This window comes from Acidovorax sp. GW823-FHT02H02 (genome assembly GCF_058797075.1).
On the sequence record NZ_JBXAJH010000004.1, the window covers coordinates 197,013 to 252,357 of the forward strand.

The following is a 55,345-nucleotide window of genomic DNA, read 5'->3' on the forward strand; positions in this document are numbered from 1 at the left end:
CCCCGGTACTCACCGTGAAAGGGTGATGTCCTAGGCCTCTAGACGATGGGGTCAAAACCTTGGAACTAACCGATAACTAAAACCGACAAATTTTGGTGGAGGTAAACGGGATCGAACCGATGACCTCTTGCATGCCATGCAAGCGCTCTCCCAGCTGAGCTATACCCCCACTTCGATGGCACCGATCACATTGCAACCGTTGTCATCATCTGAGCCTTGAATTATAGACAGATTTTTAGCGGTTTCGCAAACGCGCTACAACTTTTTCGCGTCCGACCAGCTCCAGCACGGCATCGACCGCAGGAGTGTGGGCCGTGCCCACGACCAGAACCCGCACCGGCATGGCCAGCTGGGGCATCTTGAGTCCGTGTGCCGCCAGCACCTGCTTGAACGCCGCGCTGATGGATGCCTTGTCCCATGCGCAAGCGGACAACGCATCGGCCAGCGCATCCAGGGCAGGGGCAATGGCATCGGTCACATGCTGGGTGCGCTCTGCCTCCACGGGCAGCACGGCACCATAGAACACAAAGGCCCAGTCTGCAAGGGCCACCGTGGTATCGCAGCGGTCCTTGAACAGCGCGCAGATGCGGGGCAGTCGCCCATCGGCCAGATCGGCGGCGGCAATACCGCGCTTTTCCAGCTGGGGGGCCACCAGGGCCGCCAGTGCGTCATCGGCCATGGCTTTCAGGTGCTGTGCATTCACCCAGCGCAGCTTGGCTTCATCAAACTGCGCGGCGCTGCGCCCCAGATGGTCGAGGTTGAACCACTGCAGGAACTGCTCGCGGCTGAAGATTTCGTCATCACCGTGGCTCCAGCCCAGGCGTGCCAGGTAATTGACCATGGCATCGGGCAGGTAACCCTCGTCGCGGTATTGCGTGACGGGCTTGGCGCCATTGCGCTTGCTCATCTTCTCGCCCTGCTCATTGAGCACGGTGGGCAGGTGGGCATAGACCGGCGGCTCCTTGCCCAGGGCGCGGAAGATGTTGATCTGGCGCGGCGTGTTGTTCACATGGTCGTCACCCCGGATCACATGGGTGATGGCCATGTCGATGTCGTCCACCACCACACAGAAGTTGTAGGTGGGCGTACCGTCCGGGCGGGCAATCACCAGATCGTCCAGCTCGTCGTTGCGGATCTCGATGCGGCCCTTGACCTTGTCTTCCCATGCCACCACGCCGCCTTGCGGGTTCTTGAAGCGCAAAACGGGCTGCACGCCTTCCGGCACGGGCGGCAGTTTTTTGCCGGCCTCCGGACGCCAGGTGCCGTCATAGCGGGGTTTTTCCTTGGCGGCCATCTGCTTTTCGCGCAAGGCATCGAGCTCGGCCACGCTCATGTAGCAAGGATACACATGGCCGGTGGCCTGCAGCTGGACCAACACTTCCTTGTAGCGGTCCATGCGTTGCATCTGGTAGAACGGACCTTCATCGTGGTCCAGCCCCAGCCAGGCCATGCCTTCAATGATCACATCCACCGCAGCCTGGCTGGAACGCTCCAGGTCCGTGTCTTCGATGCGCAGGATGAAATCCCCGCCCGTGGCGCGGGCAAATGCCCAGGGGTAGAGCGCCGAGCGGATGTTGCCCAGGTGAATGAAGCCGGTAGGCGATGGTGCGAAACGGGTGCGCACATGCACGGGAGAATTCTGTTCAGTCATTGCATTCAGGCCGGCCGCATCGGGCCGGCATCGTTGTCTTGGTCGGCAAGCGGGGCAGAAGCCGGCCGCCCACGGGCCTGCCCCTGCGGCATCACGCTCAGGCGAGCTGGGCGTTGGGCAGTGCCAGGCGGGAAGTGTCTTCTTCACCCTCCTCCACGCCCACGCGGCCTTCGTTGAGGCGCGCGATATCGTCGGCGGTGATGTCACCGGTGACATACACACCGTCGAAACAGGAGGCATCAAACTCGGCGATGGCGGGGTTCAGGGCGCCAACGGCCCGTTTCATGCCTTCCACATCCTGGTAGATCAGCGCATCGCAGCCAATGGCCTGGCGCACCTCTTCCACCGTGCGGTCATGGGCTACCAGCTCGCTGCTGGTGGGCATGTCAATGCCGTACACATTGGGGTAACGCACCGGCGGCGCAGCGCTGGCCAGATACACCTTGCGGGCACCGGCGTCGCGTGCCATCTGCACGATTTCCCGCGAGGTCGTGCCGCGCACGATGGAGTCGTCCACCAGCAGCACGTTGCGGCCCTTGAACTCGCTGCCGATCACATTGAGCTTCTGACGCACGGACTTCTTGCGCACGCCCTGCCCCGGCATGATGAAGGTGCGACCCACGTAGCGGTTCTTGACGAAACCCTCGCGGTACGGAATGCCCAGCAGATGCGCCAGCTGGGTTGCGCTGGGGCGGCTCGACTCGGGGATGGGGATGATCACATCGATCTCGTTCGGCGGCACGGTGGAGATCACCCGCTTGGCGAGCGTCTCGCCAAGATTGAGCCGCGCCTGGTAGACCGAAATGCCATCGAGCACCGAATCGGGCCGTGCCAGATAGACAAATTCGAAGATGCAGGGGTTCAGCCGCGGATTCTCGGCGCACTGGCGCGCATGCACCTGGCCGTCGAGCGTGATGAAGATGGCTTCGCCCGGGTCGATATTGCGCTCGAAGACATGCGAGGTACCCTCCAGCGCCACCGACTCGCTGCCCACCATCACGGTGCCATCCTGGCTGCGCCCCATGGCCAGGGGGCGGATGCCATGGGGATCGCGGAAAGCCAGCAAGCCATGGCCTGCGATCAGGGCAATGACGGCATACGAGCCCTTGATGCGCTTGTGCACCGCACGCACTGCCGTAAAGACATCCTCGGGCTGCAGCGGCACACCGCGGGTGGCGCGCTCAAGCTCGTGGGCAAACACGTTGAGCAGCACTTCCGAGTCACTGTCGGTATTGGTATGCCGGTGATCGGTCTGGAAGAGCTCGGTGCGCAGGGACAGCGCATTGGTCAGGTTGCCGTTGTGCACCAGCACGATGCCAAACGGCGCGTTCACATAAAACGGCTGCGCCTCTTCTTCACTGAAGGCATTGCCCGCCGTGGGGTAGCGCACCTGGCCCAGACCCACATTGCCCGGCAAGGCCCGCATGTTGCGCGTGCGAAACACATCGCGCACCATGCCCTTGGCCTTGTGCATGAAGAATTTGCGGCCCTGCTGGGTCACGATGCCCGCAGCATCCTGGCCCCGGTGCTGCAGCAGCAGCAAGGCGTCATAGATCAGCTGGTTGACGGGCGCTGTGCTGACGACGCCGACGATTCCACACATAGTTTGATTCCATCCATTTGCGGGAAAAGCCCCGCGCCAATTTCCTCGGCAGCAGCTTGTGGCCGCTACCCTGTCAGGAAGGCAGATGCCTTCCGAATTCTTCGGGCAATGCGGGCTTCAGGCTCTTGAGCAAGCCACCCAGCACCGGTGCACTGTGCGACTCCTGCCACCACGCCGCCTCCTGCAGGGGCGTCAAGCCCACCACCACCGTCACCACGAGCAGCAAGACGAGACCCCGCACCACGCCAAACATGGCCCCCAGCGTTCTGTCCGCGGGACGCAACCCCATGGCTTCCACCAGTTTCTTGGCCAGCCAGGCCAGAAAGCCGCAGGCAAACACCGCACCGACAAAGACCACGATGAAGCCCGCCGCATAGCGCAGTGCTCCATCGGAATCACCCAGAGGCAGCACCGAAGCCATGTCGGACGCAAACCACTGGGCCACAAAAAATGACGCCACCCAGCCCGCCACGGACAACACCTCGAAGACCAGACCCCGCCAGGCGCCGATCACCATCGAGGCCAGCAAAATCGCCGCAAAAATCCAGTCCAGCGATGCCATGGTGTGCAATGGCGCAGCCAACCGCGGCTACAGCGTCAGAACCGAGGCGGACAGCCCCAGCTCCTTGATGCGGCCGGCTGCCTTGTCGGCCTCGGCCCGGCTGGCCAGCGGGCCCACGCGCACGCGCACACGCTTGCCATCCTTGGTATCCACCACCTGGGTATAGGTTTTAAGCCCGGCCCGCTCCAGCTTGGAGCGCGCCTCGCGGGCCTTGTCGGCATCGGCAAAAGCGCCCACCTGAACGATGAACCGGCCGTCCTCGGCCTGTGCGCTGGCAGCGGGCTGTGTGGTGCGCCCTTCCAGCAAGGCCCGTGCTCGCACCGACTCATCGGCCGCTGCCGGCTTGTGCTCGGGGGCTGATGGTTTGGGATCGGGCTTGGGTTTGGGCTCCGGCTTCGGTTCGGGCACGGCCGCAGGCTTGGGCTTGGCCTCGGGTTTGGCAACGGCCTTTGCCGCCGCAGGCTCCTCCGATGCCGGTTTGGCAGCGCGGCTGCTGGCCACCAGTTCCTCGCCATCGCCCAGGCCCGCACCAGCAGCGCTGCGCTCCGGCTGTGATGGCGCGGCAGCGGACCGCGCTGCAGGCGCATCGGATTTGGCGGCGGGCACCACCAGCGGCGCCACCTTGTTGCGGTCGGGGATTTCGATCGGAATGTCCACCGCAATGGGGCGCGGCTGCGTATCAAACAGCAGGGGAAACCCCAGGACGCCGAGCAAAACCAGCACCGCAGCGCCAATCAGACGATGCCGTGCGCGCCGGCGCATGACTTCGATGCTTTCGCCCTGGGCCGAACGGGAGCGCTTGGCCTGCTTGTCAGCCTGCTCACTCTGACCGGGCCAACGAAACTTGAAAAATGCCATGGAGTAGGGACTCGTGCGGAGCTTAAGCGTCCAGATGTTTGGCGTGCAGGCGGGGGATACCATCGATCAGCACACCACCCACCGTGTAAAACGAGCCAAAGACCACGATTCTATCAGCGGGGTCTGCCGCGGCCACGGCCGCCTGCAGGGCCTGCTGGGGATCGGCGTGGACGCTGGTGCCCACCTGCCGCCGCCCGCCGGACACCATCTGCAGCGCATTCCATTTCTGCTGCAGGACAGCACCCGTTTCCGCGCGTGGCGTGGGCAGATCGGTGAAATACCAGTGGTCCACCAGGGGCCCCACCTTGGCCAGCATGGGGGCGAGGTCCTTGTCGGCCATGGCGCCAAAGACGGCGTGCGTGGCCGGGAAATAACCCATGGCGTCCAGGTTGGCCGTGAGCGCCGCCACCGAATGCGGGTTGTGGGCCACATCCAGCACCAGGGTGGGCTGCCCCGGCACGATCTGGAAACGGCCGGGCAGCTCGACCAGCGCCAGCCCGTTGCGCACGGCCTGCGCCGTCACGGGCAGGCGTGTGCGCAGCGCTTCGAATGCCGCCAGCACACCCGAGGCGTTGACCAGCTGGTTGGCCCCGCGCAGCGCCGGATAGGCCAGCCCCGCATAACGGCGCCCGCGCCCGGCCCAGCTCCATTGCTGCTTGTCGCCCGAAAAATTGAAATCATGACCAAAGCGCCAGAGGTCGGCGCCGATTTCGCGCGCATGGTCGATCACGCTCTGCGGCGCCATGGGGTCGCTCACCACCACCGGACGCCCCGTGCGCATGATGCCGGCTTTTTCCCGGCCGATGCTCTCGCGGTCGGGCCCCAGGTATTCGGTGTGGTCGATGTCGATGCTGGTGATGATGGCGCAGTCGGCATCGATCACGTTGGTGGCGTCCAGCCGGCCGCCCAGCCCCACCTCCAGAATGGCGACATCCAGCAGCGAGTGGCTCAGCAGCCGCAGGATGGCCAGGGTGGTGAACTCGAAATAGGTCAGCGAAACATCGTTGCCATTTTGGGTTCTGGCGCTTTCCACGGCTTCGAAGTGCGCTATCAGATCAGAGGCATTCACGGCCTCGCCATGCACCCGGCAGCGTTCTTCGAAATGCACCAGGTGCGGCGAGGTGTACACCCCGGCACGAAAACCGGCCTGCTGGGCCACGGCCTCCAGCATGGCGCAGGTGGAGCCCTTGCCATTGGTGCCGGCCACGGTAATCACCGGGCAGTCAAAACGCAGGTCCATGCGGGTGGCCACTTCGCGGACCCGCTCCAGGCCCATGTCGATGTTCTGAGGGTGCAGGCGCTCGCAATGGCTGAGCCAGCCTTCCAGGGTGTGGATTTTGGTGTGCATACACCGCGAATTGTCGCCGAGGCCGCGCTATCACAGACCGCGGGGAGTTATGCAGGTCATCCCTTGGCATGATGGCGGCCATGAAGACACCTCACATCACTCTGTACGGCATCCCCAACTGCGACACGGTCAAGAAGGCGCGCGCCTGGTTCACCGGGCAGGGGCTGGAATACAGCTTCCACGATTTCAAGAAACAAGGCGTTCCGGCGGCAGGCCTGCCCGACTGGCTGGCTGCCGTGGGCTGGCAAAAGCTGGTGAACCGGCAGGGCACCACCTGGCGCAAGCTGGACCCTGGCGCCCAGGCAGCCGTGCACGACGATGCCAGCGCCAGCCAGCTGATGCTGGCGCAACCCAGCGTCATCAAGCGCCCGGTGGTGGAGTGGCGCCAGGGCGGGCACACCACCGTCACGGTCGGCTTTGATGCAGGGCGGTGGCAGGAACTGCAGGCAGAACTGTCCAGGGACTGAATCGACGAACCGCCGCACAGATCTTTACGCAGATTTACGCGGCCCGGCCGCCGGATGGACGCGGTTGGCCGCAACTTTTTCCCGGTCTGGTGCGTTATGTACCGAACTGTCAGGAGCTTCGTCATGCAAAAGATTGCCGTATTTTCCATCCTGGTCGCCGTGGCCACCGCTGCGGCGGCGCAGGAACAAGGCCGTGTGCTGTCGGCCACCCCCGTGGTGCAACAGGTGGGTGTTCCGCAGCAGGTGTGCGGCAACGAAACCGTGTACAGCGGCTCGCGCAACTCGGGTGCGGGCGCCTTGCTGGGCGCGATTGCCGGTGGCGCGGCCGGCAATGCCGTGGGCCGTGGCGGCGGGCGCGCGGCAGCCACCGCCCTGGGGATCGTCGGCGGCGCCGTGCTGGGCAACCAGGTCGAAGGCAGCGGCCAGCCCCAGTACCAGAACGTGCAGCGCTGCACCACCGAAACGTATTACGAGAACCGCACCGTGGGCTATGACGTGGTGTATGAATATGCCGGGCGCCAGTACAGCACCCGCACCCAGACCGATCCGGGGGGCTGGATCCCCATCCGGGTCCAGCCGCTGACGGGCAACCAGGGGCAGTTCTACTCCACCCAGCCCGATCCGTACGGGCCGCAGGGCTTGTATGCGCAGCCGGGCATGGTCACATCCACCTACCAGGTCCAACCCAGCTACCCGGCCCCGCCCACCTATGGGAGCCCACCCGTGACGGTGATCGAGTACGGCTATGGCCGCCCCTACTACCCGTCCCACCGCAACCCCTACTGGCGCTGAACCGCATCGAGCGCCCTGCGGCAACAGAGCCCCTGCACGGGGCTCTTTTTTTTGCCTGGCCAGCCCTGCGCAAGGCTGGCGTCTCGACCATGCCCGCCCCTGTCCTAAAATCCTGGGTTTCCTTCTTTCTACCCGCGCATCCATGACCACCGAAAAAATCGACGGCGTGTCCGTCACGACCCAAGCCAGTGTGTATTTCGACGGCAAGTGCGTGAGCCATGGCATCACGTTCCCCGACGGCACGAAGAAGTCGGTGGGCGTGATCCTGCCCGCCACGCTGACCTTCAACACCGGCGCACCCGAGATCATGGAAGGCGTGGGCGGCTCCTGCGAATACAGGCTCGACGGTACGGACACCTGGGTGAAGTCGGGCGCGGGCGAGCGATTCAGCGTGCCCGGCAACTCGAAGTTCGACATCCGCGTGACGGAGGCCTACCACTACATCTGCCACTTCGGCTGATATTGACCGAGCGCTTTTTTGGGCCTATAGCGCTTATGAAATAAGCGCTATCAGCTATCATTTTTGAGAGATATTCCATGGCAACCATCCTCCAGAACCTGCCCCTTGGCCAGAAGGTCGGCATCGCCTTCTCCGGCGGCCTCGACACCAGCGCGGCCCTGCGCTGGATGAAGAACAAGGGCGCCCTGCCCTACGCCTACACGGCCAACCTGGGCCAGCCCGACGAGCCCGACTACGACGCCATTCCGCGCAAGGCCATGGAATACGGCGCCGAGGCCGCACGCCTGATCGACTGCCGCACGCAGCTGGCCCACGAAGGCATCGCTGCGCTGCAGGCCGGTGCCTTCCACATCAGCACCGCGGGCGTGACCTACTTCAACACCACCCCGCTGGGCCGCGCTGTGACCGGCACCATGCTGGTGTCTGCCATGAAGGAGGATGACGTCCACATCTGGGGCGACGGCTCCACCTTCAAGGGCAACGACATCGAGCGCTTTTACCGCTACGGCCTGCTCACCAACCCCTCGCTGCGCATCTACAAGCCCTGGCTTGACCAGCAGTTCATCGACGAACTGGGCGGTCGCGCCGAAATGTCGGCCTTCATGACCAAGGAAGGCTTTGGCTACAAGATGAGCGCCGAAAAGGCCTACAGCACCGACAGCAACATGCTGGGCGCCACGCACGAGGCCAAGGACCTCGAATTCCTGAACAGCGGCATCAAGATCGTGAACCCCATCATGGGCGTGGCATTCTGGAAGGACGATGTAGTGGTCAAGGCCGAGGAAGTATCGGTCACCTTCAACGAAGGCCAGCCCGTGGCCCTGAACGGCAAGGAATACACCGACCCGGTCGAACTGATCCTGGAGGCCAACCGCATCGGCGGCCGCCACGGCCTCGGGATGAGCGACCAGATCGAAAACCGCATCATCGAGGCCAAGAGCCGCGGCATCTACGAAGCCCCCGGCCTGGCGCTGCTGCACATCGCCTACGAGCGCCTGGTGACCGGCATACACAACGAAGACACCATCGAGCAGTACCGCATGAACGGCCTGAAACTCGGCCGCCTGCTCTACCAGGGCCGCTGGTTCGACCCCCAGGCCATCATGCTGCGCGAGACCGCCCAGCGCTGGGTGGCGCGCGCCATCACCGGCACCGTCACGCTGGAGCTGCGCCGCGGCAACGACTATTCGCTGCTGAACACCGAGTCGCCCAATCTGACCTATGCGCCCGAGCGTCTGTCGATGGAAAAGGTGGAAGACGCGCCGTTCTCGCCGCTCGACCGCATCGGCCAGCTGACCATGCGCAACCTCGACATCGTGGACACGCGCGCCAAGCTCATGACCTACGCCCAGTCGGGCCTGCTGACGCTGGGCCAGGGTTCGCCACTGCCGCAGCTGAGCGATGAAAGCCCTAAAAAATAAAAATTACCTCTGACGCTTGCCGTATCAAAGCGGACAGCTATCAGAAACAGAGTAACCGCCCCGCCATCCGGCCGGGCGGTTTTTTCATGGGCGCGCACAGCACACCGCTGCACCCCCACCAAGGAACCTCCCGTCCCGCCAGGCACTCCAATCCATTGCCGCCGAACTGATTTGCGGCGGCAGGAGGAACAGCCATGAAGCAAGTGAAACACTGGCAAGACCCTGCCAATGCGTTGATAGGTGCCTGGTTTGCGCTTTCGCCTTGGGTGCTGCGCTATCAGGATCAGTTGACGCCTACTGCCAACGGCGTGGTCGTCGGCCTGCTGCTGATCGCCGCCGCACTGGGCGCAACTCTTGTGCCGCGGGCTTGGGAGGAGTGGACCGAGGGCGTGCTGGGACTGTGGATGATCGCTTCGCCCTGGGTGCTGGGCTTTGGAACGCTCATGGACGCGACACGCAATGCCACCGTTTCCGGCATCGTTGTGCTCGGATTGGCCCTGTGGGTACTGGCGACCGACAAGGACTACATCGCCTGGTGGCATAACCGCACGGCGCATTGAAATGCGCGCCATGAAAAACCGCTCTCGGGCGGTTTTTCATGGCATGTTGGCTGCAAGTCCTTTTACCGATTGCTTTATCAGCTATTAATTCAGAGCCAATCTACTCACCACACCACGGGCTCGGGCTCCAGCCGGATGCCAAAACGCTCGTACACGCTGGTCTGGATCGCGCGGGCCAGCGTCATCACCTCGCCGCCGGTCACGCTGCTGGCGCCTTGGCCACGGTTGACCAGCACCAGCGCCTGCTTTTCGTACACACCGGCCTTGCCCACGCTCTTGCCCTTCCAGCCGCAGGCGTCGATCAGCCAGCCAGCCGCCAGCTTGATGCTGCCGTCGGGCATGGGGTAGTGCACGATCTTGGGGTCGCGCGCAATGATGTCGGCGCACTGCTCAGGCGTCACCGTGGGGTTCTTGAAGAAGCTGCCGGCATTGCCGATGACAGCCGGGTCGGGCAGCTTGGCGCGGCGGATGTCGCACACCCATTCAAATATCTGCTGCGCCGTGGGCTGATCGACACCCGCCTCGGCGCGCCGGCGCTCCAGGTCCAGATAGCCCAGCACCGGCTTCCAGGGCCTGGGCAGGCGAAAGCGCACATGGGTGATGACAGCGCGGCCGGCCAGGCCCATGCCGCGCGGCAGGCCACCTTCGGCCGGCGACGGCGAAGGCGCATGCTTGAACACCGAATCCCGGTAGCCGAAGGCGCACTGGGCGGCATCGAGCGTGAAACACTGGCCGGTGGCCAGGTCGACCGCATCCAGCGACTCAAAACGGTCTTGCAGCTCCACGCCATAGGCCCCGATGTTCTGCACCGGCGCTGCGCCCACCGTGCCGGGGATCAGCGCCAGGTTTTCGAGCCCCGCAAACCCTTGCGCCAGCGTCCAGGCCACCGTGTCGTGCCAGACCTCGCCCGCGCCGGCCTCGACGATCCAGGCCCGGTCGGTTGCTTCCACCAGGCGCAGGCCCTTGATCTCCATCTTGAGCACCACGGGCCTGACGTCCCCGGTCAGCACGATGTTGCTGCCGCCGCCCAGAACCAGTTTGGGCAAGGGGGCCAGTTGCGCATCTGCCAGGACAGCGTGCAAATCTTCCACGGAGCGCACCCGGACCAGGGTGTGGGCACGCGCCACGATGCCAAAGGTGTTGCAGGGCTGCAAAGGGACGTTTTTCTCGACTACCATTGGCCCGATTGTCGCACCGGGGGCCTGCGCGCCCGTCCGGACCACCCCGTTTTGCTAGGAGGCTGCCGGACTTGGAGCGTCGATAGCGAAAATGGGCCCCAGCGAGGACAGTTTTTGCCGGATTTGCAGCCCATAGCCCGGCTATGGGGCAAAAAGACGGTAAAAAATGGACCGCTGCGGCCCATTTGCAGCCGACGATTTCCAAGTCCGACAGCCTCCTAAAGACCGAGAACCGCCATGCCCTCTTTTGACACCATCTGTGAAGCCAACCTCGTTGAAGTGAAGAATGCGGTGGAAAACACCGTGAAAGAAATCACCACCCGCTTTGATTTCAAGGGCACCTCGGCCAGCATTGAAATCAAGGACAAGGAAATCACCCTGGTGGGCGATGCCGAGTTCCAGCTCACCCAGATCGAGGACGTGCTGCGCAACAAGCTCACCAAGCGCAACGTGGATGTGCGCTTTCTCGACATGGGCGATGTGCAGAAGATGGGCGGCGACAAGGTCAAGCAGGTCATCAAGGTGCGCAATGGCATCGAAAGCGAGCTGGCCAAGAAGCTGCAGAAGCTCATGAAGGAGAGCAAGCTCAAGGTGCAGGCCGCCATCCAGGAGGACAAGGTGCGCGTGACCGGCGCCAAGCGCGACGACCTGCAGGCGGCCATGGCGCTGATCCGCAAGGAAATCAACGACGTGCCGCTGTCTTTCGACAATTTCCGCGACTGATAGCCCGGGCCCGACCCTTTGCGCCCACCGCACGCAATGCACCTCTGGCGCCGGCACCGCACCATGAACCGGCACCCTTTCCGCCCTGCCCTGACGATGCTGGCCGCGTTGCTGCTCGCGCCCCTGTGTGCGCGCGCGCAGACGGCGGCCCTGGGCGGCATTCTGGGCAGCAAGGCCCTGCTCGTCGTCAACAACGGTGCCCCCCGGAGTGTGGGCGCCGGCGAATCCCATCTGGGCGTGAAGGTGGTCGCCGTCGGCAAGGACGAGGCGTTGGTGGAGATCGCGGGCAGCCAGCGCACCCTGCGCCTGGGTGAAGCGCCGGTGAGCGTGGGCAGCAAGAGCAGCAGCCGGCGCGTGGTCCTGACGGCCGACAGCCAGGGGCATTTCGTCAACAGCGGCACCATCAATGGCAGCCCCATGCAATACATGGTGGACACGGGCGCTTCCACCGTGGCCATCGGCCGCCCCGATGCGGAGCGCATGGAACTCAAGTACCTGAGCGGCCAGCCCGTGCGCATGAGCACCGCCAACGGCGTCACCGAGGGCTGGCTCATGACACTCGATTCGGTGCGCATCGGCGATGTCGAGGTGTACGGCGTCGAGGCCATCGTCACGCCCCAGCCCATGCCCTTCGTGTTGCTGGGCAACAGCTTTCTCACCGAGTTCCAGATCACCCGCACCAACGATCAGATGGTGCTGGAAAAGCGCTACTGATCCCTCGCCCATGTCCGCCCGAATTCCCCCTGGCAACCAGCGCCACGATGGCGAGTACGAAGACCTTTTGGGTCTGTGGTCCGACCTGGAGTCGGCACTGTCCGTCGTGCTTTCCACGCCGCTTCGGGTACAGGATTTTCCGGCCAAGGTGCGCCAGCTCGACCATTGGCTGCAGGACCTGGTGACCCACGACATAGACGCCGCGCTGTACCTGATGTTCCAGCTGGCCTCCACCTCCACGGTGGGCTACAGCGCATCGCACGCGGTGGTGTGCGGCACCCTGTGCCACATCATGGCGCAGGAGCTGCAATTGCCCGCCCGGGAGCGCGACAGCCTGGTGCGCGCAGCCCTCACCATGAATATCGCCATGACGGCGCTGCAGGACGTGCTGGCCGAACAACGAGAAAAGCCCAGTGGTGCGCAGCAGGAAGCGATCCGCAACCACCCCCAGGAGAGCCAGGCCTTGCTCGAACGCCTGTTCATCACCGACGACCTCTGGCTGGACGTGGTGGGACAGCACCACGCCAGCATTTCCAACCACGTGCCGCTGGCCGACCAGGAGCCACGGGACCGGCTGACCCGCATCCTGGGCACCATCGACCGCTACGCCGCCATGATCAGCCCGCGCAAATCGCGCGCCGGCCGCAGCGCCACCGACTCCGTGCGCGCCATCGTCGGCCACGAAGTCGACCAGCGCGACGAAGTGGGCTACGCGCTGGTGCGTTCGGTCGGCCTGTGCCCGCCGGGCACCTTTGTGCGCCTGGACAACGGTGATACGGCCATCGTGCTGCGCCGAGGTGAAAAGGCCAACCAGCCCCTCGTGGCCAGCCTGCTGGACCGCACGGGGGCACACCATGCGCGGCCCGGCATCTACCAGACCGCTGCGGTGGGCAAGCCGCGCATCCAGTCGGCCCTGGCCCGCTCTACCGTGACGATGGAGCTCAACCACCGCACGATGGTGCAGTTGGGGCTGTATGCGGCCACTCCGCACAACTCGAGCCTGATGGGGCTGGTGACGGCGTCCGGCGCGCTCTGAGCCTTCCAGGGCGCGCCTGCAGTACCCAGCTGTACGTTACGGCTTGCGTTTCGACTCCGGGGCCGCCTTGGACCGCCCCAGGCGCGACTCCTTGCCTTCGATCAGGCGCCGGATGTTGTCCTTGTGGCGCCAGGCCAGCAGCATGGACATGACGGCAACGGCCACCGCAATGCTGGTCTCGGCATACCAGACCACGCCGCTGACCAGCAGGTAATACACCGGTGCAAACACCGCAGCCACCAGCGAGGCCAGCGACGAATACCGGAAGAAGAACGCCACGATGAGCCAGGTGAGCGCGGTGGCCAGCCCCAGCCAGCCACTGATGCCCAGCAGCACGCCCAACGCGGTGGCCACGCCCTTGCCACCCTCGAAGCGGAAGAACACGGGCCACAGGTGCCCCAGGAAAGCCGCCAGCCCCACCAGCGCCATCGTGCCCTCCTCCAGGCCATAGGGCTTGCCAAACCAGCGCACCAGCACCACGGGCAGCCAGCCTTTCACCGCGTCGAGCAGCAGGGTGACGATGGCGGCGGCCTTGCTGCCCGAACGCAGCACGTTGGTGGCACCGGGATTTTTGCTGCCGTAGGTGCGCGGGTCATTGAGCCCCATGAGGCGCGTCACGATGACGGCAAACGACAGCGAGCCCAGCAGGTAGGCAGCCACAGTGGCAAGGACGGGGTACACGGCGTTCAAATCAGCTCCTTCGGGGGACAACGACACGGCGCGGTGCGCCGGGGCGGCCTATTCTGCCAGCGCGCAATGCACCGGCGTGGCCCCCAGCAGCTGCACGCACACCTGCGGGTCGATCTGCACCAGAAAACCACGCCGCCCGCCGTTGATGGCGATGCGCGGCAGCGCAAGAATGCTTTCCTCGATGAACACCGGCATGGCCTTGCGCGTGCCAAACGGCGAGGTGCCGCCCACCAGGTAGCCGCTGTGGCGGTTAGCCACCTCGGGCTTGCAGGGCTCGACCGACTTGGCGCCGATCTGCCGCGCCAGGTTCTTGGTGGACACCTTGCAATCGCCATGCATGAGCACGATGAGCGGCCTGGCGTCCTGGTCCTGCATCACCAGCGTCTTGACGACGGTGTGCTCATGCAGTCCCAGGCTGGCCGCGCTGTGCGCGGTGCCGCCATGCTCCACATAGTCATAAGGGTGCTCGGTGAATTCCACCTGGTGCGCCTTGAGCATCTGTGTCGCGGGGGTCTCGCTCACATGCACGCCCTTGCTGTCCTTTTTGGCCATGATTACTTCAAAAATAATAGCTGGTGGCGCTCACTCAGAAAGTGTTGAAAGCCTACTTCATCTCAAATGGCAGGATCACCCACCTGCCAGCGGATCTGGTCGATGGCCGCCAGCAGCTCGGGCGAGAGCGCGGTGTCCCAGGCGGCCAGGTCTTCGTCGAGCTGCGCCAGCGAGGTCACGCCGATGATGGTGCTGGCCACGCGCCAGTTGCCGTAGCAAAAGGCCAGCGCCAGCTGCGTGGGCGTGAGGCCATGTTCGCGCGCGAGCTGGTTGTAGCGGCGCGCGGCGTCCAGCGCCTCGGGGCGGCCCCAGCGCTGCCTGCGCACCGACTCATAGCTGGCAATGCGGGCGCCCCGGGGTGCGCTGGGCCCTTCGATGCCGCTGGCGTCGTATTTGCCCGTCAGCAGGCCAAAGCCCAGCGGCGAATAGGCCAGCAGCGACACGTTCAGGCGGTGGCAGGTTTCGTCGAGGGCGTTGTCGTAGCTGCGGTTGATCAGGCAATACGGGTTCTGCACCGTCGCCACGCGCGGCAGGCCATGCGCCTCGGCCAGGCGCACGAACTCATGCACGCCATAGGGCGTTTCGTTCGACAGGCCCACATGGCGCACCTTGCCGGCCTTGACCAGCCCAGCCAGTGCCTGCAGCTGCTCGTGGATGGGCGTCTGCGCGGTTTCCTTGGCCGGGTCGTAGTACTTGGTGCCAAAGGCCGGCACATGGCGCTCGGGCCAGTGGATCTGGTAGAGGTCGATCACATCGGTCTGCAGGCGGCGCAGGCTGCCCTCGCACGAAGCCACGATGTCGGCGGCCGTCATGCCTTTGCCTTCGCGAATCCAGGGCATGCCGCGCGAGGGGCCGGCCACCTTGCTGGCCAGCACCAGCTTCTGGCGCGCCCCGGGGTTCTTGGCAAACCAGCGGCCGATGATGGTTTCGGTGGCGCCAAAGGTGGGCGCCCGGGCCGGCACGGCATACATCTCGGCGGTGTCGATGAAATTGACCCCGCGCGCCAGCGAGCGGTCGAGAATGGCGTGGGCATCGCTCTCGCCCACCTGCTCGCCGAAGGTCATGGTGCCCAGGCAGATGGGGGTGACATGCAGGCCGGACTGACCGAGCTGGATGGTTTTCATGCAGGCTCCCGTAAATAAGCAAGGCAGGAGTTTACGGGGACCGTGCCCACTGCGTCCGGCAGACCACGGCGCATCGCGCTTGAACTGCACTGCAGTTTTCGTTTGCGCTCAGGCCGTGTTTTGCGGGCGCGCAAGACTGCATATCGCAATAGACTGGCCTGCATCGTTCACCAGCACCCAGGTTTTCATGCGCACCTCCACCCCTGCCGGGCCTGCCCGGTTCCATGCCTTGCTGGACCCATGGGTCGCGCACCAGCCCCACCGGCCCGCGCTGGCCGATGCGCACCACGCCTACACTTTCGCCCAATTGCAGCAGGCCAGCATGGACGCTGCCGTGCAGCTGGGCGACTGGGGCGTGCGTGCCGGCGACCGGGTGCTGATCGTCGGCGAAAACTGCGCCGCGGCGGGCGTGATCGCCTTTGCGCTCAGCCGCCTGGACGCCTGGGTGTGCATCGTCAATGGTCGCCTGAGCCCGCGCGAGATCGACGGCATCATCGCGCACGCCCTGCCCCGGCGCGTCATCTACACCACCCAGGTATCCCCCGACGCGCTGCAGCATGCCCAGCGCCACGGCGCGCAGGCCTGCCAGTGGCCTGGCCTGGGCCCGCTGCATCTGGGGCCGCTGAACCAGGCGGCTGTCCCGGAGCCCTGCCATGCCGCCGCGACCGAACAGGTGGCCGCCTTGATCTATACCTCCGGCACCTCGGGCGCCCCCAAGGGGGTCATGCTCACACACGCCAATCTCGCCTTCGTGGCAGGCACGAACCTGCGGCGCGTCGGGCCGGGCGACGTGATCTATGGCGTCCTGCCCATGGCGCATGTCGTGGGCCTGTCCACCCAGTTGCTGGGCAGCCTGGCTGCCGGCGCCTCGGTGGTGCTCGAACCTCGCTTCTCGCCGGAACTCCTTGCCGCCGCGCTGCGCCAGGGCATCACGTCCTTCACCGGGGTGCCCGCGATGTATGCCCGCCTGCTCGACTGGCTGCGTGACCCGGGGCACCTCCTGCAGGCGCCAAAGCTGCGCGTGATCAGCGTTGCCGGATCGCCCCTCACACCCGCGCTGAAGGCGGCTGTGGAGACGCAGCTTCAATTGCCGCTGCTCAACGGCTACGGCCTGACCGAAACCAGTCCGACCATCGCCCAGGTGCGGCCCGAGGCCCCACGCACCGACTGTGCAGTGGGCCTGCCGATTCCCGGGATAGAGGCACGCATCGTGGATGCCCAGGGCGTCGGCGTGCCGCCGGGCGAGGTCGGCGAACTGTGGGTGCGGGGACCCCATGTGATGCAAGGCTACTACCGCCAGGACGAACTCACGCGCCAGGTGATCAACGCCGAGGGCTGGTTCAACACCGGCGACATGGCACGCCAGGGCGATGACGGTGCACTGCACATCGCCGGACGCACCAAGGAGCTGATCATCCGCTCCGGCTTCAACGTCTATCCGCTGGAGGTCGAGCAGGCCATCAACGCATTTCCGGGCGTGGTGCAGTCTGCCGTCGTCGGGCGAACCGTGGACCACAACGAGGAGGTCATCGCCTACGTCGAGGTACCGGCCCACCACCCCATCGACGAACAGGCCCTGCGGCACCACCTGCGCGGGCAGCTGTCGCCCTACAAACAGCCCACAGAGATCCACGTCATGGAGCAATTGCCGGCGGCGCCCACCGGCAAGCTGCTCAAGAACGTGCTCAGACAGATGGCAGCGCAAGGCCGTGCATCGCACGCCTGAAACCGCATCACCCCATTCGAAACCCCAGGAGATCCCATGGAAGGCAAAAAAGCTGTTCTGATCATCGGCGCCGGCGACGCCACCGGCGGTGCCATCGCGCGGCGATTCGCACGCGAAGGCTACGTCGCCTGCGTGACGCGCCGCAGCGAAGACAAGCTCGCTCCGCTGCTGGAGCAGATCCGCAGCGAGGGCGGCGAGGCCCACGGCTTCGGCAGCGACGCCCGCAAGGAAGAAGAAATGGTGGCGCTGGTACAGAAAATCGAGGCCGAGATCGCCCCGATCGAGGCCGCCATCTTCAACATCGGCGCCAACGTGCGCTACGGCATCACCGAGACCACGGCCCGCGTTTACTTCAAGGTCTGGGAGATGGCGTGCTTCGGCGGTTTCCTGATGGGGCGCGAAGCGGCCAAGGTCATGCTGCCGCGCGGCCGGGGAACCATCATCTTCACCGGCGCCACGGCCAGCCTGCGCGGCCGCGACGGGTTCGCGGCCTTCGCCGGCGCCAAGCACGCGCTCCGGGCATTGGCGCAGAGCATGGCGCGCGAGTTGTGGCCCAAGGGCATCCATGTGGCCCATCCAGTCGTGGATGGCGCCATCGACACGGAGTTCATCCGCTCGAATTTCCCCGAGCGCTACGCCACCAAGGACCAGGGGGGCATCGTCAACCCGGATCACATCGCCGACCTCTACTGGCAGATCCACATGCAGCCGCGCGACGCCTGGACGCATGAAACCGAGATTCGCCCCTGGATGGAGCCATGGTGACGGACCCGGCAGGGATCGGCCCCGGCAATTTTGATCATTGGAAGGAGACACCATGACCCCCACCACCGTCGAGTTCCTGTTCGACTTCGGCAGCCCCAACGCCTACCTGTGCCACAAGGTCATCCCGCAGATGGCGGCAAAGACCGGCGCACGGTTCGAGTACATCCCCATCCTGCTCGGCGGACTGTTCAAGCTCGCCAACAACCGCTCGCCGGTCGAGGCCTACGCGCACATCCCCCACAAGCTCGCCTACGAGCGCCTGGAAATGCAGCGCTTCATCCACAAGCACGGCCTGACGGCCTTCCAGCGCAATCCCCACTTCCCCGTCAACACGCTGCACATCATGCGCGGGGCCGTGGCCGCGCAGAAACTCCACTGCTTCGACCGCTATGTGGACACGGTGTACGCCAGCATGTGGGAGCGCGGATGCAACATGGCGGACCCGCAGGTCATTGCGGCCGAACTCGACGCCGCCGGACTGGACTCCCAGGCCATCCTGGCCACCAGCCAGGAGCCCGGCGTCAAGGAGCGCCTGCTGGCAAACACCCAGCAGGCCCATGCGCGCGGCGCCTTTGGCAGCCCCACGTTCTTCATGGGCCCGGAGATGTACTTCGGCAAGGACCGGCTGCACGACATGGAAGAAGCCATCCTGCAGGCCACGGGCTGCTGAGCACCGCCCGATTCCCCCTGCAAGCACAAGCCAAGTCCCATGCCGGTGTCAGCTTTTGGCGTGGTACTGGGCCTCGATGCCGCGCACCGTGGCAATCAGTCGCGGCCGGACTTCGTCCATGAACGTTTCGGCCGAAATCGAAGAGGCCGCGGCGGCGGCATTCACCACCATCAGGGGCAGGCCCGAACCCAGGCGCACGGGCACCGCGATGCCATTGATTTCGCGCCGCCAATCGCCAAAGGAACGCACGCAGCCGAACTCGGCAAGATCGGCCATCGCCTGGCGAATGCCCTTTTCGACCCTCGGCCAGCCCACCGGGTCTATGGCCTGGAGCCGTGCCTCCAGCGTCTGGCGCGCCCCTGCCGGCGCACCGGCCAGGTAGCCGCGCCCGGCGGCCGTGGTGCCCAGCGGAATGTGCGAGCCGATGCCCAGCATCAGCGTGAGGATGGCCGTCTCGCTGCGGCAGTTCTCGATGTAGAACATGGACAGGTCGTCGCGGGTCGCCAGCGCCACCATGGTGTCCGTCTCGTTGGCAAGCTGCTGCAAAAAGGGGTTGCTCACCTCCTTGACATCCAGGCGCGACAAGGTCGTGCCCCCCAGCGTCAGCGCCATGAGGCCCAGGCGGTAGCGCCCCGACTCGGCGATGTGGTGCAGGTAGCCCAGCTTGGTCAGCGTGTAGGTCAACCGCGTGATGGTGGATTTGGGCAGGCTGCAGCGCTCGGCAAGCTCATGGTTTCCGAGCCTCTCCTCGCCCGACTTGAACGCGTGCAAGACCTCCAGGCCCCGCGCAAGCGCCGTCACGAAGTGGCGGTCTTCCTTGGGCGGGTCCGATCGGCGGGGCGATCCCCCTGCTGGCTTTTCCACCAATGTCACGATGTGTCCCCCTGTGGGCACAGATCATGCCACCAGGCAGAACGAATATGAAGTCGCCAGGGGGTTTTATCGCTCGATGTTCTGCATTGCAGTTTTTGAATACCCGTCAAGGCATTCCCTCGGCGCCATTCGACGCGACAATCGGAGTTTCCGGACCAGCCGCGCCACACCGCCCTTTCCACCACATTCCTCCAGGAGACCCGCATGCGCACCCGTATCACCGAGCTTTTGGGTATTGAACGCCCCATCATCCAGGGGGGCATGCATTTCGTCGGCCTCGCCGAATTGGCGTCCGCCGTGTCCAATGCCGGCGGACTGGGCATCATCACCGCGCTGACCCAGCCCACGCCCGCCGCGCTCGCGGCCGAGATCGCGCGGTGCCGGTCGATGACGGACAAGCCGTTCGGCGTCAACCTGACCTTCCTGCCCGTGCGCACGCCGCCCGACTATGCCGGCTACATCCGCGCCATCATCGATGGCGGAGTGAAAATCGTCGAAACGGCCGGGAACAACCCGCAGCAGTGGATGCCCCTGCTGAAGGACGCAGGCATCAAGGTCATCCACAAGTGCACCGCCGTGCGACACGCATTGAAGGCACAGAACATAGGCTGCGATGCCGTCAGTGTGGACGGCTTCGAGTGCGGCGGCCATCCGGGCGAGGACGATGTGCCCAATTTCATTTTGCTGCCCCGCGCGGCCGAGGCGCTCAAGGTGCCCTTCATCGCGTCGGGAGGCATGGCAGACGCGCGGTCACTGGTGGCTGCGCTGGCCCTTGGCGCAGACGGCATCAACATGGGCACACGCTTCATCGCCACCCAGGAGGCCACGGTTCATGAGAACGTCAAACAGGCCATTCTGGCCGCGACGGAGCTGGACACCCGCCTGGTGATGCGGCCGCTGCGCAACACGGAGCGGGTCCTGGTCAACAAAGCGGTCGAGCGGCTGCTGGAAAAGGAGCGCCAGCTGGGCGCAGCCATCACGTTTGCCGACATCGTGTCCGAAGTGGGCGGCGTCTATCCCAAGGTGATGCAGAACGGCGAGCTGGACGCCGGCGCATGGTCCTGCGGCATGGTCGCGGGCCTGATCCACGACATTCCCACGGTACGGGAGCTGATGGACCGCATCATGAACGAGGCGGAACACATCGTCAGCCAGCGCCTGGCCGGCATGTTCGCAACAGCCCCGGCGCATTGATGGCTTCATCGCCAGGCAGCAGGGCCCGCTGTCCCGCGATTGACATGGGCTCCGCGGCCGCTGGGTAACATCGTCGCCATGTATGTCACCCGCCAGACCTCGCGCAGCGAATTCGTTGCCATCCGCCAGCTGAACTACCACGTGCGCCTGTGGGGGCCCGAGACCGCGGCCCTGCCGCCGCTGGTGCTGGTGCATGGCTGGATGGACGTGGCCGCGTCCTACCAGTTCGTCGTCGATGCCTTCGGCGAAGACTTCCTGCGCAGCCGCCGCATCATCGCGCCCGACTGGCGGGGCTTTGGCCTCACGGCGCCGCCCGTGCCCACCGACCACTACTTCTTCCCCGACTACCTGGCCGACCTGGACCAGTTGCTCGACCACTACGCACCCGGCACCCCGGTGGACCTGGTGGGCCACAGCATGGGCGGCAACGTCGCCATGTTCTATGCCGGAGTCCGGCCCGCGCGCATCCGCCGCCTGGTCAACCTCGAAGGCTTCGGCATGCCCGCGAACAAACCCGCCAAGGCGCCCGGGCGCTATGCGCAGTGGATGGACGAACTCAAGGCCCTGCGGCGCGGCGAGATGGCACTGAACACCTACGACAGCGCGGCCGGCGTGGCGCAGCGCCTCATGAAGACCAACCCGCGCCTGTCGCAGGACAAGGCCGACTGGCTGGCGCGGCACTGGGCCCGCCCCAACGCCCTGGGCCAGTGGGAAATCCTGGGCGACGCAGCGCACAAAATCATCAACGCGCAACTGTTTCGCCTGGACGAAGTGCTGGCGCTGTACGAAGCCATCAGCGCGCCCACGCTGGCCGTGGAAGCGGCAGACGACAGCCTGGGCCAGTGGTGGAAGGGCCGATACAGCCTGGACGAATACCACCAGCGCCTGACCCATGTGCGCGACTGCCGCATTGCCGTGGTGCCGGACGCCGGCCACATGCTGCACCACGACCAGCCCCAGGCCGTGGCGGCGCTGATCGAGCAGTTCGTGGGTGACGCATAAAGAGAATGCTTGCAAGCGCTGATGCATCCACCGCAAGCAGCTGTCCATTCTGAAATTTTCGGGGTGGCATTCGGGTGGCAGCGGCAGGCGCCGGGCCGGTCGGGGGGCATTGGGCGCCAGAGATCGCGTCCCATGAGAAAATCGCGGGTTATTCCACAAGACACCCAGGACAAGACCATGGACGCAGAACGTATCAACCTCATCGGCAACACCCTCTCCGACCTGGCCGTGCGCACGCAAGAGTTACGGAGGTATCTTTGACTTCGATGCCAAATTCGAACGCCTGCGCACGGTAAACGCATCGCTGGAAGACCCCACGGTCTGGAACGATCCCAAGAAGGCCCAGGAGCTGGGCAAGGAAAAGAAATCGCTCGACGGCGTGGTGCTCACGCTCGACAAGCTCACGCGTGAGCTGGCCGACAACGCCGAGCTGTACGAGATGAGCAAGGAAGAAGGCGACGAGGCCGGCCTGATGACCATCGAGGCCGAAACCGCCAAGCTCCAGCCCGAGATCGAGCAGCTCGAATTCCGCCGCATGTTCAGCAACGAGGCCGATCCGCTCAACTGCTTTGTGGACATCCAGGCCGGCGCCGGCGGCACCGAGGCCTGCGACTGGGCCAGCATGCTGCTGCGCCAGTACCTCAAGTATGCCGAGCGCAAGGGTTTCAAGACCACGGTCGAAGAAGAAACCCCTGGCGACGTGGCCGGCATCAAGAGCGCCACGATCAAGGTCGAGGGCGAATACGCCTATGGCCTGCTGCGCACCGAAACCGGCGTGCACCGCCTGGTGCGCAAGAGCCCGTTCGACAGCTCGGGCGGCCGCCACACCAGCTTTGCCAGCCTGTTCGTCTATCCCGAGATCGATGACTCGATCCAGATCGACATCAACCCGGCCGACGTGCGCACCGACACCTACCGTGCCTCCGGCGCGGGCGGCCAGCACATCAACAAGACCGACTCGGCCGTGCGCCTGACCCACATCCCCACGGGCATCGTGGTGCAATGCCAGGACGGCCGCAGCCAGCACGGCAACCGCGACATCGCCTGGCAGCGCCTGCGCAGCCGGCTGTATGACCACGAGATGCGCAAGCGCCAGGAAGAGCAGCAAAAGCTCGAAGACACCAAGACCGATGTGGGCTGGGGTCACCAGATCCGCAGCTACGTGCTGGACAACAGCCGCATCAAGGACCTGCGCACCGGCGTCGAAATTTCGGCCACCCAGAAGGTGCTGGACGGCGATCTCGACGCATTCATCGAAGCCTCCCTCAAGCAGGGCGTTTAAGGAAAACCATGTTGCAACTGCGTGACGGCCAGGGCCAGGCGCCCGCCATCCACCGCGCCGACTACCAGGCCCCGGCCTGGTGGATCGACACCGTCGACCTGACGTTCGACCTGGACCCCGCCAAGACCCGCGTGCTCAACAAGATGCGCCTGCGCCGCAACCCCGACGTGGCGGCACAGCCGCTGCGCCTGGACGGCGAAGCGCTGAACCTGGCGCGCGTCATGGTCAACGGCGGCGGCACCTCGTTCAAGATGGACGGCAACCAGCTGGTGCTGGAGAACCTGCCCGAAGGCGCCGAGCCCTTCGACCTGGAAATCTTCACCACCTGCGCCCCGGCCAAGAACACACAGCTCATGGGCCTGTATGTGAGCCAGGGCACGTTCTTCACGCAGTGCGAGGCCGAGGGTTTTCGCCGCATCACCTACTTCCTCGACCGGCCGGACGTGATGGCCAGCTACGCCGTCACGCTGCGCGCCGACAAGGCCCAGTACCCGGTGCTGCTCTCCAACGGCAACCTGGTGGACAGCGGCGCGCTCGAAGACGGCCGCCACTTCGCCAAGTGGGTCGATCCGCACAAGAAGCCCTGCTACCTGTTCGCCCTGGTGGCCGGCAAGCTGGTGGCACGCGAGCAGAAGATCAAGAGCCGCTCGGGCAACGACCACCTGCTGCAGGTGTATGTGCGCCCCGGCGACCTGGGCAAGACCGAGCACGCCATGAACGCGCTGATGCACAGCGTGACCTGGGACGAAGCCCGCTTCGGCCTGCCGCTGGATCTGGAGCGCTTCATGATCGTCGCCACCAGCGACTTCAACATGGGCGCCATGGAAAACAAGGGCCTGAACATCTTCAACACCAAGTATGTTCTGGCCAGTGAGGCCACCGCCACCGATACCGATTTCGCCAACATCGAAAGCGTGGTGGGCCACGAGTATTTCCACAACTGGACGGGCAACCGCGTCACCTGCCGCGACTGGTTCCAGCTGTCGCTGAAGGAAGGCCTCACGGTCTTCCGCGACCAGGAGTTCAGCCAGGACCTGGCGGGCAGCCCCTCGGCCCGCGCCGTCAAGCGCATCGAGGACGTGCGCGTGCTGCGCACGGCGCAGTTCCCCGAGGACGCAGGCCCCATGGCCCACCCCGTGCGGCCTGACAGCTACATCGAGATCAACAACTTCTACACCGTCACCATCTACGAAAAGGGTGCCGAGGTAGTGCGCATGCAGCACAACTTGGTGGGCCGCGAAGGTTTTGCCAAGGGCATGAAGCTGTACTTCGAGCGCCACGATGGCCAGGCCGTGACCTGCGACGACTTCGTGCAGGCGATTGCCGATGCCAACCCGCTCAGCCCGCTGGCGCAGCACCTGCCGCAGTTCAAGCGCTGGTACAGCCAGGCCGGCACGCCCCGCGTGCGCGCCACCGGCCACTACGACGCCGCCACGCGCAGCTATGCGCTCACGCTGTCGCAGAGCTGCGCGCCCACGCCCGGCCAAAGTGAGAAGCAGCCTTTCGTCATCCCGGTGGAGCTGGGCCTGATCGACGCGGCCACAGGCGCCGCCCTGCCCTTGCAACTGGCGAACGAAGCCGGTGCGGTCACCACCTCCCGCGTGGTGGTGCTGACCGAAGCCTCGCAGACGTTGACCTTCACGAACCTGGATGCCGAGCCCGTGCCTTCGGTGCTGCGCGGTTTCAGCGCCCCCGTGGTACTGGACATCGAGTACACCGATGCCCAGTTGCTCACGCTGCTGGCCCATGACGCTGACGCGTTCAACCGCTGGGAGGCAGGCCAGCGCCTGGCACTGCGCACCGCTATCCATGCAATAGCTGATAGCGAACAGCAGACGGGTGCCCACGGCCGTTTCGACCGCAATATTCTCTCGCCAGAGTTTGTCGAGGCCATGCGCTCCGTGCTGCGCAATCCGGCCCTGGACGCGGCCTTCAAGGAACTGGTCCTTACGCTGCCGTCCGAGACCTACATCGCCGAGCAGCTCGACGTGGTCGATCCCCAGCGCATCCACGCCGTGCGCGAAGCCATGCGCGAGCAGCTGGCCCTGTCGCTGCAGCCCGACTGGGCCTGGGCCTGGGAGCAGCACCAGGACACCGGCGGCTACCGCCCCGACCCGGTTTCGTCCGGCCGCCGCGCGCTCAGCGGTCTGGCGCTGCACATGCTGTGCATCGCGGCCCAGCGTACGGGCGATGGGGTCTGGCCCGGCAAGGCGTATCAGCGCTTCAAGGTGGCAGCCAACATGACCGACCGCTTCAACGCCCTGACCGCGCTGGTGGCCAGCGGCAGCGAGCTGGCCGCCCCCGCCCTGGCGCGCTTTCACACGCTGTTCAAGGACGAGCCGCTGGTCATCGACAAGTGGTTTGCCCTGCAGGCGGGCGCGCCCGACCGCGCTGGCAACGTGCTACCCACCGTGCGCCAGCTCCTGCAACACCCGGACTTCAGCCTCAAGAACCCCAACCGCGCGCGCAGCGTGATCTTCAGCTACTGCAGCGCCAACCCGGGCGCGTTTCACCGTGCGGACGCAGCAGGCTACGTGTTCTGGAGCGACCGCGTGATCGAGCTCGACGCCCTCAACCCACAGGTAGCCGCCCGCCTGGCCCGCGCCCTGGACCGCTGGAAGAAACTGGCCGAACCCTGGCGCAGTGGCGCCCGCGAGGCCATCGCCCGCGTGGCCTCACGCCCCGACCTGAGCAACGATGTGCGCGAGGTCGTCACCCGCGCACTGGCCGATTAAGGAGATATCCATGGCAAACAAAGTCAGCCTGACCCGCTACCTCGTCGAACAACAACGCGTGGACGGCCTCATTCCCGGCCAGTTGCGCCTGCTGCTCGAAGTGGTGGCACGCGCCTGCAAGAGCATCAGCCACGCCGTCAACAAGGGCGCCCTCGGGGGCGTGCTCGGCAGTGCCGGCAGTGAGAACGTGCAGGGTGAAGTGCAGAAAAAGCTCGACATCATCGCCAACGAGGTGCTGATCGAGGCCAACGAATGGGGTGGCCACCTCGCCGGCATGGCCAGCGAAGAAATGGACGGCATCTACGTAGTGCCCAACCGCTATCCCAAGGGCGAATACCTGCTGCTGTTCGACCCCCTCGACGGCTCCAGCAACATTGACGTCAACGTGAGCATCGGCACCATCTTCAGCGTGCTCAAGATGCCCGAGGATGACCGCGGCGTGGACGAAGGCGATTTCCTGCAAAAGGGCAGCCAGCAGGTGGCCGCCGGCTATTGCGTCTATGGCCCGCAAACCACGCTGGTGCTCACCGTGGGCGACGGCGTGGCCATGTTCACGCTCGACCGCGAGCAGGGCTCGTTCGTGCTGACGCAAGAGAATGTGCGTATTCCTGAAGACACGAAGGAATTCGCCATCAACATGAGCAACATGCGCCACTGGGACGAACCGGTCAAGCGCTACATCGACGAATGCCTGCAGGGCAAGGAAGGCCCGCGCGGCAAGGACTTCAACATGCGCTGGATCGCCAGCATGGTGGCCGACGTACACCGCATCATGACCCGCGGCGGCATCTTCATGTACCCCTGGGACAAGCGCGAACCCAACAAGCCCGGCAAGCTGCGCCTGATGTACGAGGCCAACCCCATGGGCTGGCTCATCGAGCAGGCCGGCGGCGCCGCGACCAACGGCAAACAACGCATCCTCGACATCCAGCCCACCCAGTTGCACGAACGAGTCAGTGTGATTCTGGGTTCAAAAAATGAAGTCGAGCGGGTGACAAGCTACCATTCCACGCTATAATCGCAGGCTTACGCCGGTGTAGCTCAGTCGGTAGAGCAGCTCATTCGTAATGAGAAGGTCGGGTGTTCGATTCATCTCTCCGGCACCAAGTCAGTAAAAAACCCCGCTATCGAAAAGGTAGCGGGGTTTTTATTTTTGCGCTCGATGCAAGACGACTCTTACGGAAAGTCTCCGGACATCGAGAAAGCCCCCCCGACAACATTCGCCTGCCAGTGGCCTCATCTTGCGTCTCCCGTTCGGAACTGTCGAAGTCTTGCCAGCGCAGGCTACCGCGCAGCCCCCTCAACGAAAAGGGGCCGCACACGGCGGCCCCAATGATTGCATTGCTAGCAGCTCAATAGCCAACAACGCTTGACTGGCAGGCGCCAGGTTTCATTTCGGCGTGAAATGCCTTATGCCCCGGGCGCCCTGCCCCTCACGGGAAGGTGAAGTTGGTGGCGACACTGCTTCCGGCGGCGAGTGCGGGCAGCACGACGTCCTTGTCGGCAAAGCCAGGCAGGCTGGCGCGCAGGGTATACCGGGCGGCCGCCTGCGTGTTGGCCGTAAATGCCAACGGCGTGGGCGCTGCGGCATAAGCGGCAACGAGCGGTGCATTGACCGGCAGCGAGAAGGCATACGCACCTGTGACGCTGTCCACATACTGCCCGTCGATTTCCACGGCGATACCCGTCAGCGACTGCAGGGCGCGCACCAGGGTATCCGCCGGTGCAGTACCGGTTGCGCTGGCGCTGGCCGATGCAGCCAGGGCGATGGGCGATGCCGCACTGGCCACCGGGGTCACGGTTTCCGCCACCACAGGCACACCCGTCACCACGGCGGAGGTACGGCCGGAAGCCGCCATGACCAGGGTGTAGTTGCCCGGGGCCACCGGTTGCAGCAGGAACTTGCCGGTGCTGTCAGGCACGGTCGCCTTCACGATGGTGCCGTTGGGGAGTTGCAGCGACACCCGCGTAGTGCCAGCGCCCAGTGCCGGGTCGACATACCCCTGCACACCCGACACATAGCGCGGAATGACCGTCACCACCGGCTTGAGCAGGTACTGGCCCGAACCGCCGGCCCGAACCACCGACTTGCAGGCATCGAAGTCCAGCACGAAATCGGCCATCTTGTTCGCGGCGATATCGATATTGATGTTGGTCTTGACACCCGACTGCTGGCCGCTGGGGGTCTTGAGCGCCACTTCAGTGCCCCCGGTGGGCATCACCGAATTGGCCAGCGGTTGGGTGGTGCTGTTGTCAGCCAGCACCAGGCGCATCTGGGTGTACTTGCCCGCAGGCAGGGGAATCTGCCCCAGTTCCATCAGCACGCCATTGGTGAGACTGAGCAGATCCACCCGACGGGCGGGGTTCAGCACGATCTCGGACCAGCCGGCATCAGCATCACCGGCGCTGCTGCTCTGGTGAACACGAATTTTCGAGACCGTCACGTTCACGGTGTCATAGCCACAGCTAGGTGCATCGGTCAACGCCAGGCGCAGCGTGCCGCTACCGGCGGTGTTGTCACCGCCACCGCCCCCGCAGGCAGCCAAGCCGGCAAGCAGGACGGCACCCGCAGCGAATTTCAGATTTTGGAGCAATTTCATGTTGGACCTCTCGGGTTAGCGCGCTGCCAGAACAGCGCACGTGGATGTGAATTTTTCACATCAAGAGAATAAGTGCCCCAAAACCCCGAACCTGTAGGACAAAGCCTTTAGCAGCGCAACAAATGTGACAACGTGCGAACGAATGTGCGACAGCACACGATCCATCGCCGTCAGGCAGGGCATCAACCTGCAAGGCCACCCCCATCAGGATGGTCAGCAGTGAGGTGAAACCGTCATGAACCGCAAACAACGCCCCACCTTCCGGCACCTATTCATCCTGCTCCGCGCCCATCTCCGGAAACAGCACCTCGGTATATCCAAACTGCGCAAAATCACGCACCCGCATGGGATACAACTTGCCCACCAGGTGATCGCATTCGTGCTGCACTACGCGGGCATGAAACCCTTCTACCGTCCGGTTGATCGGGTCGCCATAGGGGTCAAACCCGCTATAGCGAATGCGCGACCAGCGCGGCACCTTGCCACGCAATCCTGGCACCGACAGGCACCCCTCCCAGTCTTCATCTTCCGCATCGCCCACCGGGTCGATCACCGGATTGACAAGCACCGTGGGCGGCACCAGCGGCCGATCAGGGTAACGGGGATTGGGGTTGGCAGAGCCAAAAATCACGACCTGCAGATCCACACCGATCTGAGGGGCGGCCAAACCCGCACCGTTGACGGATCGCATGGTTTCGAACATATCGCGCACCAACAGATGCAGCGCATCGGTATCAAATTCAAGGACAGGCTGAGCGATGCGCAACAAGCGTGGATCGCCCATTTTCAAGATGGTATGAATGGTCATGACAGCAGCAGTTCAAGGCGTGCATGATGGGTTGGTTGAGCATAACGCGCGCGCAAGGCCATTGCCCCCATGCACAATTGCATTCAATGGCCTCACCCACCGACGATCCTCCCGACACCCGGACGCCCACGGAGCTACCGCTACCGTTGCGCTGGCTGCTGAAGGTTTTTGCGGTCCTGTGTCTGATTCTGGGTCTGGTAGGGGTATTTGTGCCTGGGCTGCCAACCACCGTTTTCATCCTCATGGCCGCCTGGGCCGCAGCCCGCTGTTCGCCAGCACTGTATCGATGGCTTTGGCATCATCGCCTGTTTGGCCCCATGTTGCGCAACTGGGCCAACGGTGGCTGCGTGAGCCGCCGAGCCAAGTGGAGCGCCACCTTGATGATGGGGCTGAGCAGCATCATCCCGTCGTTCACCCAAGCGCCCCTCTGGGCCGTGGCACTGGCAAGCATTTGCATGGCCTGCGTACTGGCATGGCTGTGGCGCAGACCTGAGCCTGCTCGGAATTCTGCCTGATGCACGGCATTCACGCAGAAATGCACATTTTTATGTATATAATTTAAGTCTTGTTCCTCGATAGCTCAGTCGGTAGAGCGCCGGACTGTTAATCCGTAGGTCCCTGGTTCGAGCCCAGGTCGAGGAGCCAATACTGGCAGCCAAAGGCTACCCTTCTGGGTGGCCTTTTTGCTTTGCAGTACCGCACTAGCAAAAGACGGTACGGCTCGCGCGCGATATCTCCACCCCTCTTGCGTGCCTACGCCAGCTGCAACTGATTTGGCCATTCCGATGCCCTCCCCGATTGAGCGCCGTGCGGGTGGCGAAAATGCATGTGCAGCCATCACATCACACATGACGGGTCCTTTGCCACACAATCGAACGCCGCCCTGAAGCCTCGCAACATGCCCCCTCAACTGCCCTGGCTGGAGCCAGAGGACCTTCTGCCCGACCCCTCCACCGCCTGGGGAAAGACCAGCCCCGCTCCGGGCCTGCTGGCAGCGGGAGGAGCCCTTGATGTGGCCCATTTGCACGCTGCCTATGCTCAGGGCACCTTTCCCTGGTTCGGCATAGGCCAGCCCATTCTCTGGTGGGCGCCTGACCCCCGCATGGTTCTGAAGGTGGCCGATTTCCGGCTGCATCGGTCCTTGCGAAAAACCCTGCAGAGATTTCGCGCCAGCGCAGCCTGTGAAATCCGCATCGACTCGGCCTTTGGCCAGGTCATCCGGGCATGTTCCAGCACACCACGGGATGGTCAGAACGGCACCTGGATCGTCCCCGAGATGGTGGTTGCCTACGAAGCGCTGCATGCGCATGGAACGGCCCACAGCGTCGAGACGTGGGTGGATGGAAAGTTGGCAGGGGGCCTATATTGTGTGGCGATCGGCGGCGCCATCTTTGGCGAATCCATGTTTTCCCACGCTACCGATGCCTCCAAGATCGCACTGGCGGCACTGGTTTGCATGTGTCTGCGCAACGGCATTGAACTGATTGACTGCCAACAAAACACCGCGCATCTGGCATCCCTGGGCGCACGCGAAATGCCACGCGCTGAATTCATGCAACACGTGCAGAAGCAGACCACCCAGCCCCCGATGGCATGGCACTTTGAGCCCGTATACTGGAATGCGCTGCTGTAATCGGCGGTACCCACGGCATGACGCAACTCAACGACCTACCGCTGCAAACGCTCCAGTTTTACGCAACGGCACCCTACCAGTGCAGTTATCTGCCCGACCGGCAGGCGCGCTCCCAAGTCGCCACCCCCAGCCATCTGATTCAAGGCGATATCTATTCGAACTTGGTGGCCCAGGGGTTCAGGCGCAGCGGCATGTTCACGTATCGCCCTTATTGCGACGGCTGCCAGGCGTGCGTACCCCTGCGCATCAAGGCCCACGATTTCAAGCCCGATCGCAGCCAGCGCAGAGCTGCGGCACGCCATGGGCACCTGCAGGCACGGGTGCTGAGGCTTTGTTTCGTTCCTGAGCACTACCACCTGTATCGGCGGTATCAGAATGCCCGCCATCCCGGCGGAGGCATGGACCACGACAGCGTTGACCAATACACGCAGTTTCTGCTGCAAAGCCAGGTGAACACCCGCCTCGTGGAGTTTCGCGAAGTCGATGCATCGGGCGAGGCGGGTCCGCTGAAGATGGTGTCCATCCTCGATATCCTGGAAGACGGTCTCTCGGCCGTGTACACCTTTTATGCGCCGGAACCACATTGCAGCTACGGCACCTACAACGTGATGTGGCAGATTGAGCAGGCTCGCTCCCTGGGCTTGCCCCATGTCTACCTGGGCTACTGGATCCAGCAGAGTGCCAAGATGAACTACAAAGCCCGGTTCATTCCCCACGAGATTCTGGAGGCCGACCAGTGGATCTGCCCGACTGATCAGCATGCAGGTGGTGCCCCACGGCACACATCAAATTTCACAAGATAAAATTACAAACTCTCCCCCATATTCCACCCCATGAAGAAAAAAGATCCAGGCATCCCCGTGAAGCCCAGCGTTCAGGTGCTGGAACGCATGTTCACGCTGATGGATGTACTGGCATCACGCGAAGAAGCAATTTCGCTCAAGGAAATCAGCGAAAAGACAGGCCTGCATCCTTCGACGACCCATCGCATCCTGAACGACCTGACGATTGGCCGGTTCGTTGACCGGCCCGAGTCAGGCAGTTACCGGCTGGGCATGAGACTGCTGGAGCTGGGCAATCTCGTCAAGGCACGCCTGAGTGTGCGCGACGCGGCACTTGGCCCGATGCGCAATCTGCACAAGCTCATTCAGCAGCCGGTGAATCTCAGCATGCGCCAGGGCGATGAAATTGTTTATGTCGAGCGCGCCTATAGCGAGCGATCTGGCATGCAGGTGGTGCGCGCCATCGGCGGGCGCGCACCGCTGCACCTCACATCCACTGGCAAGCTGTTTCTGGCGCTCGACGATCCGCAACGCGTGCGCGCCTATGCCACGCGCACCGGACTGGCCGGGCACACACGCAACAGCATCACCCAGCTTCAGACACTTGAACGAGAACTGGCCAAGGCACGCCAATACGGCATCGCCCGTGACAATGAAGAGCTGGAACTTGGTGTGCGCTGCATGGCGGCAGGCGTCTTTGACGATCAGGGCAAGCTGGTGGCCGGCCTGTCCATATCGGCCCCGGCCGATCGCCTTGATGAAGGCTGGCTGCCCAAGCTTCAGGCCACCGCCCATGAGATCTCCCTGGCTCTGGGCTACCTCTCTACCCAGGACACAACCCGCACGAACCGCGAATCCTGAACCAGCAGCAGAAGGTTTGCGCAATAAGGCTTAAGATCAGCCCGCGCGGGCGGCCTGCAGTTTGGCGCCCAGCGTGGGCAAGGATTCCACCCAATGGCGCACACGCTGCGCATCTCCCAGCCGGCTGAACTTGCCTGCCGAGTCAAGAAAAACCATGATGAGCTTGCGCCCAGCAATATGGGTCTGCATCACCAGGCACCGGCCCGCTTCCGAGATATACCCCGTCTTCTGCAACCCGATCGTCCATTCCGGATTCTTCACCAGTCCATTGGTATTGTTGTACTGCAGTGTCCTTTGCCCCACTGCGACCTCATAACCGGGAGAGGTGGAAAACTCCCGCATGACCGGATCCCCGTGGGCCACGTTCACCAGCCGGGCCAGATCGCGGGCACTCGACTGGTTGCGGCTAGACAGCCCGGTGGGCTCGACATACTTCGTGTCGATCATGCCAATCGAACGCGCTTTGCTGTTCATCAGTGCCACAAAAGCATCGAGTCCGCCCGGATAGGTCCGGCCCAGTGCGTGCGCAGCGCGGTTTTCACTGGACATCAGCGCCAGATGCAGCATCTCGCCACGCGTCAAGGTGGTGCCTACGCTCAGGCGCGAACGGCTCCCCTTTTCCGTATCCACATCATCCTGGGTAATGGTCAGGGGCTCGTCCATGGGCAAGCCGGCCTGGGTGATGAGAAGGCCCGTCATCAACTTGGTCAGCGATGCGATGGGAAGCACCGCATGGTCGTTCTTGCTGACCAGAACCTCGTTCGTGTCCTGATCAATCACGAATGCCACACTGGACTTGAGATCGAGGGGATCGGCAACTTGGTGAAGTCCAGCCATCTGACCAAAAGTCGGCTTGGCCGGCTCATAGGCAACCCGCACGGGGGCCTTTGCAGTGCGCGCCGTGGCACGCACCGCCTTGCCCGCGCTGGCAGCCTTGCGTGGCGCTGCGGCACGCTTGGCGCTGACGGTCTGGGCTTGGTGCTTCTTGGCGACGGGTTTCTTCCGTTCGCTCGCCTGGGCGGAGGGCGATAGCAGCGCAACGCTGACAACAAACAGGCCAAAAATCTGGAAGAGACGATTCACTGCAGTGGGGCGGCGATGGTGCATCAGAATGCTCCAAACGGTAATAAGTGTGGGCAGTGTACAGAATTGAAAAAAGTCGCGCAAGATCAATACGTTGCACGACTTTTCAATAAAGTGAGTGAATTACAGGTTCACATCTCAGCCCTGTGCTGCGACACGGTCGGATTTGCTTTGCAATTTGTTCAACGCGCTCAGGTAGGCTTTGGCTGACGCAACCACGATATCGGGGTCAGCTCCCACACCGTTCACCACCCGACCGCTGTTTTGCAAGCGCACCGTGACCTCCCCCTGGCTCTCGGTCGAACCGCTGATGGCGTTCACCGAGTACAGAACCATTTCAGCACCACTCTGGACATGCGATTCGATGGCCTTCAGCGACGCATCCACCGGGCCATTGCCGTCGGATTGCCCGCGTACCTCCTTGCCATCCACCGTGAACACAATCGAAGCCTGCGGCCGCTCGCCGGTCTCGCTGTGCTGCGCGAGCGAAACAAATCCAAATTGCTCCTTCTCGCTGGTCACGCTTTCATCACTCACCAGCGCCAGGATATCTTCGTCAAAGATTTCACTCTTGCGGTCGGCCAGCTCTTTGAACTTGGCGAAGGCGTTGTTGACGTCGGTTTCGCTTTCGAGCTGCACACCCAATTCCTGCAAGCGCTGCTTGAAGGCATTGCGTCCACTCAACTTGCCCAGAACGATCTTGTTGGCGCTCCAGCCTACATCTTCCGCCCGCATGATTTCATAGGTGTCACGGGCCTTCAGAACACCGTCCTGATGAATACCGCTGGCGTGGGCAAAGGCATTGGCCCCCACCACGGCCTTGTTGGGCTGCACCACAAAGCCCGTGGTCTGGCTCACCATGCGACTGGCCGCCACGATGTGCCTGGTGTCGATTCCCACGTCCAGCCCGTAGTAGTCGCGGCGCGTCTTGACCGCCATGACCACTTCTTCGAGCGAGCAGTTGCCTGCGCGCTCGCCCAGACCATTGATAGTGCACTCCACCTGGCGTGCGCCGCCGATCTTCACTCCAGCCAACGAATTGGCCACCGCCATGCCCAGATCGTTGTGGCAGTGCACCGACCAGATGGCCTTGTCGCTGTTGGGCACCCGTTCGCGCAGGCTCTTGATGAAGTTGCCGTACAGCTCGGGCACGGCATAACCCACGGTGTCAGGCACATTGATCGTGGTGGCGCCTTCGGCAATGACGGCTTCGATCACGCGGCACAGGAAATCCGGGTCGCTGCGATAACCATCCTCGGGACTGAACTCGATATCCCCCACCAGGTTGCGGGCAAAGCGCACCGACTGCTTGGCCTGCTCCAGCACCTGCTCGGGTGTCATGCGCAGCTTTTTCTCCATATGCAGCGCAGACGTCGCGATAAAGGTGTGGATACGTGCACTGGCCGCGCCCTGCAGGGCCTCGGCGGCGCGCGCGATATCGCGATCATTCGCGCGCGACAGCGAGCAGATGGTCGAATCCTTGATCGCGTTGGCTATCGCCTGCACCGCCTCGAAATCCCCGTTGGAGCTGGCAGCAAAACCGGCTTCGATCACGTCCACCTTCAGGCGTTCGAGCTGGCGGGCAATGCGCAGCTTCTCGTCCTTGGTCATCGAGGCGCCGGGCGATTGCTCGCCATCGCGCAAGGTGGTGTCAAAAATGATGAGTTTGTCAGCCATTTGGTCTCTCCTGGTACTGGTGGGGTTGCCCGCAACGTCGAAATTCTGGCGCCCAAAACAAAAGGCCCGTTGCGGGTGCATACGGGCCTTTGTGGAAAAAGTGTGCGCGTGCGCCTACCGTCTCCGCCCGTGGGGAGGTAGCAGTAGGGCCAGTGCAAACGTGTTCATGCGGATCAATGTAGCACAGTTTTCTGCATACCGCCGCCATCACTTGTGCAAACCCCGCTCATCGGGCTCATCGGTCGATATGCTGATCACGCTGCTGTGCTGTCCCTTGGCCTTGCGCCACGCATACACGGCATAGCCGCTCAGGCCGTACAGTACGAACACGCCAAACAGGACAATGGGCGGATGGATGTTGATGACGGCAATGCCCAGGGCAATCAGCACGATGGCGGCGAAAGGCACGCTCTTTTTCATCTGCACGTCCTTGAAGCTGTAGAACGGCACATTGGTCACCATGGTGAGGCCCGCATACAGCGTGAAGGCAAACATGACCCAGCTCACCTGCGACCATGTCAGCCAGGCGTCCTGGTCGCGGTGCACCCCCAGCTCGGTCAGCAACCAGATGAAACCCGCCACCAGCGCCGCAGCGGCGGGCGATGGCAATCCCTGGAAATAGCGCTTGTCCACCACGCTGGTGTTGACGTTGAAGCGCGCCAGGCGCAGTGCAGCGCAGGCGCAATATACGAAGGCGGCAATCCAGCCCCAGCGGCCCAGCCCCCGGAGCGACCACTCGTATGCAATCAGGGCAGGCGCCGCGCCAAACGACACCATGTCGGACAGCGAATCCATCTGTTCGCCGAAAGCGCTCTGGGTGTTCGTCATGCGGGCCACGCGGCCGTCCAGGCTGTCCAGCACCATGGCACAGAACACACCCACGGCCGCCATGTCGAAACGTCCGTTCATGGCCATCACGATGGAATAGAAACCACCGAACAATGCCGCCAGCGTGAACAGATTGGGCAGGATGTAAATGCCCTTGCGCCGCTTGCGCACCATCACACCAGCATTCTCGGTGGATTCATTGCCATCATGCATCAAATAGACCTCCAGCCCTTGCCTGTCAGGCGCAAGAAGCTCTCAAATTTATAGCGTTCGATTTTGACCCGCTGTGCTGGCAGAACGCCGCACGGGTACCAGGCGAGGGCAGCAGTGTAGCGCCAGTCAACACCGTGCCCGCCCACAAAAAAGGCCACCGAAGTGGCCTTTGGATGCTGGCAATGCCTTGGCGAGGCAGCATCAGTTGCGGGTCTGATCGACCAGCTTGTTCTTGGCGATCCAGGGCATCATGGCGCGCAGCTGGGCACCCACCACTTCGATGCTGTGGTCGGCCGTGTTGCGGCGACGAGCCGTCATGCTCGGGTAGTTCAGGCGGCCTTCCTGGATGAACATCTTGGCGTAGTCGCCGTTCTGGATGCGCTTCAGAGCGTTGCGCATGGCGGCGCGCGACTGCTCGTTGATGACTTCGGGACCGGTCACGTACTCGCCGAACTCGGCGTTGTTCGAGATCGAGTAGTTCATGTTGGCAATGCCGCCTTCGTAGATCAGGTCCACGATGAGCTTGAGCTCGTGCAGGCACTCGAAGTAGGCCATCTCGGGGGCATAACCGGCTTCGACCAGGGTCTCGTAACCCATCTTGATCAGCTCGACGGCGCCACCGCACAGCACGGCCTGCTCGCCGAACAGGTCGGTCTCGGTCTCTTCCTTGAAGTTGGTCTCGATGATGCCGGCCTTGCCGCCACCGTTGGCCATGGCATAGCTCAGGGCCAGGTCGCGGGCCTTGCCGGACTTGTCCTGGTGCACCGCCACCAGGTGGGGCACGCCGCCACCCTGGGTGTAGGTGTTGCGCACGGTGTGGCCAGGGGCCTTGGGCGCCACCATCCACACGTCCAGGTCGGCGCGGGGCACGACCTGGTTGTAGTGCACGTTGAAGCCGTGGGCGAAAGCCAGCGAAGCGCCTTGCTTGATATTCGGGGCCACATTGTTGGTGTAGACCTCGGCGATCTGCTCGTCAGGCAACAGGATCATGACCACGTCAGCGGCCTTCACGGCATCGTTGACTTCCATGACCGTCAGGCCGGCCTTGCCGACCTTGTCCCACGAGGCTCCGCCCTTGCGCAGGCCGACCACGACCTTCACGCCGCTGTCGTTCAGGTTTTGTGCATGGGCGTGGCCCTGCGAGCCGTAGCCGATGATGGCAACGGTCTTGCCCTTGATCAGGCTCAGGTCACAGTCTTTGTCGTAGAAAACTTTCATGGGTCGCTCCGGTTGAAATTCGTATGGGGTTGAAAAATAAACAGTCGATTGTCTTACATCGGATTTGGATTCGGCCGGATGGTTAGGCGGGGAGCCGCAGACAGTGCTTTAGCACCGCAAGGCTCTCCAACGACGCCAGCCGGTCGAAGGCAAATCCGTTACACGCGCAGGATGCGCTCGCCGCGACCGATGCCGCTGGCACCGGTGCGCACGGTTTCCAGGATGGCCGTGCGATCGATGGCTTGCAGGAAAGCATCGTTCTTGGACTGGTCACCGGTGAGCTCGATGGTGTAGCTCTTTTCGGTCACGTCGATGATGCGGCCACGGAAGATGTCGGCCATGCGCTTCATCTCCTCGCGCTCCTTGCCCACCGCGCGCACCTTCACCATCATGAGCTCGCGCTCGGTGTAAGCACCTTCGGTGAGATCCACCACCTTCACGACCTCGATGAGGCGGTTCAGGTGCTTGGTGATCTGCTCGATCACATCGTCGGAGCCCGTGGTTTGGATGGTCATGCGCGAGAGCGATGCATCCTCGGTGGGCGCCACGGTGAGCGATTCGATGTTGTAGCCACGGGCCGAGAACAGGCCCACGACGCGGGAAAGAGCACCAGGCTCGTTTTCCAGCAGAACAGCAATGATGTGTTTCATGATGAGAGATTCCTCTTTTCGCTGCCCTCCCCCGCGCACGGTAATGCGCAGGCTTGACAGGCAATAGATTCGTCAAAAAATTGAACGCTACCCATTCGATAGCTAAGAGCGCATGCAGGGCATACGCCAGAGGCCAATTTGTCTTAAAGGTCTTCCGACCCGAGCAACATCTCGGTAATGCCTTTGCCGGCCTGCACCATCGGGAACACGTTCTCGGTGGGGTCGGTGCGGAAGTCCATGAACACCGTGCGGTCCTTGAGTTTGCGGGCTTCGCGCAGCGCGGGCTCCACGTCCTTGGGGTGCTCGATCAGCATGCCGACGTGGCCATAGGCCTCGGCCAGCTTCACGAAGTTGGGCAGCGCGTCCATGTAGCTGTGGCTGTAGCGGCCGGAGTATTCGATCTCCTGCCACTGGCGCACCATGCCCAGGTAGCGGTTGTTGAGCGAGCAGATCTTGATCGGCGTGTTGTATTGCAGACAGGTGGACAGTTCCTGGATGTTCATCTGCACCGAGCCTTCGCCGGTGATGCAGAACACCTCGGATTGTGGCTTGGCCAGCTTGATGCCCATGGCATAGGGAATGCCCACACCCATGGTGCCCAGGCCACCGGAGTTGATCCAGCGGCGTGGCTCGTCAAAGCGGTAGTACTGCGCAGCCCACATCTGGTGCTGGCCCACATCGGACGTGATGTAGGCGTCCGCGTCCTTGGTCATGTTCCACAGCGTCTCGACCACGTACTGCGGCTTGATCACGTCGCCGCTGCCCATGCTGTACTTGAGGCAGTCGCGCTTGCGCCAGCCTTCTATGGTGTCCCACCAGGCAGCCAGGGCTCCGGCATCCGGGCGGGTGCTGCTCTCGCGGATCATGGAAATCAGCTCGGTGAGCACGTCCTTCACGTCGCCGACGATTGGAATGTCGACCTTCACGCGCTTGGAGATGCTCGACGGGTCGATATCGACGTGGATGATCTTGCGGTCGTTCTGCGCGAAGTGCTTGGGGTTGCCGATCACGCGGTCGTCAAAGCGCGCACCCACGGCCAGCAGCACGTCGCAGTTCTGCATGGCGTTATTGGCCTCGATGGTGCCGTGCATGCCCAGCATGCCCAGGAACTTGCGATCCGACGCGGGGTAGGCGCCCAGGCCCATCAGCGTGTTGGTGACGGGGTAGCCCAGCATGTCCACCAGCGTGCGCAGCTCGTTGGTGGCATTGCCCAGCAACACGCCACCGCCGGTGTAGATGTAGGGGCGCTTGGCCGCCAGCAGCAGCTGCAGCGCCTTGCGGATCTGGCCGCCATGGCCTTTGCGCACCGGGTTGTAGGAGCGCATTTCCACGCTCTGGGGGTAACCGGTATAGGCAACCTTCTTGAACGATACGTCCTTCGGAATATCGACCACCACGGGGCCGGGTCGGCCGGTGCGGGCGATATGAAAGGCCTTCTTCAGCGTCATGGCCAGATCGCGCGGGTCCTTGACGAGGAAGTTGTGCTTCACGATGGGGCGCGTGATGCCCACCGTGTCGCATTCCTGGAATGCATCCAGGCCGATGGCCGCCGTGGGCACCTGGCCGGAGATGATCACCATGGGAATGCTGTCCATGTAGGCCGTGGCAATGCCCGTGACGGCATTGGTCAGCCCGGGGCCCGAGGTGACCAGCGCCACACCCACCTCGCCGGTGGCGCGGGCATAGCCGTCGGCGGCATGCACCGCGGCCTGCTCATGGCGCACCAGGACGTGCTGGATCGTGTCTTGCTTGTAGAGCGCGTCGTAGATATAGAGAACTGCGCCGCCGGGGTAGCCCCAGATGTACTGCACGTTCTCGGCCTGCAGCGACTTGACGAGGATTTCAGAACCCATGAGGTCCTGCGAGCCGGAGGCGGGAGAATTGCCGTGGGAGGCAGTGGCTGCCGATGTGAGTTCAGCCTTGGAGATTTCCATGATCAACCTTTGTGAATTTCTCTGACGAAAAACCTTGGGTGCTCCTTACAAGCGCTCTTGTGAAGCCAGCTCGGAACTTGAGGCCAAGGACATGGGCGGGATGATTGCCGCGCCGGACCGTGACCCGTTTGCCTTTTGAATTGCAGTTGGAATTATCGCACTGCAACACGCGCAAAACCAGCCGCTTCCAAAAAAATCGGAGGGCAATGCAATAATCGAACAGTTGCGCGGGCTGCACCGCGCTTTCACGCATGACTGCATCGCCCCTTCCGGGCTGCTTCCTCTTGGCCACTGAACAAGAACTCTCCGACTTCCTCAAAAGTGTAGAAAGGCGCGCATTCAAGCGCTCGCTCTACCACGTCCGCAATGAGGAAGCGGCCCTGGACATCGTCCAGGACAGCATGCTCAAGCTGGCCGAGCATTACGGCGACAAGCCCACGAGCGAATTGCCCATGCTGTTTCAGCGCATCCTGTCGAACTGCACACTCGACTGGTTTCGCCGCCAAAAGACCCGCAATGCACTGTTTTCGAGCATGAGCGACTTTGACGGACCCGGAGAAGACGGCACGGAATTTGATCTGCTCGAAGCCTACACCGGCCCAGACAATGGGGAGCGGGCCGAAAGCGCGGAAGATCTGACCCGGCGCGCACAGATCTTCAAGGGCATTGAAGAAGAAATCGAGGCGCTGCCGGCACGTCAACGGGAAGCGTTTCTCATGCGTTACTGGGAAGAAATGGATGTAGCAGAAACAGCAGCCGCCATGGGTTGCTCCGAAGGCAGCGTCAAGACACACTGTTTTCGTGCAGTACAGACTCTCGGCAAGGCGCTGAAGGCAAAAGGAATCGAACCATGAACACCGCAAACACCCCCTCCCATGAAATGGCGGCGGATCGTTTTGCCCGCCGCATCACTGCACGGTTAAGCAGTGGAGCGAATGATCTGCCCTACGATATTTCCGAGCGGTTGCGCGCGGCCCGCACGCAGGCGCTGGCCAAGCGCAAAGTCACCGTTCAGGTGCGTCGCGTTGCACCCGCCGTTGTGCACTCGGGCCATGCCGCAGCGCTCGGTGGTGGCAGCGAACGGGGTGGCTGGTGGAGCGCCCTGGTTTCGGCGGTTCCCGTGATGGCACTGCTGGTGGGTCTGGTAGTCATCAATGTGGCCCAGGACGAACAGGGAACGAACGAGGTGGCGGAAGTGGATGCCGCCCTGCTGACCGACGAGTTGCCCCCAGCGGCTTACTCCGACCCGGGTTTTGTACAGTTCCTGAAAACCGCCCATTCCAGCAACTGATCGACTTCTCTTTTTCTGAATGCACGCAAGCCCCCCCGACGACCACCCCACCATGCCAGCCTTCGTGCTGGCTTTGGTGCTTTTGGGTGCGTTTGCAGCCGGCGGCATGGCGGTGCTCAACCAGGTGCGCATGGCGCCGGGCACCTTGGTACCCGTGGCCGCGCTGGCCTCCAGCCCCAATGGCAAAGGTGCAGGCACGGTAGTCCATCCGTCCAGACAACCCCCTGCGGGTCCGGGCTGGGAGGTTCTGAACACTCCGCAAAAACTGGCGCTCTACCCTCTCGCGGAACGCTGGGCGCTGCTCAGCGAAGCGCAGAAACGGCGCTGGCTCGCCCTGGCCCAGAATTTCCCCACGCTCCCAGAACATGAGCAGGAAAAACTCCACGACCGCATGACGGAATGGGCCAGCCTGAGCGTGCAGCAGCGCAACCAGGCACGGCTCAACTATGCCGACTCCAATCGCCTGGCCCGTGACAACAAGCTTGCCCAATGGCAGGCTTACCAGGCGCTGAGCGATGAAGAAAAGCGCAAGCTGGCTGCGCGCGCGGCCCCCAAGCCGCAAGGTGCAGCCACTGCGCTCAAACCGGTTTCCCCCCGCAAGCTGGCACAGATTCCGGCGGCCTCGGAGGCCAACCCCAATCGCCCCAATCAGCCCAAGATCCCACCGGTACAAAGCCTCTCGCCACGGTTGGCGAAGCCAGCACTGTCCACCCCTGCCGCTGCGGGGCACGGAAGTGATGCACCGGTTTCACCACCCCCAGCCTTGGTGGAAACCACCCCCGTCAACGTCCCGATGGCTGTGCCAATCACGCTGCCACCACTGCCGGCTGCGCCAGTTGCCAGCGACCATGCGACCCCGGCCGTACCCGATGCGCCCCTCCTGACTCCCCAGTAATTTGCATGCCCGTCCTGCCCCCGCCTGAAGCGCTGCCTTCCCCGGTCCCCGTCCCCACGAACCTTCAGGCCCCGAGCCTGGTCCGCCGCATGGCATGCTGGATGTATGAAGGCATCCTGATGTTCGGCGTGGTCTTCATCGCCGGCTACCTGTTTGGCACCCTGAGCCAGACCCGCAATGCCCTGGACAATCGCCACGCCCTGCAGGCCTTCCTGTTTGTGGTGTTTGGCATCTACTTCACCTGGTTCTGGGCCAAGGGGCAGACCCTGGCCATGAAAACCTGGAACATCCGCGTGGTGGACCGTGGCGGCCGCCCGCTCACGCAGGCGCGTGCGCTGCTGCGCTATGTTCTTTCCTGGCTGTGGTTTCTGCCGCCATTGGCCGCGGTGGCACCCTTTTCGCTACCGGGCGGTGAAGCCACGGTGATCATGCTGGGCTGGGTCGCCGTGTGGGCGCTGCTGAGCCGCTTTCACCCACAGCAACAGTTCTGGCACGACGCACTGGCGGGCACCCGCCTGGTGCACCACGAACCTGTCAAAAAATAAACTTGCTCGGATACGCCCTTGCCGGACACATCCGGCCCCGACAATTGCCGCATGCCATCACTAGACTCCCCGCACCCCGCCAACCCTCAGAAAGCCCGGACTGGACTGAACCGGGTCTGGCATGCCACGGGCTACTCCATCGCAGGCCTGCGTGCCGGCTGGAACGAAAAGGCGTTTCGCCAGGAAGTCATTGCGGCCGTGGTCCTGGTTCCGCTGGCGTTCTGGCTGGGCCGCAACTGGATGGAGGTGGCGCTGCTGGCCGGGTCGGTCATCATCGTGATGATCGTCGAGCTGCTCAACACCGGCATCGAGACCGCCATTGATCGCATCGGCCCCGAGTGGCATGACCTGTCCAAGCGTGCCAAGGACATGGGCAGCGCTGCGGTGCTGCTGTCGCTGCTGCTGTGCATCGGCATCTGGTGTGCCGCTCTTTTTCAGAGGTTTTTCCATGGCTGAACCCGCTTTCTCCATCTGCGTGTACTGCGGCTCGCGTCCCGGTGAGAATCCGGCGTTTTCCCAGGCCGCCCATGCCGTGGGCCAGTGGATCGGCTCGCATGGTGGCCAGCTCGTGTACGGCGGTGGCCTCAGCGGCCTCATGGGCACGGTGGCCGAGGCCACACGCCTTTCCGGTGGCCGGGTGGTGGGCGTGATACCGCAGACGCTGGTGGACAAGGAACTGGCCAATCGCCAGTGTGACGAGTTGCACATCGTGCAGACCATGCACGAGCGCAAGGCCATGATGGCCGAGCGCAGCAACGCCTTTGTGGCGCTGCCCGGCGGGATTGGCACCTTCGAGGAACTGTTTGAAGTCTGGACCTGGCGCCAGCTGGGCTACCACGACAAGCCACTGGGCCTGCTCAACGTGGGCGGCTACTACGACGGTCTGCTGGCCTTTTTGCAGACCAGCGTGGCGAGTGGGTTCATGAGAGGGTGGCAGATGGACCTGCTGCACATCGCAACCGGCAGCGACGCCCTGCTGCGCACCCTGGTGCAGTCGGCGGGCCACAGCCTGGAGCAGGTACCGCTGCGCTCGGTGATCTGACAGCCCGCAAAACGAGCGCGGCCCAAGCCAGCGCCCCCGCGCAAGGGCCGCCCCGCCGCGCTGGGGGCGCCCCCCTCAGGGGGATGGCGCGAACCGACACAGGGGGAGCCTATACCGCGGCGTCGTCCAGGTCACCCGTGCGGATGCGCACCACGCGCTCCACGGCGGTCACAAAAATCTTGCCGTCGCCAATCTTGCCCGTGCGCGCCGCATTGACGATGGCGTCCACGCAGCGCTCCAGGTCTTCTGTCTTGACCACGACTTCCACCTTCACCTTGGGCAGGAAATCCACCACATACTCCGCCCCGCGGTACAGCTCGGTGTGGCCTTTCTGGCGCCCGAAACCCTTCACCTCGGTCACGGTGAGGCCCGTCACACCGCATTCGGCCAAGGCTTCACGGACCTCTTCCAGCTTGAACGGCTTGATGACGGCGGTGATCATTTTCATGGGGGAGTCTCCTGGAGGATAAAAAAGGCGGTGGAACTGGCGGATGCCCGTCAGGCCCTGAATTGGCTGGTGATAGGGTAGCGCCAGTCCTTGCCGAAGCTGCGGCGCGTGACGCGCACGCCCACGGGGGCCTGGCGGCGCTTGTATTCATTCAGCTTGATCAGCCGGGTGACGCGTTCGACATCGGCGCGCTCAAAACCGGCGGCAATGATGGACTCTATCGGCTCGTCATTTTCCATGTAACGCGCCACGATCGCATCGAGCACCTCGTAGGCCGGCAAACTGTCCTGGTCTTTCTGGTCGGGGCGCAACTCGGCACTGGGCGGGCGCGTGATGATGCGCTCGGGGATGGGGTTGGTGCCGGTGCCATACGGATCGTGCGCATTGCGCCAGCGCGCCAGATCGAACACCCGGGTCTTGGCCACATCCTTGATGGGCGCAAAGCCGCCGGCCATGTCGCCATACAGCGTGCAGTAGCCGGTGGCCATCTCGCTCTTGTTGCCGGTGGTCAGCACGATGGCGCCAAACTTGTTCGACAACGCCATCAGCAGCGTGCCGCGGATGCGGGCCTGCAGGTTCTCCTCGGTCGTGTCCTCGGGCAGGCCGGCAAATAGGCTCGCCAGCGCCGCCTTGAAGGTCTCGAACTGGGGTGCAATCGCGATTTCGTCATGGCGCACGCCCATGCGCTCGGCCATGTCGCGCGCGTCGATCCAGCTGATGTCCGCCGTGTAGGGCGAGGGCATCATCACGGTGCGCACCTTGTCGGCGCCCAGGGCATCCACGGCAATCGCCAGAACCAGCGCCGAATCGATGCCGCCCGACAGGCCCAGCAAGGCGCCCGGAAAGCCGTTCTTGCGCACATAGTCGCGCACGCCCAGCACCAGCGCGTCCCACAGGTCGGCTTCCAGGCTGCGCTCGGGCGCCACCTCCGCTTCTATTTTGATAGCATTCTGCGCTTCATGGATGCGCGCAAACACCAGCTTCTCTTCAAAACCGGGTGCCCGACCGGCCACCGAGCCATCGGCATTCAGGGCAAAGGAACGGCCTTCGAAAACCACCTCGTCCTGCCCGCCCACCAGGTGGGCATAGACCAGCGGCAGGCCTGTCTCGGCCACCCGCTCGCGCATGGTTTGCTCGCGCTCGGCGCTCTTGCCCAGATGAAAGGGCGAGGCATTGATCACCGCCAGCAGCTGCGCCCCTGCCTGCGCCGCAGCGCGCGCGGGCGCGGCAAACCACGCGTCCTCGCAGACCAGCACGCCCACCCGCACGCCCTCCACCTCGAACACGCAGGGCGACTGGCCGGCAACGAAATAGCGGCGCTCATCGAACACCTGGTAGTTGGGCAGCTCGCACTTGGCATAGGTCTGCTCGATCTGGCCATGCCGCAGCACGCTGGCCGCATTCAGGCAGGGGCTGAACGCCGGGTCATCCGGCGCCTGCTTTTGCGGATGGCCCAGCACGATCGCGAGGCCCTTCAACCCTGCGGTCTCGCGGGCCACGGTTTTCACGGCATCATCGCAGGCCGCAAGAAATGCGGGGCGCAAAAACAGGTCTTCTGCCGCGTAGCCACAGATGGCCAGCTCGGGCGTCAGCAGCAGCCGCGCGCCCTGCGCATGGGCCTCACGCGCGGCAGCGATGATTTTTTGCGCATTGCCGGGCATGTCGCCCACGACAAAATTGAGCTGAGCGGTGCAAATGGAGAGCGTCATGGAACTGGGATCGGCCCCTGCGGCCAGGTTGGACACCGCCACCCCTTGGAACCCCGCGCTGGGCGGCGGCCCGTGGAGGCAGCATGGCTGAAGGCAACATTATCGCGCGCGTGCTGGCATCGCCGCTGGAGGTGGACGCCAGCGCCTGGAACGCCCTGCTGGCGCAGCAACCGCACGCCACGCCCTTCATGCGCCACGAATACCTGGCGGCCCTGCACACCAGCGAAAGCGCCGTTCCCCGCACAGGCTGGACGCCCCGCTTCATGACGCTCTGGGAGGGCCAGGATCCACACGCGGTGCTGGTGGCCGCCTGCCCGCTGTACCTCAAGAGCCACTCCTACGGCGAATACGTGTTCGACTGGTCCTGGGCCAGTGCCTACGAGCAGCATGGCGTGCCGTATTACCCCAAGGCGGTGGTGGCCGTGCCCTTCACGCCCGTGCCCGGATCCCGGCTGCTGGCGCGCGACGAAACCACACGCCGGCTGCTGGTGCAGGCGCTGCGCCAGTGGTGCGAGGACGAGGGCCTGTCGTCCTTGCATGTGCTGTTTGCCAGCGACGACGACGTGCTGGCCAGCGCCCGGCAAGGTCTGATGCTGCGGCATACGGTGCAGTTCCATTGGCAGAATGCGGCCCCCACGCTCCCCGCTTCACGTGGCTCGCAGCCCTCCGACGAGGCGCTCGCCACCCTGGTGCGGCCCGGCGGCGGCCCAGGCCTCGCTTTCGAGAGCTTCGACCACTTCCTCGCCAGCCTGTCCCAGGACAAGCGCAAGAAGATCCGCCAGGAACGCCGGCGCGTGGCCGATGCGGGCGTCACCTTCCGCTGGGCACAGGGGTCCGACATCCGCCCGTCCGACTGGGACTTCTTTTACCGCTGCTACGAGCGCACCTACCTGGAGCATGGCAACCCGCCCTACCTCACGCGGGCCTTCTTTCAGCAGATGGCCGACCGGATGCCCGGGCACTGGCTGCTGTTCATTGCCGAGCGGGAGGGCCGATCAATAGCTAGCAGTTTGATAGCTATTGACGATGACCCGACCTGCGCCAGCGCAATTCATCCTGCAAAAAACCCACCCCGCGCCGCGTATGGCCGCTACTGGGGCGCGCTGGAACGCGTGGACTGCCTGCATTTCGAGGCCTGCTACTACCAGCCGCTGCAATGGTGCATAGCCCAAGGCGTGCAGCGCTTTGAAGGGGGCGCCCAGGGCGAACACAAGATGGCGCGCGCCCTGCTGCCGGTGCAGGCGACCAGCACGCACTGGCTGGCACACCCGGCGTTTGCCGATGCGGTGGAGCGATTTCTACAGCGCGAAGGCGCCGGCGTGGAAGACTATCTGGACCACCTGCAGGCGCGCAGCCCGTTTCGCGCCACCTAACCCCGCAAAAACCCACCGCGGCACCCGCCGATGCCCATGGGCCAGGCACGGTTACCACCTGCCGTGCTTGTACCCATCAATAAACATGCATAACATATGAATCTTTAAAACACACTCTCTCCAAAGGGCTCACCATGGTTCCCCACCCCGCAGCCACCCATCGCCGGGCCATCCGGGCAGCAACCGTCAACCTGTGGGGGAAATGCCATGTCCACCGTTGAACAGGCCGCGCCGCTGGCCCAGGCGCTGGAGCGCCCTTACCGGCACGGGTTTGTGACCGACATTGCGTCCGATTCCCTGCCGCCCGGCCTGGACGAAGGCACCATCCGCGCCATTTCGCGGCGCAAGCGCGAGCCCGAATTTCTGCTGCAATGGCGCCTGGCGGCCTTTGAACGCTGGCTGTCCATGCCCCTGCCCGCCTGGGCCCAGCTGCAGATGGAGCCGGTGGACTTCCAGGCGCTGAGCTACTACTCGGCCCCCAAATCGCTCCAGGACGGACCCCAGAGCCTGGCCGATGTGGACCCCAAACTGCTGGAAACCTACGAAAAGCTCGGCGTGCCGCTGCACGAACGCGCGCGTTTAGCCGGCGTGGCCGTGGATGCGGTGTTCGACTCGGTCTCGGTAGGCACCACGTTCCGCGAGCAGCTGGCCAGGGTCGGCGTGATCTTCTGCTCGTTCTCGCATGCGGTGGAGCACCACCCCGCGCTCATAGAGCGCTACCTGGGCACCGTGGTGCCTCCGGGCGACAACTTCTATGCCGCGTTGAATTCAGCGGTGTTCTCCGATGGCTCGTTCGTCTATATCCCCCAGGGTGTGCGCTGCCCAATGGAGCTGTCCTCGTATTTCCGCATCAACGCGCGCAACACCGGGCAGTTCGAGCGCACGCTGATCATTGCCGAGGAAGGCAGCCATGTGAGCTACCTCGAAGGCTGCACGGCGCCGCAGCGCGACGAACACCAGCTGCACGCCGCCGTGGTGGAACTGGTGGCGCACGAAGACGCGCACATCAAGTATTCAACCGTGCAGAACTGGTACCCCGGCGACGAGAACGGACGCGGCGGCATCTACAACTTCGTCACCAAGCGCGGGCTATGCGCCGGCAAGCGCGCCCACATCGCCTGGACGCAGATCGAGACCGGCTCGGCCATCACCTGGAAATACCCCAGCGTGGTGCTGCGCGGCGACGAATCGAGCGGCGAGTTCCATTCGATCGCGGTGTCCAACCACTTCCAGCAGGCCGACACCGGCACCAAGATGATCCACCTCGGGCGCAACACCAAAAGCCGCATCGTCTCCAAGGGGATCAGCGCCGGACACGCGCACAATAGCTACCGCGGCCTGGTGCGCGTGGCACCCACCGCCGCCGGCGCCGCGAACCACACGCAATGCGATTCGCTGCTGATCGGTCCCGATTGCGGCGCCCACACATTCCCGTACATCGACACCGCACGCAGCGACGCCGTGGTCGAGCATGAGGCGACCACCACGCGCATCTCCGAGGAGCGGCTTTTTTACTGCCAGCAGCGCGGTATCGACCCGCAGGAAGCCACGGCGCTGATCGTCGGCGGCTTCTGCCAGGCGGTGCTCGAAGAGCTGCCGATGGAATTCGCCCTCGAAGCCAAGGCTCTGCTGGCGGTATCCCTCGAAGGCGCGGTGGGCTGAAACACCGGCTTGCAGTCAAAAAACCGCCTTTGGCCCTTATCCATCGAGCGCTGCAAGCTATCAAAATTGAACCAAGGACACCCCATGACAACCCCCTCCCCCCTGCTGCAAGTGCGCGACCTGCGCGTGAATGTGGGCGAGCGCACCGTGTTGCACTCGGTCTCGCTCGATGTGGCACCCGGCTCCCTGGTGGTGCTGATGGGTGCCAACGGCAGCGGCAAGAGCACGCTGGGCCTGACGCTGGCCGGCCATCCGAACTACCGCGTCGCGGGCGGCCAGGCGCAGTTTGCCGGGCAGGATCTGCTGGCCATGAATGCGCAGGAGCGCGCCAGGGCCGGCCTGTTCCTGTCCTTCCAGACGCCGCCCGACATCCCGGGCGTGAAGAACAACCTGTTCATCCGCACTGCGCTCAACGCGGTGCGCGAGGCCCGAAGCGAGGCGCCGCTGGATGCCTTCGATTTCCTGGGCAGTGCCCGCGCCGCTGCCCAGCAGCTGGGCCTGCCCGAAGCCATGCTGGGCCGCCCGGTCAATGAAGGCTTCTCGGGGGGCGAGCGCAAGCGCAATGAGTTGTTGCAGCTCGCGCTCTTGCAACCGCGCCTGGCGCTGCTCGACGAAATCGATTCGGGCATGGACGTCGATGGCGTGCGCGCCGTGGTCCAGCTCGTGCAGAAGCTGCGCGCCCAGGGCACTGCCTTCGTGGTGGTGTCGCACTACCTGCAGCTCATCGAATCGCTGCAGCCCGACACCGTGTTGCGGCTCGATCAAGGCTGCATCGCTGAAACCGGCAACCTGGAACTGGCGCGCGCCATTGCCCGCACCGGCTTCGCGCGCACGGCCGAACCCGTGGAGGCCTGAGCCATGGACACCGCAAGAGCCGACGCACTGACCACCCGGGACCGCCTGGCCCTGCGGGGCTGGATACCTGCACGCAGCGAATCCTTTCGCCATCTGCCACCGCCCGGGGTGGAGACCTGGCTGGGAGACACCACCCATCCTGCCACGGCAGACGGCAACGCTTCACCCCTTTCGGGCGCCGGCTGGACACTGCACCCGGTGGGCGGCACACCGCCAGTGGGCGTCAGCGCCCGCTGGCTGGATGCCAGCGATCCGGCCCAGCGCGCCGAGTTGTTCGCCGGCCTGCCGCTGCCCGGCGAAGGCGACGCCGCCCCCTTTGCCTGGGCGCACCGCGCACTGTGCCGCCAGGGCCTGCGCCTGCGCATTGGCGGCACGCCCGCAACCGACACGGGCAAGACGGTGTGGCTGCACCTGCGCCACCAGCCGCGCACCCGCGTGGAAGCCCCGCTGCTCGTGGTGGACGTGCAGGACGGCGTGCGCTGCGTGCTGATCGAGACCCACGAACGCGAGCCAGCGCAATGCGGGTACCCGCTCGTGCAGAACCTGCACATCCACCTGCACGTCGGGCATGGCGCGACGCTGCAGCATCTGCGCATGGCAACCCCCGCCGCAGAGGACCAGATCGCCCACATCGTGCACGCGCGCCTGGACCAGGGCGCGCAGTATGCGCAGGCGCTCGTCGCGTCGGACAGCGCATACCACCTGCAACGCAGCGCGCTGGATCTGCAGGGCATCCACGCCAGCGCGCGCACCGCCGGCGTGCTGCTGGCCAGCAGCTCGGTGCTGGAGCAGCAGGTGCAGGCCTTGCACAACGCCGCCCACACCCACAGCGCCGTGGAGGCCCTGGTGCTGGCCAGCGGCAAGGCCCATGCGGTGGCCAACGCCCACACCCGCATCGCCCCGGGCGCCAGCGAAGCCAACGTGCGCCAGCGCCTGAGCGGCATCCCGCTGGCGGGCCAGCCCCGGCTGGTGCTGCGCCCGCACCTGGAGATCCACCACGACAAGGTGCAGGCCGCGCACGGCGCCACCTGGGGCGCACTGCCCGAAGACGCCCTGTTCTACGCCCGCCAGCGGGGCCTGGACGAAGCCAGCGCGCGCACGCTGATCATCGAAGGCATGGCCACTGCGCTGCTGGAACGTTGCTTCGACGCCCCCGACCTGCTGGCCACGCTGGAGGAAGACGGCCTGCTGGCGCGCACCCTGGCACGCCACCTGACCACAACCGAGGAGCCACACCATGGGTGAAATGCATTTCCTGCAGGAACTGGTCGCCACCCCCGGCGCACTCGCCAGCGGCGTGCGCACCCTGTTTCCGGTGCTGGAGCAGCGCATCCACGGCGCGGCGCTGGCCTACCTCGACAACGCCGCCACGACACAGGTGCCGCTGCCGGTACTGGCCGCCATGCGCCATTTCGAAGCGCATGACCGCGCCAACATCCACCGCGGCGTGCACACCTTGAGCCAGCGCGCCACCGACGCCTTCGAACAGGCGCGCAGCGACCTCAAGCGCTTCGTCGGTGCGGGCGCCGGGCACGAGCTGGTCTTCACCTCGGGCACCACCGAGGCGTTGAACCTGGTGGCGCACGGGCTCTCGGCCGCGCAGCCGGGTGGCGCTTTCCTCCAGCCGGGGGACGAGATCATCGTCAGCGGCCTGGAGCACCACGCCAACCTGGTGCCGTGGCAGCAGGCCGCCCGGCGTAGCGGCGCCATGCTTCGCGTGCTGCTGCCCGATGCACAGGGCCGACTGCATGCGCAAGACCTGGCCTGCCTGCTCACCCCGCGCACCCGCGTCTTCGCCCTGACGGCCTGCGCCAACGCCACGGGCGAAACACCGCCGTTCGCGGCCCTGCTGGCACAGGCCGCGCAAGCCGGCGCGCTCACCGTGCTCGACGCCGCGCAGGCCGTGGGACACACGGTCATCGACCTGTCGGCCCTGGCCTGCGATTTCATGGCCTTTTCGGGCCACAAGATGTACGGCCCCATGGGCACCGGCGCCCTGGTCGGACGCATGGCGGCACTGGAGCGCCTGGCGCCGCTGCGCTATGGCGGCGACATGGTCGAGCGGGTGAGCTACACCGACGCGGCCTTTGCCCCGCTTCCCAGCAGGCTCGAAGGCGGTACGCCCAACGTCGCTGGCGCCGTCGGCATGGCGGCGGCGGCCGCGTTCATCGAACACATCGGCCGCGCCGCCATCGATGCCCATGTGCAGGCAATGCGGGCGCACGCCGTGGCCGGCCTTGCCGCCATCGAAGGCATCACGGTGCTGGCGCCGCACGCCACCACGTCTGCCATTGCTTCCTTCGTCACGCCGCACGCGCACCCGCACGACATCGGCACCCTGCTCGACGCGCAAGGCATTGCCGTGCGCACCGGCCACCACTGCGCTCAGCCGCTGCTCGACCACCTGGGCACCGGGCCGACCACCCGCGCCTCGTTCGCGCTGTACAACACCCATGACGAGGTGGAACGGCTCATCGCCGGCGTGGCACATGCCCTGGAGGTACTGCGATGAGCGCCGCTGAAAACGACCTGTACCAGGAGGTGGTGATGGACCACAAGCGCGCCCCGCGCAACTTCGGCCACCTGCCCGCTCCGAACCACCAGGCGCGCGGCACCAACCCGCAGTGCGGTGACGACCTGAGCGTGGAGCTGGACGTTCAGGCAGGCCAGGTGCGCGACATCCGCTTCAGCGGACAAGGGTGCGCCATCTGCATCGCCTCGGCCTCGATGATGGGCGAGGCCGTGAAGGGCCACGACGTGGAGGCGGCGCAGCAGTTGCAGCAGCATTTCCGTGCCGTGCTCACCGGCGAGATCGAACCCGAGGAAGCGCAATTGGGCAAGCTCGTCAGCCTGGCCGGTGTGCGCCGCTACCCGAGCCGCATCAAGTGCGCCCTGCTGGGCTGGCATGCCCTGATGCACGCATTGGCGCAGGCACCCGACGCATCGCCTGCTGCAGCGGATGCCACCCCACCGGGGAACACACCATGATGAAACGACACCGCGAAGACGTGCTGATCACCCGTCCGGTACGGGTGGAGCGCATTCCCGAAGGCTCGCCACTGGATCTTGCAGCGGGCGAGCTCGCGCAACTCACGCAGGCTTTGGGATCGTCGTTCACGCTGCTGGTGGACGGGCAGCTGGTGCGCCTGAAGGGCGTGGATGCCGATGCCATCGGCAAACCCCCGCCAGCCACCCTGGCTCTGCCCGACAAGGTTGAACTGGAGGATGTGAGCGACCTGGTCTGGCAGACCCTCAAGACCTGTTACGACCCGGAAATCCCCGTGGACATTGTCGAACTGGGTCTGATTTACCGCTGTGACATCGAGCCGCTGGACAGCGACCAGGTCAAGGTCTGGATCGACATGTCGCTCACCGCGCCGGGCTGCGGCATGGGCGAATCGATTGCCGAGGAAGTGTGCGACAAGGTGCTGGCACTGCCCCGCGTGGGCGAGATCACCCTCAATCTGGTGTTCGATCCCCCCTGGGATCGATCCAGGATGTCCGAGGCCGCGATGCTGGCCCTGGGCCTGTAGCAAACTGCCATCACCGGAAGCCCCTTGCGGGCGCTGGTCCCGTCCTGCGGGTGCGATCCCGGCGGCATTGCACCGCCGGTGCCATGGTGCCTCAGCCCCCGCAGGCGCCACCCGAGCAGCAGGAGTCTTCCCGGGCCGCGGCAGGCTCGGTCTTGCTGATCAGCACGCGCCAAAGATCCGGGCCTTGCTGCAGATAGGCCCACTTGAAGGCACCGGCTGAGCGGGCCTGGAACTGGTGGTGCAGGGGCTGCGGATCATGGTCGTTGACCAGTTGCAGCGCCTCGCCGGGCAACAGCGCGTCAAAGCGGCCAAAAATCAGGGTGTGGCGCTCGCGGGGTGCAATCTCGCGGACATCGATGACGGAGCTCTGGGTAGGAAGCATGGCAAGACCTTTCTGAAAGGGTGTGAAAAACCAAAAGAACCGCTCTGGCCGAGCGGCACATGCATGCAGGCAGCCAGGGCCTGCATGGCGAAAACATCAACCGTCCTTGCCGTCCAGCCGCGTCTGGGTCAGCCAAGGGGTGTACAGGCCCAGGTAGATGGCAAAGGCCGTGGCCCAGGCCAGCGCCGCCAGCACCAGTGCGGCGGCATACCACTGCGGTGCAGCCAGCGGCAGCAGGACCCGCAGCACAGCGGCCCCCATCACCAGCCCATAGGCCAGCACCTCCAGCCGCCCGGCCTGCAGCGGCCTGCCGGTGTGGCCGCGCGCCGTGCGGGTGATCATGCCGACGATGAGTCCGCCCGTGGCGCCCACGGCGAAGGCATGCACCGCGGCCGACACCGCCACGGCACCCAGTTGCGCCAATGCCAGCAGAACCAACCCCACAGGAATCCATGCATACGATGCATGCAGGATCCACAAGATGGGGCGATTGCGCGTGATCCATGGCTTCCACCGCCACATGCGCCATCCATGCAGCAGCGCTGCCAACCCGGCCAGCACCGCCGTGACCGCACCCACGCCGAAAGGAGCACACACCCAGGACGCCAGTGCCAGCGCCGTCACGGCCAGAATCACGAGCTCCAGCGGACGCTGCGCCTGCAGCTTGAGCCCCGGGTTCACGCTCATGGTGAAAGCCGGCACCACACGCCCTGCCATCACGCACTCGATCATCACGATCAGCGTCAGACCCGCGTACAGCGCCTGTACGGGCGGCAGGTTGAGGACACCCAGCACCGCCAGGTGGAACACCCCGTTGGCCACGGACAGCAGCACCAGCACCCCCATCAGCGGCAGGTTGCGGCGGTTGCGCGCCCGCAGCAGCACCGCAAGCAGCAAGCCAGCCACCACGGGCAGCAAGACGACATCCAGCACGGCATAGACCACATAGGGCGCCACAACGGCCGCCACCCGGGCGGCAAGCCAGAGCAAGGCCAGAGCCCCCAGCAGCGCGCCGCGCGGAGTGGCCAGGCCGGTCCACGCCTTCACGGCCGTGAGCAGGAACCCGATGATGACGGTGGCGGCAAACCCGAACAGCATTTCATGGGCGTGCCACAGCAAGGGAGCGACCGGAAGGTTGAGCACCACCCACCCCATCATGGAAGCGATCCACAGTGGCACGGCCAGGCACGCCACCAGGGCTGCGCCCAGATAAAACGGGCGAAAACCCAGCCGCAGCAGGGGCATCCCCTGGAGAGCGGGGGCCGCAGCCCCGCTCGCGGCAGACATGACGGGTGTGGAGAGTGGTTTCATACGGTGATGCCCACTGCGCGGGAACA

At 64.3% G+C, this 55,345-nt stretch carries 55 protein-coding genes and 3 tRNA genes; 35 read left to right on the plus strand and 23 right to left on the minus strand.

What is annotated here, in order from left to right; genetic code table 11:
* Positions 1-93: 93 nt before the first annotated feature.
* The 6 genes from AC1RDS_RS06200 to folC all read right to left on the minus strand — a co-directional run bounded on the left by AC1RDS_RS06200 (position 94) and on the right by folC (position 6,022).
* Positions 94-169: transfer RNA gene (locus AC1RDS_RS06200), tRNA-Ala, on the minus strand.
* A gap of 66 nt (positions 170-235) precedes the next feature.
* On the minus strand, positions 236-1,651 hold the full coding sequence (gltX, locus tag AC1RDS_RS06205) for a glutamate--tRNA ligase (protein WP_348683378.1): 1,416 nt from the start codon (positions 1,649-1,651) through the stop codon (positions 236-238).
* A gap of 97 nt (positions 1,652-1,748) precedes the next feature.
* The gene (gene purF / locus AC1RDS_RS06210; RefSeq protein ID WP_092696571.1) at positions 1,749-3,254 is read right to left on the minus strand and encodes an amidophosphoribosyltransferase; all 1,506 of its coding nucleotides are present in this window, start codon (positions 3,252-3,254) and stop codon (positions 1,749-1,751) included.
* Positions 3,255-3,327: 73 nt separating this feature from the next.
* Entirely contained in the window at positions 3,328-3,816 is a 489-nt protein-coding gene (locus tag AC1RDS_RS06215) for a CvpA family protein (protein WP_092696732.1), read from the minus strand.
* A gap of 27 nt (positions 3,817-3,843) precedes the next feature.
* The gene (locus AC1RDS_RS06220) at positions 3,844-4,674 is read right to left on the minus strand and encodes an SPOR domain-containing protein (RefSeq protein ID WP_092696570.1); all 831 of its coding nucleotides are present in this window, start codon (positions 4,672-4,674) and stop codon (positions 3,844-3,846) included.
* Positions 4,675-4,696: 22 nt separating this feature from the next.
* Complete coding sequence (folC, locus tag AC1RDS_RS06225; protein WP_026437613.1) at positions 4,697-6,022, minus strand: bifunctional tetrahydrofolate synthase/dihydrofolate synthase; 1,326 nt, start codon at positions 6,020-6,022, stop codon at positions 4,697-4,699.
* Between the two features lie 68 nt (positions 6,023-6,090).
* Here folC and AC1RDS_RS06230 point away from each other — a divergent pair, with 68 nt between their 5' ends.
* The 5 genes from AC1RDS_RS06230 to AC1RDS_RS06250 all read left to right on the plus strand — a co-directional run bounded on the left by AC1RDS_RS06230 (position 6,091) and on the right by AC1RDS_RS06250 (position 9,722).
* The gene (locus AC1RDS_RS06230; protein WP_208859671.1) at positions 6,091-6,489 is read left to right on the plus strand and encodes an ArsC family reductase; all 399 of its coding nucleotides are present in this window, start codon (positions 6,091-6,093) and stop codon (positions 6,487-6,489) included.
* 123 nt (positions 6,490-6,612) lie between these two features.
* Positions 6,613-7,281, plus strand: coding sequence for a glycine zipper 2TM domain-containing protein (locus AC1RDS_RS06235; protein ID WP_092696569.1), 669 nt, complete (start codon positions 6,613-6,615; stop codon positions 7,279-7,281).
* Positions 7,282-7,423: 142 nt separating this feature from the next.
* Positions 7,424-7,741, plus strand: coding sequence for a pyrimidine/purine nucleoside phosphorylase (ppnP, locus tag AC1RDS_RS06240; protein ID WP_026437616.1), 318 nt, complete (start codon positions 7,424-7,426; stop codon positions 7,739-7,741).
* A gap of 77 nt (positions 7,742-7,818) precedes the next feature.
* Positions 7,819-9,162, plus strand: coding sequence for an argininosuccinate synthase (argG, locus tag AC1RDS_RS06245; protein WP_026437617.1), 1,344 nt, complete (start codon positions 7,819-7,821; stop codon positions 9,160-9,162).
* Positions 9,163-9,356: 194 nt separating this feature from the next.
* Entirely contained in the window at positions 9,357-9,722 is a 366-nt protein-coding gene (locus tag AC1RDS_RS06250) for an SPW repeat protein (protein ID WP_092696568.1), read from the plus strand.
* 104 nt (positions 9,723-9,826) lie between these two features.
* Here the strand turns inward: AC1RDS_RS06250 and murB are convergent, their stop codons facing one another.
* Positions 9,827-10,900 (minus strand): UDP-N-acetylmuramate dehydrogenase, encoded by a 1,074-nt coding sequence (gene murB / locus AC1RDS_RS06255; RefSeq protein WP_092696567.1) that lies wholly within the window; start codon positions 10,898-10,900, stop codon positions 9,827-9,829.
* A 237-nt stretch (positions 10,901-11,137) separates the two neighbouring features.
* Here murB and AC1RDS_RS06260 point away from each other — a divergent pair, with 237 nt between their 5' ends.
* The 3 genes from AC1RDS_RS06260 (at position 11,138) to AC1RDS_RS06270 (ending at position 13,373) form a co-directional block, all read left to right on the plus strand.
* Positions 11,138-11,623 carry a YajQ family cyclic di-GMP-binding protein gene (locus AC1RDS_RS06260; RefSeq protein WP_026437620.1) on the plus strand — a complete coding sequence of 162 codons (486 nt, stop codon included), beginning with the start codon at positions 11,138-11,140 and terminating at the stop codon, positions 11,621-11,623.
* A 63-nt stretch (positions 11,624-11,686) separates the two neighbouring features.
* Positions 11,687-12,337: a retropepsin-like aspartic protease family protein gene (locus AC1RDS_RS06265; protein ID WP_348683383.1), complete on the plus strand. Its 651-nt coding sequence runs from the start codon at positions 11,687-11,689 to the stop codon at positions 12,335-12,337.
* A gap of 10 nt (positions 12,338-12,347) precedes the next feature.
* A complete protein-coding gene (locus tag AC1RDS_RS06270; RefSeq protein WP_092696566.1) occupies positions 12,348-13,373 on the plus strand; it encodes an HD-GYP domain-containing protein in 1,026 nt (341 codons plus the stop codon).
* Between the two features lie 36 nt (positions 13,374-13,409).
* Here AC1RDS_RS06270 and plsY read toward each other — a convergent pair whose 3' ends face one another.
* The 3 genes from plsY to AC1RDS_RS06285 form a co-directional block, all read right to left on the minus strand.
* On the minus strand, positions 13,410-14,063 hold the full coding sequence (gene plsY, locus AC1RDS_RS06275) for a glycerol-3-phosphate 1-O-acyltransferase PlsY (RefSeq protein ID WP_092696565.1): 654 nt from the start codon (positions 14,061-14,063) through the stop codon (positions 13,410-13,412).
* A gap of 48 nt (positions 14,064-14,111) precedes the next feature.
* The gene (ybaK, locus tag AC1RDS_RS06280; protein WP_092696564.1) at positions 14,112-14,615 is read right to left on the minus strand and encodes a Cys-tRNA(Pro) deacylase; all 504 of its coding nucleotides are present in this window, start codon (positions 14,613-14,615) and stop codon (positions 14,112-14,114) included.
* A gap of 62 nt (positions 14,616-14,677) precedes the next feature.
* Positions 14,678-15,739, minus strand: a complete 1,062-nt coding sequence (locus AC1RDS_RS06285; protein ID WP_092696563.1) for an aldo/keto reductase — start codon at positions 15,737-15,739, stop codon at positions 14,678-14,680.
* Between the two features lie 187 nt (positions 15,740-15,926).
* On the opposite strand from AC1RDS_RS06285, the gene AC1RDS_RS06290 reads away from it, so the two are divergent.
* From AC1RDS_RS06290 to AC1RDS_RS06300, 3 genes are read left to right on the plus strand one after another with little or no spacing between them, the layout of a single operon-like run.
* Positions 15,927-17,465, plus strand: a complete 1,539-nt coding sequence (locus tag AC1RDS_RS06290; protein WP_159433757.1) for a class I adenylate-forming enzyme family protein — start codon at positions 15,927-15,929, stop codon at positions 17,463-17,465.
* A gap of 36 nt (positions 17,466-17,501) precedes the next feature.
* Entirely contained in the window at positions 17,502-18,230 is a 729-nt protein-coding gene (locus tag AC1RDS_RS06295) for an SDR family oxidoreductase (protein WP_348683386.1), read from the plus strand.
* 52 nt (positions 18,231-18,282) lie between these two features.
* Complete coding sequence (locus AC1RDS_RS06300) at positions 18,283-18,900, plus strand: 2-hydroxychromene-2-carboxylate isomerase (RefSeq protein ID WP_348683388.1); 618 nt, start codon at positions 18,283-18,285, stop codon at positions 18,898-18,900.
* A 48-nt stretch (positions 18,901-18,948) separates the two neighbouring features.
* Here the strand turns inward: AC1RDS_RS06300 and AC1RDS_RS06305 are convergent, their stop codons facing one another.
* Positions 18,949-19,773 (minus strand): IclR family transcriptional regulator, encoded by an 825-nt coding sequence (locus tag AC1RDS_RS06305; protein WP_348683390.1) that lies wholly within the window; start codon positions 19,771-19,773, stop codon positions 18,949-18,951.
* Between the two features lie 204 nt (positions 19,774-19,977).
* On the opposite strand from AC1RDS_RS06305, the gene AC1RDS_RS06310 reads away from it, so the two are divergent.
* The 6 genes from AC1RDS_RS06310 (at position 19,978) to AC1RDS_RS06335 (ending at position 27,092) form a co-directional block, all read left to right on the plus strand.
* Entirely contained in the window at positions 19,978-20,967 is a 990-nt protein-coding gene (locus AC1RDS_RS06310; protein WP_092696559.1) for an NAD(P)H-dependent flavin oxidoreductase, read from the plus strand.
* A gap of 78 nt (positions 20,968-21,045) precedes the next feature.
* Positions 21,046-21,969 carry an alpha/beta fold hydrolase gene (locus AC1RDS_RS06315; RefSeq protein ID WP_348683392.1) on the plus strand — a complete coding sequence of 308 codons (924 nt, stop codon included), beginning with the start codon at positions 21,046-21,048 and terminating at the stop codon, positions 21,967-21,969.
* A 177-nt stretch (positions 21,970-22,146) separates the two neighbouring features.
* Positions 22,147-23,251 (plus strand): peptide chain release factor 2 gene (gene prfB, locus AC1RDS_RS06320; protein WP_099049582.1). Its coding sequence is split into 2 segments (ribosomal slippage): positions 22,147-22,227 and positions 22,229-23,251, totalling 1,104 coding nucleotides; the frame shifts between segments, so codons are not numbered across the junction.
* 8 nt (positions 23,252-23,259) lie between these two features.
* On the plus strand, positions 23,260-25,986 hold the full coding sequence (gene pepN / locus AC1RDS_RS06325) for an aminopeptidase N (protein WP_348683394.1): 2,727 nt from the start codon (positions 23,260-23,262) through the stop codon (positions 25,984-25,986).
* A 10-nt stretch (positions 25,987-25,996) separates the two neighbouring features.
* Positions 25,997-27,004 carry a class 1 fructose-bisphosphatase gene (locus AC1RDS_RS06330; protein ID WP_026437633.1) on the plus strand — a complete coding sequence of 336 codons (1,008 nt, stop codon included), beginning with the start codon at positions 25,997-25,999 and terminating at the stop codon, positions 27,002-27,004.
* A 12-nt stretch (positions 27,005-27,016) separates the two neighbouring features.
* Positions 27,017-27,092 (plus strand) — tRNA-Thr (locus AC1RDS_RS06335).
* Between the two features lie 327 nt (positions 27,093-27,419).
* Here AC1RDS_RS06335 and AC1RDS_RS06340 read toward each other — a convergent pair.
* Both AC1RDS_RS06340 and def read right to left on the minus strand, forming a co-directional pair.
* Positions 27,420-28,586 carry a DUF4382 domain-containing protein gene (locus AC1RDS_RS06340; RefSeq protein WP_348683396.1) on the minus strand — a complete coding sequence of 389 codons (1,167 nt, stop codon included), beginning with the start codon at positions 28,584-28,586 and terminating at the stop codon, positions 27,420-27,422.
* A 268-nt stretch (positions 28,587-28,854) separates the two neighbouring features.
* The gene (def, locus tag AC1RDS_RS06345; RefSeq protein WP_092696547.1) at positions 28,855-29,394 is read right to left on the minus strand and encodes a peptide deformylase; all 540 of its coding nucleotides are present in this window, start codon (positions 29,392-29,394) and stop codon (positions 28,855-28,857) included.
* Positions 29,395-29,480: 86 nt separating this feature from the next.
* On the opposite strand from def, the gene AC1RDS_RS06350 reads away from it, so the two are divergent.
* The 5 genes from AC1RDS_RS06350 (at position 29,481) to AC1RDS_RS06370 (ending at position 32,670) form a co-directional block, all read left to right on the plus strand.
* Entirely contained in the window at positions 29,481-29,909 is a 429-nt protein-coding gene (locus AC1RDS_RS06350; protein WP_348683398.1) for a YbaN family protein, read from the plus strand.
* Between the two features lie 54 nt (positions 29,910-29,963).
* Positions 29,964-30,039, plus strand: a tRNA-Asn gene (locus AC1RDS_RS06355).
* A gap of 253 nt (positions 30,040-30,292) precedes the next feature.
* A complete protein-coding gene (gene aat, locus AC1RDS_RS06360; RefSeq protein ID WP_092696726.1) occupies positions 30,293-31,027 on the plus strand; it encodes a leucyl/phenylalanyl-tRNA--protein transferase in 735 nt (244 codons plus the stop codon).
* Between the two features lie 17 nt (positions 31,028-31,044).
* Entirely contained in the window at positions 31,045-31,830 is a 786-nt protein-coding gene (locus AC1RDS_RS06365; RefSeq protein WP_348683400.1) for an arginyltransferase, read from the plus strand.
* Positions 31,831-31,860: 30 nt separating this feature from the next.
* Positions 31,861-32,670, plus strand: coding sequence for an IclR family transcriptional regulator (locus AC1RDS_RS06370; protein WP_348683402.1), 810 nt, complete (start codon positions 31,861-31,863; stop codon positions 32,668-32,670).
* A 36-nt stretch (positions 32,671-32,706) separates the two neighbouring features.
* Here the strand turns inward: AC1RDS_RS06370 and AC1RDS_RS06375 are convergent, their stop codons facing one another.
* The 6 genes from AC1RDS_RS06375 to AC1RDS_RS06400 form a co-directional block, all read right to left on the minus strand.
* Positions 32,707-33,777, minus strand: a complete 1,071-nt coding sequence (locus AC1RDS_RS06375) for a serine hydrolase (protein ID WP_348683404.1) — start codon at positions 33,775-33,777, stop codon at positions 32,707-32,709.
* Positions 33,778-33,891: 114 nt separating this feature from the next.
* Entirely contained in the window at positions 33,892-35,430 is a 1,539-nt protein-coding gene (locus AC1RDS_RS06380) for a 2-isopropylmalate synthase (protein WP_092696542.1), read from the minus strand.
* Positions 35,431-35,637: 207 nt separating this feature from the next.
* Positions 35,638-36,471, minus strand: a complete 834-nt coding sequence (gene pssA / locus AC1RDS_RS06385) for a CDP-diacylglycerol--serine O-phosphatidyltransferase (protein ID WP_092696541.1) — start codon at positions 36,469-36,471, stop codon at positions 35,638-35,640.
* A gap of 201 nt (positions 36,472-36,672) precedes the next feature.
* Positions 36,673-37,689 carry a ketol-acid reductoisomerase gene (gene ilvC, locus AC1RDS_RS06390; RefSeq protein WP_005796248.1) on the minus strand — a complete coding sequence of 339 codons (1,017 nt, stop codon included), beginning with the start codon at positions 37,687-37,689 and terminating at the stop codon, positions 36,673-36,675.
* Positions 37,690-37,847: 158 nt separating this feature from the next.
* Positions 37,848-38,339 (minus strand): acetolactate synthase small subunit, encoded by a 492-nt coding sequence (gene ilvN, locus AC1RDS_RS06395; RefSeq protein ID WP_015013659.1) that lies wholly within the window; start codon positions 38,337-38,339, stop codon positions 37,848-37,850.
* 143 nt (positions 38,340-38,482) lie between these two features.
* Positions 38,483-40,273 (minus strand): acetolactate synthase 3 catalytic subunit, encoded by a 1,791-nt coding sequence (locus AC1RDS_RS06400; protein ID WP_348683407.1) that lies wholly within the window; start codon positions 40,271-40,273, stop codon positions 38,483-38,485.
* 284 nt (positions 40,274-40,557) lie between these two features.
* On the opposite strand from AC1RDS_RS06400, the gene AC1RDS_RS06405 reads away from it, so the two are divergent.
* From AC1RDS_RS06405 to AC1RDS_RS06430, 6 genes are read left to right on the plus strand one after another with little or no spacing between them, the layout of a single operon-like run.
* The gene (locus AC1RDS_RS06405; RefSeq protein ID WP_092696725.1) at positions 40,558-41,127 is read left to right on the plus strand and encodes an RNA polymerase sigma factor; all 570 of its coding nucleotides are present in this window, start codon (positions 40,558-40,560) and stop codon (positions 41,125-41,127) included.
* Positions 41,124-41,564, plus strand: coding sequence for a DUF3619 family protein (locus tag AC1RDS_RS06410; RefSeq protein WP_348683408.1), 441 nt, complete (start codon positions 41,124-41,126; stop codon positions 41,562-41,564). Before AC1RDS_RS06405 ends, AC1RDS_RS06410 begins: the two co-directional genes overlap by 4 nt.
* A gap of 19 nt (positions 41,565-41,583) precedes the next feature.
* On the plus strand, positions 41,584-42,459 hold the full coding sequence (locus tag AC1RDS_RS06415; protein ID WP_348683410.1) for a DUF3106 domain-containing protein: 876 nt from the start codon (positions 41,584-41,586) through the stop codon (positions 42,457-42,459).
* 5 nt (positions 42,460-42,464) lie between these two features.
* Positions 42,465-43,004 (plus strand): RDD family protein, encoded by a 540-nt coding sequence (locus tag AC1RDS_RS06420; protein WP_348683412.1) that lies wholly within the window; start codon positions 42,465-42,467, stop codon positions 43,002-43,004.
* A 51-nt stretch (positions 43,005-43,055) separates the two neighbouring features.
* Complete coding sequence (locus tag AC1RDS_RS06425) at positions 43,056-43,460, plus strand: diacylglycerol kinase (RefSeq protein WP_092696536.1); 405 nt, start codon at positions 43,056-43,058, stop codon at positions 43,458-43,460.
* Positions 43,453-44,046: an LOG family protein gene (locus tag AC1RDS_RS06430; protein ID WP_348683414.1), complete on the plus strand. Its 594-nt coding sequence runs from the start codon at positions 43,453-43,455 to the stop codon at positions 44,044-44,046. The genes AC1RDS_RS06425 and AC1RDS_RS06430 overlap by 8 nt, the downstream gene beginning before the upstream one ends.
* Before the next feature lie 109 nt (positions 44,047-44,155).
* Here AC1RDS_RS06430 and AC1RDS_RS06435 read toward each other — a convergent pair whose 3' ends face one another.
* Positions 44,156-44,494 (minus strand): P-II family nitrogen regulator, encoded by a 339-nt coding sequence (locus AC1RDS_RS06435; RefSeq protein ID WP_026436763.1) that lies wholly within the window; start codon positions 44,492-44,494, stop codon positions 44,156-44,158.
* 50 nt (positions 44,495-44,544) lie between these two features.
* On the minus strand, positions 44,545-46,203 hold the full coding sequence (locus tag AC1RDS_RS06440) for an NAD+ synthase (RefSeq protein ID WP_348683415.1): 1,659 nt from the start codon (positions 46,201-46,203) through the stop codon (positions 44,545-44,547).
* Positions 46,204-46,286: 83 nt separating this feature from the next.
* Between AC1RDS_RS06440 and AC1RDS_RS06445 the strand changes: the two genes are divergently transcribed.
* The 7 genes from AC1RDS_RS06445 to sufT all read left to right on the plus strand — a co-directional run bounded on the left by AC1RDS_RS06445 (position 46,287) and on the right by sufT (position 53,626).
* Positions 46,287-47,576: a GNAT family N-acetyltransferase gene (locus AC1RDS_RS06445; RefSeq protein WP_348683417.1), complete on the plus strand. Its 1,290-nt coding sequence runs from the start codon at positions 46,287-46,289 to the stop codon at positions 47,574-47,576.
* 207 nt (positions 47,577-47,783) lie between these two features.
* Complete coding sequence (sufB, locus tag AC1RDS_RS06450) at positions 47,784-49,238, plus strand: Fe-S cluster assembly protein SufB (RefSeq protein ID WP_092696533.1); 1,455 nt, start codon at positions 47,784-47,786, stop codon at positions 49,236-49,238.
* Between the two features lie 84 nt (positions 49,239-49,322).
* Complete coding sequence (gene sufC / locus AC1RDS_RS06455; protein WP_348683419.1) at positions 49,323-50,093, plus strand: Fe-S cluster assembly ATPase SufC; 771 nt, start codon at positions 49,323-49,325, stop codon at positions 50,091-50,093.
* A 3-nt stretch (positions 50,094-50,096) separates the two neighbouring features.
* A complete protein-coding gene (locus AC1RDS_RS06460; RefSeq protein WP_348683421.1) occupies positions 50,097-51,338 on the plus strand; it encodes a SufD family Fe-S cluster assembly protein in 1,242 nt (413 codons plus the stop codon).
* The gene (locus AC1RDS_RS06465; RefSeq protein ID WP_348683423.1) at positions 51,331-52,605 is read left to right on the plus strand and encodes an aminotransferase class V-fold PLP-dependent enzyme; all 1,275 of its coding nucleotides are present in this window, start codon (positions 51,331-51,333) and stop codon (positions 52,603-52,605) included. Before AC1RDS_RS06460 ends, AC1RDS_RS06465 begins: the two co-directional genes overlap by 8 nt.
* A complete protein-coding gene (gene sufU / locus AC1RDS_RS06470) occupies positions 52,602-53,081 on the plus strand; it encodes a Fe-S cluster assembly sulfur transfer protein SufU (protein WP_092696529.1) in 480 nt (159 codons plus the stop codon). The genes AC1RDS_RS06465 and sufU overlap by 4 nt, the downstream gene beginning before the upstream one ends.
* On the plus strand, positions 53,081-53,626 hold the full coding sequence (gene sufT, locus AC1RDS_RS06475; protein ID WP_348683474.1) for a putative Fe-S cluster assembly protein SufT: 546 nt from the start codon (positions 53,081-53,083) through the stop codon (positions 53,624-53,626). The genes sufU and sufT overlap by 1 nt, the downstream gene beginning before the upstream one ends.
* 91 nt (positions 53,627-53,717) lie before the next feature.
* Here the strand turns inward: sufT and AC1RDS_RS06480 are convergent, their stop codons facing one another.
* Both AC1RDS_RS06480 and AC1RDS_RS06485 read right to left on the minus strand, forming a co-directional pair.
* Positions 53,718-54,008 carry a DUF2249 domain-containing protein gene (locus AC1RDS_RS06480; RefSeq protein ID WP_092696527.1) on the minus strand — a complete coding sequence of 97 codons (291 nt, stop codon included), beginning with the start codon at positions 54,006-54,008 and terminating at the stop codon, positions 53,718-53,720.
* Between the two features lie 96 nt (positions 54,009-54,104).
* Positions 54,105-55,319, minus strand: coding sequence for an NnrS family protein (locus AC1RDS_RS06485; protein ID WP_092696526.1), 1,215 nt, complete (start codon positions 55,317-55,319; stop codon positions 54,105-54,107).
* Positions 55,320-55,345 lie beyond the last annotated feature (26 nt).

What these genes read in the sequence shown, in the direction of transcription:
- gltX (WP_348683378.1), bottom strand. Translation starts at nt 1,651, where the DNA reads ATGACTGAACAGAATTCTCCCGTGCATGTGCGCACCCGTTTCGCACCA.
- purF (WP_092696571.1), bottom strand. Translation starts at nt 3,254, where the DNA reads ATGTGTGGAATCGTCGGCGTCGTCAGCACAGCGCCCGTCAACCAGCTG.
- AC1RDS_RS06215 (WP_092696732.1), bottom strand. Translation starts at nt 3,816, where the DNA reads ATGGCATCGCTGGACTGGATTTTTGCGGCGATTTTGCTGGCCTCGATG.
- AC1RDS_RS06220 (WP_092696570.1), bottom strand. Translation starts at nt 4,674, where the DNA reads ATGGCATTTTTCAAGTTTCGTTGGCCCGGTCAGAGTGAGCAGGCTGAC.
- folC (WP_026437613.1), bottom strand. Translation starts at nt 6,022, where the DNA reads ATGCACACCAAAATCCACACCCTGGAAGGCTGGCTCAGCCATTGCGAG.
- AC1RDS_RS06230 (WP_208859671.1), top strand. Translation starts at nt 6,091, where the DNA reads ATGATGGCGGCCATGAAGACACCTCACATCACTCTGTACGGCATCCCC.
- AC1RDS_RS06235 (WP_092696569.1), top strand. Translation starts at nt 6,613, where the DNA reads ATGCAAAAGATTGCCGTATTTTCCATCCTGGTCGCCGTGGCCACCGCT.
- ppnP (WP_026437616.1), top strand. Translation starts at nt 7,424, where the DNA reads ATGACCACCGAAAAAATCGACGGCGTGTCCGTCACGACCCAAGCCAGT.
- argG (WP_026437617.1), top strand. Translation starts at nt 7,819, where the DNA reads ATGGCAACCATCCTCCAGAACCTGCCCCTTGGCCAGAAGGTCGGCATC.
- AC1RDS_RS06250 (WP_092696568.1), top strand. Translation starts at nt 9,357, where the DNA reads ATGAAGCAAGTGAAACACTGGCAAGACCCTGCCAATGCGTTGATAGGT.
- murB (WP_092696567.1), bottom strand. Translation starts at nt 10,900, where the DNA reads ATGGTAGTCGAGAAAAACGTCCCTTTGCAGCCCTGCAACACCTTTGGC.
- AC1RDS_RS06260 (WP_026437620.1), top strand. Translation starts at nt 11,138, where the DNA reads ATGCCCTCTTTTGACACCATCTGTGAAGCCAACCTCGTTGAAGTGAAG.
- AC1RDS_RS06265 (WP_348683383.1), top strand. Translation starts at nt 11,687, where the DNA reads ATGAACCGGCACCCTTTCCGCCCTGCCCTGACGATGCTGGCCGCGTTG.
- AC1RDS_RS06270 (WP_092696566.1), top strand. Translation starts at nt 12,348, where the DNA reads ATGTCCGCCCGAATTCCCCCTGGCAACCAGCGCCACGATGGCGAGTAC.
- ybaK (WP_092696564.1), bottom strand. Translation starts at nt 14,615, where the DNA reads ATGGCCAAAAAGGACAGCAAGGGCGTGCATGTGAGCGAGACCCCCGCG.
- AC1RDS_RS06285 (WP_092696563.1), bottom strand. Translation starts at nt 15,739, where the DNA reads ATGAAAACCATCCAGCTCGGTCAGTCCGGCCTGCATGTCACCCCCATC.
- AC1RDS_RS06290 (WP_159433757.1), top strand. Translation starts at nt 15,927, where the DNA reads ATGCGCACCTCCACCCCTGCCGGGCCTGCCCGGTTCCATGCCTTGCTG.
- AC1RDS_RS06295 (WP_348683386.1), top strand. Translation starts at nt 17,502, where the DNA reads ATGGAAGGCAAAAAAGCTGTTCTGATCATCGGCGCCGGCGACGCCACC.
- AC1RDS_RS06300 (WP_348683388.1), top strand. Translation starts at nt 18,283, where the DNA reads ATGACCCCCACCACCGTCGAGTTCCTGTTCGACTTCGGCAGCCCCAAC.
- AC1RDS_RS06310 (WP_092696559.1), top strand. Translation starts at nt 19,978, where the DNA reads ATGCGCACCCGTATCACCGAGCTTTTGGGTATTGAACGCCCCATCATC.
- AC1RDS_RS06315 (WP_348683392.1), top strand. Translation starts at nt 21,046, where the DNA reads ATGTATGTCACCCGCCAGACCTCGCGCAGCGAATTCGTTGCCATCCGC.
- pepN (WP_348683394.1), top strand. Translation starts at nt 23,260, where the DNA reads ATGTTGCAACTGCGTGACGGCCAGGGCCAGGCGCCCGCCATCCACCGC.
- AC1RDS_RS06330 (WP_026437633.1), top strand. Translation starts at nt 25,997, where the DNA reads ATGGCAAACAAAGTCAGCCTGACCCGCTACCTCGTCGAACAACAACGC.
- AC1RDS_RS06340 (WP_348683396.1), bottom strand. Translation starts at nt 28,586, where the DNA reads ATGAAATTGCTCCAAAATCTGAAATTCGCTGCGGGTGCCGTCCTGCTT.
- def (WP_092696547.1), bottom strand. Translation starts at nt 29,394, where the DNA reads ATGACCATTCATACCATCTTGAAAATGGGCGATCCACGCTTGTTGCGC.
- AC1RDS_RS06350 (WP_348683398.1), top strand. Translation starts at nt 29,481, where the DNA reads ATGGCCTCACCCACCGACGATCCTCCCGACACCCGGACGCCCACGGAG.
- aat (WP_092696726.1), top strand. Translation starts at nt 30,293, where the DNA reads ATGCCCCCTCAACTGCCCTGGCTGGAGCCAGAGGACCTTCTGCCCGAC.
- AC1RDS_RS06365 (WP_348683400.1), top strand. Translation starts at nt 31,045, where the DNA reads ATGACGCAACTCAACGACCTACCGCTGCAAACGCTCCAGTTTTACGCA.
- AC1RDS_RS06370 (WP_348683402.1), top strand. Translation starts at nt 31,861, where the DNA reads ATGAAGAAAAAAGATCCAGGCATCCCCGTGAAGCCCAGCGTTCAGGTG.
- AC1RDS_RS06375 (WP_348683404.1), bottom strand. Translation starts at nt 33,777, where the DNA reads ATGCACCATCGCCGCCCCACTGCAGTGAATCGTCTCTTCCAGATTTTT.
- AC1RDS_RS06380 (WP_092696542.1), bottom strand. Translation starts at nt 35,430, where the DNA reads ATGGCTGACAAACTCATCATTTTTGACACCACCTTGCGCGATGGCGAG.
- pssA (WP_092696541.1), bottom strand. Translation starts at nt 36,471, where the DNA reads ATGCATGATGGCAATGAATCCACCGAGAATGCTGGTGTGATGGTGCGC.
- ilvC (WP_005796248.1), bottom strand. Translation starts at nt 37,689, where the DNA reads ATGAAAGTTTTCTACGACAAAGACTGTGACCTGAGCCTGATCAAGGGC.
- ilvN (WP_015013659.1), bottom strand. Translation starts at nt 38,339, where the DNA reads ATGAAACACATCATTGCTGTTCTGCTGGAAAACGAGCCTGGTGCTCTT.
- AC1RDS_RS06400 (WP_348683407.1), bottom strand. Translation starts at nt 40,273, where the DNA reads ATGGAAATCTCCAAGGCTGAACTCACATCGGCAGCCACTGCCTCCCAC.
- AC1RDS_RS06410 (WP_348683408.1), top strand. Translation starts at nt 41,124, where the DNA reads ATGAACACCGCAAACACCCCCTCCCATGAAATGGCGGCGGATCGTTTT.
- AC1RDS_RS06415 (WP_348683410.1), top strand. Translation starts at nt 41,584, where the DNA reads ATGCACGCAAGCCCCCCCGACGACCACCCCACCATGCCAGCCTTCGTG.
- AC1RDS_RS06420 (WP_348683412.1), top strand. Translation starts at nt 42,465, where the DNA reads ATGCCCGTCCTGCCCCCGCCTGAAGCGCTGCCTTCCCCGGTCCCCGTC.
- AC1RDS_RS06425 (WP_092696536.1), top strand. Translation starts at nt 43,056, where the DNA reads ATGCCATCACTAGACTCCCCGCACCCCGCCAACCCTCAGAAAGCCCGG.
- AC1RDS_RS06430 (WP_348683414.1), top strand. Translation starts at nt 43,453, where the DNA reads ATGGCTGAACCCGCTTTCTCCATCTGCGTGTACTGCGGCTCGCGTCCC.
- AC1RDS_RS06435 (WP_026436763.1), bottom strand. Translation starts at nt 44,494, where the DNA reads ATGAAAATGATCACCGCCGTCATCAAGCCGTTCAAGCTGGAAGAGGTC.
- AC1RDS_RS06440 (WP_348683415.1), bottom strand. Translation starts at nt 46,203, where the DNA reads ATGACGCTCTCCATTTGCACCGCTCAGCTCAATTTTGTCGTGGGCGAC.
- AC1RDS_RS06445 (WP_348683417.1), top strand. Translation starts at nt 46,287, where the DNA reads ATGGCTGAAGGCAACATTATCGCGCGCGTGCTGGCATCGCCGCTGGAG.
- sufB (WP_092696533.1), top strand. Translation starts at nt 47,784, where the DNA reads ATGTCCACCGTTGAACAGGCCGCGCCGCTGGCCCAGGCGCTGGAGCGC.
- sufC (WP_348683419.1), top strand. Translation starts at nt 49,323, where the DNA reads ATGACAACCCCCTCCCCCCTGCTGCAAGTGCGCGACCTGCGCGTGAAT.
- AC1RDS_RS06460 (WP_348683421.1), top strand. Translation starts at nt 50,097, where the DNA reads ATGGACACCGCAAGAGCCGACGCACTGACCACCCGGGACCGCCTGGCC.
- AC1RDS_RS06465 (WP_348683423.1), top strand. Translation starts at nt 51,331, where the DNA reads ATGGGTGAAATGCATTTCCTGCAGGAACTGGTCGCCACCCCCGGCGCA.
- sufU (WP_092696529.1), top strand. Translation starts at nt 52,602, where the DNA reads ATGAGCGCCGCTGAAAACGACCTGTACCAGGAGGTGGTGATGGACCAC.
- sufT (WP_348683474.1), top strand. Translation starts at nt 53,081, where the DNA reads ATGAAACGACACCGCGAAGACGTGCTGATCACCCGTCCGGTACGGGTG.
- AC1RDS_RS06480 (WP_092696527.1), bottom strand. Translation starts at nt 54,008, where the DNA reads ATGCTTCCTACCCAGAGCTCCGTCATCGATGTCCGCGAGATTGCACCC.
- AC1RDS_RS06485 (WP_092696526.1), bottom strand. Translation starts at nt 55,319, where the DNA reads ATGAAACCACTCTCCACACCCGTCATGTCTGCCGCGAGCGGGGCTGCG.